57 protein-coding genes (1 of these 57 cut by a window edge) are annotated in these 54,763 nt (G+C 72.6%); 23 read left to right on the forward strand and 34 right to left on the reverse strand.

Annotated elements, in window-relative coordinates; translation table 11 throughout:
• Positions 1-101: 101 nt before the first annotated feature.
• The 3 genes from ACWEN0_RS39760 to ACWEN0_RS39770 are packed head-to-tail and all read right to left on the reverse strand — an operon-like array spanning position 102 to position 2,270.
• Positions 102-731 carry a CBS domain-containing protein gene (locus tag ACWEN0_RS39760; protein WP_451985381.1) on the reverse strand — a complete coding sequence of 210 codons (630 nt, stop codon included), beginning with the start codon at positions 729-731 and terminating at the stop codon, positions 102-104.
• Between the two features lie 19 nt (positions 732-750).
• Positions 751-1,380, reverse strand: a complete 630-nt coding sequence (locus ACWEN0_RS39765) for a universal stress protein (protein WP_451985383.1) — start codon at positions 1,378-1,380, stop codon at positions 751-753.
• The gene (locus ACWEN0_RS39770) at positions 1,377-2,270 is read right to left on the reverse strand and encodes a class I fructose-bisphosphate aldolase (RefSeq protein WP_451985385.1); all 894 of its coding nucleotides are present in this window, start codon (positions 2,268-2,270) and stop codon (positions 1,377-1,379) included. Before ACWEN0_RS39770 ends, ACWEN0_RS39765 begins: the two co-directional genes overlap by 4 nt.
• Before the next feature lie 157 nt (positions 2,271-2,427).
• On the opposite strand from ACWEN0_RS39770, the gene ACWEN0_RS39775 reads away from it, so the two are divergent.
• The 8 genes from ACWEN0_RS39775 (at position 2,428) to ACWEN0_RS39810 (ending at position 8,448) form a co-directional block, all read left to right on the forward strand.
• Positions 2,428-2,925 (forward strand): spore germination protein GerW family protein, encoded by a 498-nt coding sequence (locus ACWEN0_RS39775; protein ID WP_451985387.1) that lies wholly within the window; start codon positions 2,428-2,430, stop codon positions 2,923-2,925.
• Between the two features lie 78 nt (positions 2,926-3,003).
• Entirely contained in the window at positions 3,004-3,438 is a 435-nt protein-coding gene (locus ACWEN0_RS39780; RefSeq protein ID WP_451985389.1) for a pyridoxamine 5'-phosphate oxidase family protein, read from the forward strand.
• A complete protein-coding gene (locus tag ACWEN0_RS39785; RefSeq protein WP_451985391.1) occupies positions 3,435-3,743 on the forward strand; it encodes a hypothetical protein in 309 nt (102 codons plus the stop codon). Before ACWEN0_RS39780 ends, ACWEN0_RS39785 begins: the two co-directional genes overlap by 4 nt.
• An 18-nt stretch (positions 3,744-3,761) precedes the next feature.
• Positions 3,762-4,454, forward strand: coding sequence for a response regulator transcription factor (locus ACWEN0_RS39790; protein ID WP_451985698.1), 693 nt, complete (start codon positions 3,762-3,764; stop codon positions 4,452-4,454).
• On the forward strand, positions 4,451-5,830 hold the full coding sequence (locus ACWEN0_RS39795) for an ATP-binding protein (RefSeq protein ID WP_451985393.1): 1,380 nt from the start codon (positions 4,451-4,453) through the stop codon (positions 5,828-5,830). Before ACWEN0_RS39790 ends, ACWEN0_RS39795 begins: the two co-directional genes overlap by 4 nt.
• Before the next feature lie 49 nt (positions 5,831-5,879).
• Positions 5,880-7,262, forward strand: coding sequence for a ferredoxin reductase family protein (locus ACWEN0_RS39800; protein ID WP_451985395.1), 1,383 nt, complete (start codon positions 5,880-5,882; stop codon positions 7,260-7,262).
• A gap of 14 nt (positions 7,263-7,276) precedes the next feature.
• Positions 7,277-7,732 carry an FMN-binding protein gene (locus ACWEN0_RS39805; RefSeq protein WP_451985397.1) on the forward strand — a complete coding sequence of 152 codons (456 nt, stop codon included), beginning with the start codon at positions 7,277-7,279 and terminating at the stop codon, positions 7,730-7,732.
• 272 nt (positions 7,733-8,004) lie between these two features.
• Positions 8,005-8,448 (forward strand): hypothetical protein, encoded by a 444-nt coding sequence (locus tag ACWEN0_RS39810; RefSeq protein WP_451985399.1) that lies wholly within the window; start codon positions 8,005-8,007, stop codon positions 8,446-8,448.
• Between the two features lie 117 nt (positions 8,449-8,565).
• On the opposite strand, the gene ACWEN0_RS39815 is transcribed toward ACWEN0_RS39810, so the two are convergent.
• The 16 genes from ACWEN0_RS39815 to ACWEN0_RS39890 all read right to left on the reverse strand — a co-directional run bounded on the left by ACWEN0_RS39815 (position 8,566) and on the right by ACWEN0_RS39890 (position 24,732).
• Entirely contained in the window at positions 8,566-9,177 is a 612-nt protein-coding gene (locus ACWEN0_RS39815; RefSeq protein ID WP_451985401.1) for a DUF4232 domain-containing protein, read from the reverse strand.
• A 208-nt stretch (positions 9,178-9,385) separates the two neighbouring features.
• Positions 9,386-10,309, reverse strand: a complete 924-nt coding sequence (locus ACWEN0_RS39820) for a sucrase ferredoxin (protein WP_451985403.1) — start codon at positions 10,307-10,309, stop codon at positions 9,386-9,388.
• Between the two features lie 120 nt (positions 10,310-10,429).
• Complete coding sequence (locus ACWEN0_RS39825) at positions 10,430-11,617, reverse strand: cupin domain-containing protein (RefSeq protein ID WP_451985405.1); 1,188 nt, start codon at positions 11,615-11,617, stop codon at positions 10,430-10,432.
• A gap of 15 nt (positions 11,618-11,632) precedes the next feature.
• Positions 11,633-11,761 carry a hypothetical protein gene (locus ACWEN0_RS39830; protein WP_451985407.1) on the reverse strand — a complete coding sequence of 43 codons (129 nt, stop codon included), beginning with the start codon at positions 11,759-11,761 and terminating at the stop codon, positions 11,633-11,635.
• Positions 11,762-11,823: 62 nt separating this feature from the next.
• Positions 11,824-12,840 (reverse strand): NAD-dependent epimerase/dehydratase family protein, encoded by a 1,017-nt coding sequence (locus ACWEN0_RS39835; RefSeq protein ID WP_451985409.1) that lies wholly within the window; start codon positions 12,838-12,840, stop codon positions 11,824-11,826.
• A gap of 111 nt (positions 12,841-12,951) precedes the next feature.
• Positions 12,952-13,215 (reverse strand): MerR family DNA-binding transcriptional regulator, encoded by a 264-nt coding sequence (locus ACWEN0_RS39840; protein ID WP_451985411.1) that lies wholly within the window; start codon positions 13,213-13,215, stop codon positions 12,952-12,954.
• A 62-nt stretch (positions 13,216-13,277) separates the two neighbouring features.
• On the reverse strand, positions 13,278-13,961 hold the full coding sequence (locus ACWEN0_RS39845; RefSeq protein WP_451985413.1) for a hypothetical protein: 684 nt from the start codon (positions 13,959-13,961) through the stop codon (positions 13,278-13,280).
• A 6-nt stretch (positions 13,962-13,967) separates the two neighbouring features.
• Entirely contained in the window at positions 13,968-14,630 is a 663-nt protein-coding gene (locus ACWEN0_RS39850) for a papain-like cysteine protease family protein (protein ID WP_451985415.1), read from the reverse strand.
• A 103-nt stretch (positions 14,631-14,733) separates the two neighbouring features.
• On the reverse strand, positions 14,734-15,108 hold the full coding sequence (locus ACWEN0_RS39855) for a DUF2255 family protein (RefSeq protein WP_451985417.1): 375 nt from the start codon (positions 15,106-15,108) through the stop codon (positions 14,734-14,736).
• A gap of 35 nt (positions 15,109-15,143) precedes the next feature.
• Entirely contained in the window at positions 15,144-16,922 is a 1,779-nt protein-coding gene (locus tag ACWEN0_RS39860; RefSeq protein ID WP_451985419.1) for an acyclic terpene utilization AtuA family protein, read from the reverse strand.
• Positions 16,919-17,698, reverse strand: a complete 780-nt coding sequence (locus tag ACWEN0_RS39865) for a TIGR03084 family metal-binding protein (protein ID WP_451985421.1) — start codon at positions 17,696-17,698, stop codon at positions 16,919-16,921. The genes ACWEN0_RS39860 and ACWEN0_RS39865 overlap by 4 nt, the downstream gene beginning before the upstream one ends.
• 1 nt (position 17,699) lies before the next feature.
• The gene (locus ACWEN0_RS39870) at positions 17,700-18,449 is read right to left on the reverse strand and encodes an enoyl-CoA hydratase/isomerase family protein (protein ID WP_451985423.1); all 750 of its coding nucleotides are present in this window, start codon (positions 18,447-18,449) and stop codon (positions 17,700-17,702) included.
• Positions 18,446-20,410: an acetyl/propionyl/methylcrotonyl-CoA carboxylase subunit alpha gene (locus ACWEN0_RS39875; RefSeq protein WP_451985425.1), complete on the reverse strand. Its 1,965-nt coding sequence runs from the start codon at positions 20,408-20,410 to the stop codon at positions 18,446-18,448. Before ACWEN0_RS39875 ends, ACWEN0_RS39870 begins: the two co-directional genes overlap by 4 nt.
• 4 nt (positions 20,411-20,414) lie before the next feature.
• Positions 20,415-22,013 (reverse strand): acyl-CoA carboxylase subunit beta, encoded by a 1,599-nt coding sequence (locus ACWEN0_RS39880; protein ID WP_451985427.1) that lies wholly within the window; start codon positions 22,011-22,013, stop codon positions 20,415-20,417.
• Complete coding sequence (locus ACWEN0_RS39885) at positions 22,010-23,572, reverse strand: AMP-binding protein (RefSeq protein ID WP_451985429.1); 1,563 nt, start codon at positions 23,570-23,572, stop codon at positions 22,010-22,012. The genes ACWEN0_RS39880 and ACWEN0_RS39885 overlap by 4 nt, the downstream gene beginning before the upstream one ends.
• An 8-nt stretch (positions 23,573-23,580) precedes the next feature.
• On the reverse strand, positions 23,581-24,732 hold the full coding sequence (locus ACWEN0_RS39890) for an acyl-CoA dehydrogenase family protein (RefSeq protein WP_451985431.1): 1,152 nt from the start codon (positions 24,730-24,732) through the stop codon (positions 23,581-23,583).
• Positions 24,733-24,801: 69 nt separating this feature from the next.
• Here ACWEN0_RS39890 and ACWEN0_RS39895 point away from each other — a divergent pair, with 69 nt between their 5' ends.
• Positions 24,802-25,410, forward strand: coding sequence for a TetR/AcrR family transcriptional regulator (locus ACWEN0_RS39895; RefSeq protein ID WP_451985433.1), 609 nt, complete (start codon positions 24,802-24,804; stop codon positions 25,408-25,410).
• A 70-nt stretch (positions 25,411-25,480) separates the two neighbouring features.
• Positions 25,481-27,142 (forward strand): AMP-binding protein, encoded by a 1,662-nt coding sequence (locus tag ACWEN0_RS39900; protein ID WP_451985435.1) that lies wholly within the window; start codon positions 25,481-25,483, stop codon positions 27,140-27,142.
• Here the strand turns inward: ACWEN0_RS39900 and ACWEN0_RS39905 are convergent, their stop codons facing one another.
• The 7 genes from ACWEN0_RS39905 to ACWEN0_RS39935 are packed head-to-tail and all read right to left on the reverse strand — an operon-like array spanning position 27,143 to position 34,583.
• A complete protein-coding gene (locus tag ACWEN0_RS39905) occupies positions 27,143-28,309 on the reverse strand; it encodes an acyl-CoA dehydrogenase family protein (RefSeq protein ID WP_451985437.1) in 1,167 nt (388 codons plus the stop codon). It lies immediately after the preceding gene.
• Positions 28,310-28,321: 12 nt separating this feature from the next.
• A complete protein-coding gene (locus ACWEN0_RS39910; protein ID WP_451985439.1) occupies positions 28,322-29,473 on the reverse strand; it encodes an acyl-CoA dehydrogenase family protein in 1,152 nt (383 codons plus the stop codon).
• Between the two features lie 13 nt (positions 29,474-29,486).
• Positions 29,487-30,254, reverse strand: coding sequence for an enoyl-CoA hydratase/isomerase family protein (locus ACWEN0_RS39915; protein ID WP_451985441.1), 768 nt, complete (start codon positions 30,252-30,254; stop codon positions 29,487-29,489).
• Positions 30,251-31,846, reverse strand: a complete 1,596-nt coding sequence (locus ACWEN0_RS39920) for an AMP-binding protein (RefSeq protein WP_451985443.1) — start codon at positions 31,844-31,846, stop codon at positions 30,251-30,253. The genes ACWEN0_RS39915 and ACWEN0_RS39920 overlap by 4 nt, the downstream gene beginning before the upstream one ends.
• Before the next feature lie 9 nt (positions 31,847-31,855).
• Complete coding sequence (locus ACWEN0_RS39925; RefSeq protein ID WP_451985445.1) at positions 31,856-32,602, reverse strand: SDR family NAD(P)-dependent oxidoreductase; 747 nt, start codon at positions 32,600-32,602, stop codon at positions 31,856-31,858.
• Positions 32,603-32,613: 11 nt separating this feature from the next.
• Positions 32,614-33,759, reverse strand: a complete 1,146-nt coding sequence (locus tag ACWEN0_RS39930; protein WP_451985447.1) for an acyl-CoA dehydrogenase family protein — start codon at positions 33,757-33,759, stop codon at positions 32,614-32,616.
• A 23-nt stretch (positions 33,760-33,782) separates the two neighbouring features.
• A complete protein-coding gene (locus ACWEN0_RS39935; RefSeq protein WP_451985449.1) occupies positions 33,783-34,583 on the reverse strand; it encodes an enoyl-CoA hydratase-related protein in 801 nt (266 codons plus the stop codon).
• A 93-nt stretch (positions 34,584-34,676) separates the two neighbouring features.
• On the opposite strand from ACWEN0_RS39935, the gene ACWEN0_RS39940 reads away from it, so the two are divergent.
• From ACWEN0_RS39940 to ACWEN0_RS39955, 4 genes are all read left to right on the forward strand, one after another.
• Positions 34,677-35,333, forward strand: coding sequence for a TetR/AcrR family transcriptional regulator (locus ACWEN0_RS39940; RefSeq protein WP_451985451.1), 657 nt, complete (start codon positions 34,677-34,679; stop codon positions 35,331-35,333).
• Positions 35,334-35,386: 53 nt separating this feature from the next.
• Positions 35,387-36,193, forward strand: a complete 807-nt coding sequence (locus ACWEN0_RS39945) for an adenylate/guanylate cyclase domain-containing protein (RefSeq protein WP_451985453.1) — start codon at positions 35,387-35,389, stop codon at positions 36,191-36,193.
• Positions 36,194-36,306: 113 nt separating this feature from the next.
• Positions 36,307-36,663: a peptidase inhibitor family I36 protein gene (locus ACWEN0_RS39950; RefSeq protein ID WP_451985455.1), complete on the forward strand. Its 357-nt coding sequence runs from the start codon at positions 36,307-36,309 to the stop codon at positions 36,661-36,663.
• Positions 36,664-36,685: 22 nt separating this feature from the next.
• Entirely contained in the window at positions 36,686-37,162 is a 477-nt protein-coding gene (locus tag ACWEN0_RS39955) for a hypothetical protein (protein ID WP_451985457.1), read from the forward strand.
• Positions 37,163-37,191: 29 nt separating this feature from the next.
• On the opposite strand, the gene ACWEN0_RS39960 is transcribed toward ACWEN0_RS39955, so the two are convergent.
• A complete protein-coding gene (locus ACWEN0_RS39960) occupies positions 37,192-37,722 on the reverse strand; it encodes a transglycosylase SLT domain-containing protein (protein WP_451985459.1) in 531 nt (176 codons plus the stop codon).
• Between the two features lie 220 nt (positions 37,723-37,942).
• Between ACWEN0_RS39960 and ACWEN0_RS39965 the strand changes: the two genes are divergently transcribed.
• From ACWEN0_RS39965 to ACWEN0_RS39975, 3 genes are read left to right on the forward strand one after another with little or no spacing between them, the layout of a single operon-like run.
• Positions 37,943-38,845 carry an undecaprenyl-diphosphate phosphatase gene (locus tag ACWEN0_RS39965; protein ID WP_451985461.1) on the forward strand — a complete coding sequence of 301 codons (903 nt, stop codon included), beginning with the start codon at positions 37,943-37,945 and terminating at the stop codon, positions 38,843-38,845.
• A gap of 25 nt (positions 38,846-38,870) precedes the next feature.
• Positions 38,871-39,233 (forward strand): BlaI/MecI/CopY family transcriptional regulator, encoded by a 363-nt coding sequence (locus ACWEN0_RS39970; RefSeq protein WP_451985463.1) that lies wholly within the window; start codon positions 38,871-38,873, stop codon positions 39,231-39,233.
• The gene (locus ACWEN0_RS39975; RefSeq protein ID WP_451985465.1) at positions 39,233-40,141 is read left to right on the forward strand and encodes a M56 family metallopeptidase; all 909 of its coding nucleotides are present in this window, start codon (positions 39,233-39,235) and stop codon (positions 40,139-40,141) included. Before ACWEN0_RS39970 ends, ACWEN0_RS39975 begins: the two co-directional genes overlap by 1 nt.
• A gap of 170 nt (positions 40,142-40,311) precedes the next feature.
• Here the strand turns inward: ACWEN0_RS39975 and ACWEN0_RS39980 are convergent, their stop codons facing one another.
• Positions 40,312-41,931: an alkaline phosphatase family protein gene (locus tag ACWEN0_RS39980; RefSeq protein WP_451985467.1), complete on the reverse strand. Its 1,620-nt coding sequence runs from the start codon at positions 41,929-41,931 to the stop codon at positions 40,312-40,314.
• Between the two features lie 270 nt (positions 41,932-42,201).
• Here ACWEN0_RS39980 and ACWEN0_RS39985 point away from each other — a divergent pair, with 270 nt between their 5' ends.
• Together ACWEN0_RS39985 and ACWEN0_RS39990 are read left to right on the forward strand one after the other, a co-directional pair.
• The gene (locus tag ACWEN0_RS39985; RefSeq protein ID WP_451985469.1) at positions 42,202-43,233 is read left to right on the forward strand and encodes a glycosyltransferase; all 1,032 of its coding nucleotides are present in this window, start codon (positions 42,202-42,204) and stop codon (positions 43,231-43,233) included.
• Complete coding sequence (locus ACWEN0_RS39990; RefSeq protein WP_451985471.1) at positions 43,230-43,925, forward strand: polysaccharide deacetylase family protein; 696 nt, start codon at positions 43,230-43,232, stop codon at positions 43,923-43,925. Before ACWEN0_RS39985 ends, ACWEN0_RS39990 begins: the two co-directional genes overlap by 4 nt.
• Here ACWEN0_RS39990 and ACWEN0_RS39995 read toward each other — a convergent pair.
• Complete coding sequence (locus tag ACWEN0_RS39995; protein ID WP_451985473.1) at positions 43,918-45,384, reverse strand: FAD-dependent monooxygenase; 1,467 nt, start codon at positions 45,382-45,384, stop codon at positions 43,918-43,920. The genes ACWEN0_RS39990 and ACWEN0_RS39995 overlap by 8 nt on opposite strands.
• 118 nt (positions 45,385-45,502) lie before the next feature.
• Here ACWEN0_RS39995 and ACWEN0_RS40000 point away from each other — a divergent pair, with 118 nt between their 5' ends.
• On the forward strand, positions 45,503-46,468 hold the full coding sequence (locus ACWEN0_RS40000; RefSeq protein ID WP_451985475.1) for an Lrp/AsnC family transcriptional regulator: 966 nt from the start codon (positions 45,503-45,505) through the stop codon (positions 46,466-46,468).
• A 145-nt stretch (positions 46,469-46,613) separates the two neighbouring features.
• Here ACWEN0_RS40000 and ACWEN0_RS40005 read toward each other — a convergent pair whose 3' ends face one another.
• Entirely contained in the window at positions 46,614-48,758 is a 2,145-nt protein-coding gene (locus tag ACWEN0_RS40005; protein ID WP_451985477.1) for a DUF6351 family protein, read from the reverse strand.
• A gap of 190 nt (positions 48,759-48,948) precedes the next feature.
• Positions 48,949-49,515, reverse strand: coding sequence for a dihydrofolate reductase family protein (locus tag ACWEN0_RS40010; protein WP_451985479.1), 567 nt, complete (start codon positions 49,513-49,515; stop codon positions 48,949-48,951).
• Between the two features lie 232 nt (positions 49,516-49,747).
• On the opposite strand from ACWEN0_RS40010, the gene ACWEN0_RS40015 reads away from it, so the two are divergent.
• Together ACWEN0_RS40015 and ACWEN0_RS40020 are read left to right on the forward strand one after the other, a co-directional pair.
• Positions 49,748-51,748: an APC family permease gene (locus ACWEN0_RS40015; RefSeq protein ID WP_451985481.1), complete on the forward strand. Its 2,001-nt coding sequence runs from the start codon at positions 49,748-49,750 to the stop codon at positions 51,746-51,748.
• A 116-nt stretch (positions 51,749-51,864) separates the two neighbouring features.
• Positions 51,865-52,545, forward strand: coding sequence for an alpha/beta fold hydrolase (locus ACWEN0_RS40020; RefSeq protein WP_451985483.1), 681 nt, complete (start codon positions 51,865-51,867; stop codon positions 52,543-52,545).
• Positions 52,546-52,598: 53 nt separating this feature from the next.
• Here the strand turns inward: ACWEN0_RS40020 and ACWEN0_RS40025 are convergent, their stop codons facing one another.
• Positions 52,599-53,534, reverse strand: coding sequence for an amidohydrolase family protein (locus ACWEN0_RS40025; RefSeq protein WP_451985485.1), 936 nt, complete (start codon positions 53,532-53,534; stop codon positions 52,599-52,601).
• Positions 53,535-53,591: 57 nt separating this feature from the next.
• Between ACWEN0_RS40025 and ACWEN0_RS40030 the strand changes: the two genes are divergently transcribed.
• The gene (locus ACWEN0_RS40030) at positions 53,592-54,050 is read left to right on the forward strand and encodes a MarR family winged helix-turn-helix transcriptional regulator (protein ID WP_451985487.1); all 459 of its coding nucleotides are present in this window, start codon (positions 53,592-53,594) and stop codon (positions 54,048-54,050) included.
• A 2-nt stretch (positions 54,051-54,052) separates the two neighbouring features.
• On the opposite strand, the gene ACWEN0_RS40035 is transcribed toward ACWEN0_RS40030, so the two are convergent.
• Together ACWEN0_RS40035 and ACWEN0_RS40040 are read right to left on the reverse strand one after the other, a co-directional pair.
• Positions 54,053-54,709: a response regulator gene (locus ACWEN0_RS40035; RefSeq protein ID WP_451985489.1), complete on the reverse strand. Its 657-nt coding sequence runs from the start codon at positions 54,707-54,709 to the stop codon at positions 54,053-54,055.
• Positions 54,706-54,763: the 3' end of a sensor histidine kinase gene (locus tag ACWEN0_RS40040; RefSeq protein WP_451985491.1), read on the reverse strand. Its footprint extends 1,052 nt past the window's final position; only the last 58 of its 1,110 coding nucleotides appear in the window; its start codon lies beyond the right edge, outside the window; its stop codon occupies positions 54,706-54,708. The genes ACWEN0_RS40035 and ACWEN0_RS40040 overlap by 4 nt, the downstream gene beginning before the upstream one ends.

The raw sequence follows: 54,763 nt of genomic DNA on the forward strand, positions 1-54,763 counted from the left end.
TTGGGGGGGGTGGGGGGGCGGGGGGGGGGGGGGCCCCCCCCCCCCCCCGGGGGGGGGGGCCCCCCCCCCCCCCCCCCCCGGCCGGTAGAAGTACCGGGCGGTCAGGCCACGTCGTTCCAGACGTAGTCCAGGCGGTTGCGCACCTCGACCACTCCGGACAGTTCGGCGATCAGGCGGGTCACCGGGGCGATGTCGCTGCGGCGCTCCACGCGCCCGACCACCGTCACCACTCCGGCGCGCACCTCCGCGCGGACCCGGTCCGGGCCGAGGTTGAGCTGGTCTCGCAGGACCCGGTCGCGGACTTCGCGCTCGAGGTCGGCGTCGCCGCGGGTGAAGACGCTGATCAGGTCGCGGCGGGACAGCACGCCCACCGGCCTTCCGTTGCGCAGCACGAACAACCGGCGGACGCGGGCGCGCGCGAACCGCGCGGCGGCGGTGGCGAGCGTGTCGTCGGCGTCGATCGTCACAGCGGGGCTCGTCATCAGGTCGCCTGCCGTGCACGCGGTCGCCTTGCGGGCCAGCCGGCGGTCGCGGCGGCGGGGCTTCCGGTCGTCCCACAGGTGGGGCAGCAGGTCGGCCTCCGAGACGACGCCGACGAGCGCGCCGGTCTTGTCGACGACGCCGACCGCGCTGATCCCGTTGCCGGTCAGCAGGGCGGCGATGTCCTTGAACGGCGTCTGCGGGGAGACGGTGATCGGGTCGGCGGTCATCACCGCGGATACCGTGGTCATGGCGGAACTCCCTTGTGGTTCAGGCGTTTTCGGCGCGGACGACCATCACCGGGCAGGCCGCGTGGTGCAGCAGCGCCTGGCTCGTCGAGCCGAGCACGAGGCCGCTGAACCCGCCGCGGCCACGGCTGCCCACGACGAGCAACTGGGCCTCGTGGCTCGCGCCGAGCAGGCGGTCGCGTGGTTTGTCGTGCTCGACCCGGCGCTCGACGACGACGTCCGGGTACTTCTCCTGCCACCCGGCGAGCCGCTGCGCGAGCAGCCGCCTGCCGGAGTCGCGCAGGGATTCGCCCTGGAAAGCGACGTTGCCGTCGCTGAACAGGCCTGCGGTGTCGCCGTCGTGCCACGTGTACACGGCGACGAGCGGGGCGTGGCGGATCGAGGCTTCTTCGAAGGCCCACGCGATCGCGGCCTCGCTGAGCGGGCTGCCGTCGGCGCGCCCGTCCGGCGCGACGATCGGTTCCCGCGTGCGGATCGGGCCGTCGGAGATCCGGCAGAACGCCACCACCGGCGCCCCCGTGCGTTCCGAGCCGAAGCTGGGGAACGCCTGCGCGTGCCGGCCTTCGGTGAAGGCGGCCACCGACAGCAGTTCGGCCGCGGTCACCACGCCCTGACCGCCGCGGCCGTGGATGCGGACCTCGAAGGTGCTCATGCGCTCGCGTACTTCGCGAGGATGTCCTGCAGGGCGGCGACGAACCGCAGGGACTCGTCGTGGTCGCGCTGCCAGACGTTGCGCCCGAAGATCAGCCCGGTCGCCCCGGCCTCCATCGACTCGCGGGCCTTCTCCAGCATCGCGTCGTCACCGGCCCTGCCGCCGCCCGAGACCAGCAGCAGGGTGCGCCCGGCCGACCGCACGACCGCGTCGATCGCGCGCTGGCTGGTCATTTCCTGGGCGTAGACCCCGGGGACGTTGTCGATCTTCGCCGGGTGCGGGAAGTTGACCTTGACCACGTCGGCGCCGAGCTCGGACGCCGTGCGCGCGGCGTAGTCGACGGCGTAGAACGAGTCGCGCCCGCCCTTCGCTTCGATGGCCGAACCGCGGGGGTAGGCCCAGACGATGAGCGGCATGCCGAGGCGGTGCGCGTCGTCCCGGACCCGGCGCAGCTGCGCGAAGTCCTGTTCCTGCGCCGGAGTCCCGACGTAGAGCGTGTAGCCGACGGCGTCCGCGCCCAGGCGCACCGCGTCCTCGACACTGCCGTGCAGCGGCGACAACGCTTCGGCGTCGGAGGGAATCTCCGTCTTGCCGTTGAGTTTCAGCACCAGCGGCACCTCGCCGGCGTAGTCCCAGTAGAACTTCTCGGCCAGCCCGATCTGGAGCACGACCCCGTTGAAGCCGCCCTCCAGCGCGAGCTTGAGGACGTACTTGGGATCGCCTGCGGCCGGGTTGGCGAAGAAGTCGCGGGGCCCGTGCTCCAGGCCCTGGTCGTAGGGCAGGAAGAACGCGGTGCCGTTGCGCAGGCCGTGCTGGTGCAGGATGCGGTGCAGCCGCGCCTTCTTGCCGGTGTTCAGCCCGAGCTCGGCCAGCGGGGGACGGTGCGTCATGACGGCCTCCGAGTCGCTGATGCGTGGTGCGCCCAGCAAATCGCGGCGCCCGGGCCACCACCGCTGGCGAACGCCACCGGCACCGGGGCCCTCGGTCACCGGCGGGTGGGACCATCGGCTCTCCCCCGCGCGCCCGCCGCCGGTGACACTTCGCCGAATGAAGGTCGACGAACTGCTCGCGAAGGCGAAGGACGGGCTGGAGACCAAGCTGGTCTACGGCGAGCCGTACGAGGTCGACGGGGTGACGGTGATCGTCGCGTCGTCCGTCGGCACGGGCGGCGGTGGCGGGGACGGCCGCGACGAAAACGGCCGCTCCGGCGAAGGCGGCGGGTTCGGGCTGTCGGCGAAACCGGTCGGGGCCTACGTCATCAAGGACGGCGAACTCCGCTGGGAACCGGCGATCGACGTCAACCGCCTCCTGGCGACCCTCGGCGCGATCGCCGTCGCGGCGCTCTTCGTGGCGACGCGGCTGGCGAAGTTCAAGTACCACGCGCAGCACGGGCGGAGGATTCCGTGGATCGCACGCGAGGACGGCCCACGCCGCGTCCGGGGTTCGTCGCAGAAACCCGGGACGACTGCGCCGTCGGATCGGCGGCGCGGACCAGGGGCGCGGCCCGCCGGATGGCCCGGTGACTTCCGTCCTGCCGGCCGGTGACGTCCTCCTCTAAGCCTTCGCTTGGCACGAGCCGAGAGTTTCCTCGTCAGCGAGAAGCCCGAGACCGGGGGACGACCAGTGGGCGCAGCGGAACTGCACGCGTTGGGCCCCGGCAGCTGCCGGGCGCTGCTGGCTTCCGTGCCGCTCGGCAGGCTCGGTTTCGTCCGCGAGGGGCGGCCGGCGATCCGGCCGGTCAACTTCACCGTCGCCGGCGACGTGATCTGGCTGCGGGCGGGCCGCGGCTCCTGGGCCGACCGGCTCGACGGGCAGCCGGTCACCTTCGAAGCCGACGCCTACGACGCGGCCGGGCACACCGGCTGGAGCGTGATCGTGACCGGGGTCGCCACCCTGACCACCGACGTCGAAACGGTGGTCGCGCAGCTCGGCGCCGGGCTGCGGTCCTGGGCTCCGCCGCCGCGGGACCGGCTGCTGAGGATCAGCGTCGACCGGATCGAGGGGCGGCGGCTCACCCCCGGCCCGGCACCTGACGCCGCCGGAACGGGATCGCCATGACGAGACAGTCCCTTCGCCACCGCGGCGCCCTCGCAGGTGTCGTGACGGCCTCGGCCCTGCTGCTGACGGCCTGCGTCCCGGGCGGGAACACCTTCGCCGCCACGACCGCCGGGCCGGGCTTCTGGCTCGGGCTGTGGCACGGGTTCATCTGCCCGATCACCTTCCTGGTCTCGTTGTTCAACGAGCACGTCGGCGTCTACGAGGTGCACAACGACGGCCACTGGTACGACTTCGGTTTCGTGCTCGGCATCGTCATCGCCGCGAGCGTCTTCCACAGCCCGACCTACGCCCGGCGCAGGCGGTAGTCCCGCTGCGCGGGCATGATGGCGGCCATGCCGCACCACGTCCTGCTCGCCGACGACGACCGCGCCATCCGCGAATCGCTCGTGCGGGCCCTCGACCTCGAGGGCTACCTCGTCACCGAGGTCACCGACGGGGTCAGCGCACTGGCCACCGCCCGGCGCGAAGACTTCGACGTGCTGATCCTCGACGTCATGATGCCCGGCGTCGACGGCCTCGGCGTGTGCCGCGTGCTGCGCGCCGAGGGCGACCCCACCCCGATCCTGATGCTGACCGCCCGGGTCGAGACGCCCGATCGGGTGGCCGGGCTGGACGCCGGCGCCGACGACTACCTGCCCAAGCCGTTCGAGCTCGACGAGCTCCTCGCGCGGCTGCGGGCCCTGCTGCGCCGCACGTCGGCCGAGCCGGAAGCGCGGCGCCCGCTGCGCCTCGGCGAACTCGCCGTCGACCCGGCGGCACGGCGCGTGTGGTGGCAGGGCACCGAAATCACGTTGTCGAAGACCGAGTTCGACCTGCTGGAGCTGCTCGTCCGCAATGCCGGGATCGTCCTCGACCGCGCCACGATCTACCAGCGCATCTGGGGCTACGAGTTCGGCGCGGACTCGAAGAACCTGGCCGTCTACATCGGCTACCTGCGGCGCAAGCTCGAGCAGGCCGGGGCCACCGAGCTGATCCACACCGTGCGCGGCGTGGGCTATTCTTCGCGGCCGGCATGAACCTGCGCAGCAAGCTCGCGATCGCGTTCGCCGGGGTCGGCGCGGCGGCGGCGATCCTCGTCGGCGTGCTGAGCTACCAGGCCGCGTCGGAGCGGATCAACGCCGAGCTCGACCGGTCGCTGCTCACGACGTCGGCGGAGGTCGCGGCCGGGGCGACGCAGGTGCTCGCCCCGAGCCCGGTGACCCGCGGCCCGGACGACGACGACCACGACGAAGCCCAGCCGATGGTGGCGCAGTCCCTCGCCGCGGACGGGACCGTCCGCCCGATCGGGGGCCGCCCGGTCCGCCTGCCCGTCGACGACGAGGACCGGGCCCTCGCCGCCGGCGGCACCCTCGGCCCCCACCGCTACTGGAACTACACCTCCGGCCGGGACGACTACCGCGCGATCACGGTGGCCCTGGGCCCCGGGCGCGGCGCCGTCCAGCTCGGCATCGACGTCGACGAGTCCCGGAACGTGCTGAGCGGCCTCGCCACCCGCATCACCGGCGTCAGCGCGCTCGTCCTGGTCGTCGCGGCCCTGGCCGGCTGGCTGCTGGCCCGGCAGATCACCCGGCGGCTGGTCCGGCTCACCGACGTCACCGAGCAGGTCAGCGAAGGCCGCCTCGACGACGTCGCCGTGCCCACCGGCGGCCGCGACGAGGTCGGCCGGCTGGCGACGTCGTTCGACCGGATGCTCGGCCGCCTCGCCGACGCCCGCGCCGACCAGGAACGCCTGGTCCAGGACGCCGCCCACGAGCTGCGGACCCCGCTGACGAGCCTGCGCACGAACGCCAGCGTGCTGCGCCGGTTCGCCGAGCTCGGGCCCGAGGCCCGCGGCCGCCTGCTCGACGACGTGGACGGCGAGACCCGCGAGCTGACCCACCTGGTCGACGAGCTCGTCGAACTGGCCACCCGCCGCTACGAGGCCGACGAGCCGACGCCGGTCGGGCTGGGCGAGCTCGTCGAGCGTGCCGCCGACCGCGTCCGGCGCCGGTCCGGGCGCACCATCACGGTCACCTCCGACGCGTCGGTGGTGACCGGCCAGGCGAAAGCGCTGGACCGCGCGGTGGCGAACCTGCTGGAAAACGCCGTGAAGTTCGCCCCGGACGGCCCGATCGAGGTCGACGTCCGCGACGGCCGGGTCCAGGTGCTGGACCGCGGCCCCGGCATCGGCGACGAGGACGCGGTCCGGGTGTTCGACCGCTTCCACCGCGCGGACGGCGCGCGCGGGCTGCCCGGTTCGGGACTGGGGCTGGCCATCGTGCGCGACATCGCCCTGGCGCACGGTGGGGCGGTGTTCGCCGAGCCACGCCCGGGCGGTGGCGCTGTGGTCGGGTTCACCGTCGGCGCCGATCAGCTCTTACCGGTTTCTCACCCTGGTCACGTCGACGGCTAACCGGGCTCCGGGAGGGTGGAGCGAGAAGATCACTCCGAGGAGCCCGCCGATGTCCACCGCCTTCGCCACCCGCCGCGTGGCTCCCCCCGCGGTCCGCGCCTGGTGGCGGGACGCCGCGGGCCTGACGGCCTGGCTGAGCGTGCTGTTCGTGGTCGCCCTCTGGGTGTCCGGGCGCGGCCTGCAGGACCTCGGCACCGACTTCTTCACCTCGACGGGACGACTGACCGGGTTGCTGTCGGCCGACCTGCTGCTGCTGCAGCTGCTGCTCATGGCACGGATCCCCTGGGTGGAGCGCAGCTACGGGCAGGACGACCTGGCCCGCCGGCACCGGCTGGTGGGGTTCACCTCGATCACCCTGCTCGGCGCCCACATCGTGCTCATCACCCTCGGCTACGCGGCGACCGACCGCTCCGGCGTCCTCGGCGAGCTCTGGCTGCTGGTGACGACCTACCCGGGCATGCTCCTGGCGGCCGCCGGGACCGCCGCGCTGGGCCTGGTCGCGGCGACGTCGGTGCGCGCGGCGAGGCGGCGGCTGCGCTACGAGTCGTGGCACCTGCTGCACCTCTACGCCTACCTCGGCGCCGGGCTCGCGTTGCCGCACCAGCTGTGGACCGGTGCGGACTTCACCGCTTCGCCGGTGGCCACGGCCTTCTGGTGGACCGCGTACGCCACGGCGGCGGGTGCGGTGCTCGTGTTCCGCGCCGGGCTGCCGGTGTGGCTCAACCTGCGGCACCGGCTGGTCGTCGAGCAGGTCGTGCGCGAGGGCCGCGGAGTCGTCTCGGTGTACCTGCGGGGCCGGGACCTCGGCCGGCTGCCCGTGACGGCGGGCCAGTTCTTCGTCTGGCGGTTCGTGTCCGGGCCGGGCTGGACGCGCGGCAAGCCGTTCTCCCTCTCGGCCGCCCCGGACGGGCACCGGCTGCGGATCACGGCGAAGGACCTCGGCCCCGGCAGCCGCCGGCTCGCCACGTTGCGGCCGGGCACGCGGGCGCTGTTCGAAGGCCCGTACGGCCGGCTGACCGGAACCGTCCGAAAAGGACGGAAGGTCGCGCTGTTCGCCTCCGGGATCGGGGTCACGCCCCTGCGCGCCCTGCTCGACGAACTCCCGTACCGGCCCGGGGAAGCGGTGCTGTTCCAGCGCGCCGGCCGCCCGGCGGACCTGCTGTTCCGGCGCGAGCTCGAGGACCTGGCCGCCCGGCGCGGGGTGCGGATCCACTACCTGCTCGGCCGGCGCTCGCGCGACCGCGCGTCGTGGCTGCCCGCCGGCTACGCCCCGGTGCCCGACGACGTCGTGCTGCGCCACCTCGTGCCCGACATCGCCGACCACGACGTCTACGTCTGCGGCCCCGACGCCTGGACCGGCGCCGTGCTCGACGCCGCGCGCCGCGCCGGCGTCCCCGCCGACCGCGTCCACGCCGAGCGGTTCGCCTGGTAGGAAAGGACTTCCCGATGCGCAGGATCGCCATCGCCGTCGCCGCGACGGTCTCGGTCGTCGTGCTGCTGTTCAGCTACCGCACCAGCACCGACCAGACCCCGGTCGCCGCCGGCCGCCCGCAGGCGACCCACGCCGCGACTCCCCCGGCCCCGGCTTCGCCCGGTGCCACCACGCCCGGTGCCACCACGAGCGGGGGCGGGACGTTCACCGGCGACGCCGCGGACACCCGCTACGGGCCGGTCCAGGTGCGGATCACCGTCGCCGGCGGCCGGATCACCGACGCGCAGGCCGTCCAGTACCCGCAGGAAAGCGGCCGCGACGTCCGGATCAACTCCGACGCCGTCCCCGAGCTCAACCAGGAGACGCTGCAGGCCCAGAGCGCGCAGATCGACACCGTCAGCGGCGCCACCTACACCTCCGAGGGCTACCAGCAGTCCCTGCAGTCGGCGCTCGACCAGGCCCACCGGTGACCGCGCTCCCCTGACCTGCACTCCGGCCGGAAGACGGAGGATTACGCAACGGCGGAGACGCTCCCCCGCCACCCGGGTCCCGGGCCGGCGCTCCGGATTCGGATTCCGTGCCGGCGGCCGCTCCGCGTTCGACGACGACGTCCGGCGGCAACGGGCCGTGCCCTGGTCACAGGGTCGTCCGGCGCCTACGATCGGGGTTCGGCGACGCACGCCCCCGCAGGCGTCGCCCGGCCGAAAGCCGGTGTCACACACCCCAGAAACGGGAGACAGCGATGCCGCACTCTCCCCAGCTGCGCCTCGCTTGCACGCCGCAGAAGTCCGTGTGCGTCCACTGTGGACAGAAGATCCCCGTCGGCGCGCTGCGCATGGCCGTGGTGCCCGATTCGTCGATGGTCGACTTCGGCGACCCGAGCCGGCACGGGCAGCGGGTGGTCTCGGCGTGCAGCGACGAGCACCTCTCGGCCCTGATCGACCGGGCGCGCGAGGCGTGGGTGGCCGAAGAATGGTGGTTCGGCCTGCTGTGGGCGGCGAGCAGCCGCCCCGACATGCGGGACGCTCCGCTGTCCCGGGTGGGTGAGCGGGCCCGCCTCTCGGCGCGCCAGGTCGACGCCGCGGTCGCCTGGAACGCCCACCGCACCGAGTCGCGCGGCTACCTCCCCGGTGGCCAGTTCCTGGTGCCGCGGCGACGAGGACCCGCGACCGGCAACCGGCGCTGACCGGGAGGGCGGCCGCGCTCACGGCGCCTGCTCGGCTTGCGGGTTCCGGCGCGGTCTTCGGTCGGTGCGTGCTCGCCGTCACCGGCCTCGGGGAACGGCGGGAGACCCGTACCGGACTCAGGGTGCGCCGGTGTCGGACTGCACCGCGCGGACGGCGAGGGTCCGCTGCCCGGGCATCTCCTGGGCACAGGCCCGGGCGCCGGGCTGGGGCAGCAGCACGGCCTGGGTGTCGCCGGGCGGGTACACGCGCAGGCCCGTCACCGGAGTGGGATCGCACTCGGCCGGGTCGTAGTTGTCGGCGTTGACCTCGTCGACCCAGGCCGACGCCGACTGTCCCTGCTGCAGGACCACCCGCGGCACCGGACCGGGATCGCGGATCGCGGCCGCACCGACCTGGTGTTCGTCGCTGCCGGCGAAGTAGGAGACCCCCGGGTAGCCGGTGATGCCGCAGGCGTTTCCCGTGTTGGTGAACAGGACCGGGACGTAGAAGTGACCGGCGGCGCCCTCACCTTGCCCGAGGCTGACGCGCAGCGCGGCCGTCGTGCACCGGGTGAGCGCGGACGCGGCCGGCACCGTGGTGGTCCGTGACATCGATAGCGGCGCCGGGGGCGGCGTCACCTCGCTCGTCGTGCCGGGCGGCGCCGCGGTGCTCGCGGAGTCACCGCAGGCGACGGTGACCAAGACGATGCCGACGGCCGCGACCGCCCGGCTCGTGCCGAATGCAGACATGTCCACCCCTGTTCCGTCCGTCCGGGCCGTACTCCGGTGTCCGACCGTGGCAGCCGGGTGCGGTGGCGGGAAGAGGCGAAGGTGTACGAGGGCCGGGTCCGAAGTCATCACCCTTCGGCGCGGTGGGGGTTCGTCCAGCGGGCTCCTCGTGCCCCGGCCAGGAGATTTCGCCCTGGCTCGCCGTTTCGAGGATCTGCGGCGGTGGTGGTCAGAACTCGCGGACGGACTCCACCACGAAGCCGGAGAGCACGAGACGCGCTGAGCAGCGGCTGTGCCCGGCCGCCGTGGCGGGGGCTCGGCGGACCACCACCTCGAACCGGCGGTGGCCTGCCTTGACCTGCACCGTGCGGACGTCGCCCTGGCTGTCCTCCGAGACCGCCAGCACCGCGTCCAGGCCGCGCAGGCCGGTGCGGGTGCGGACCTCGATCTCGGCGTACTGGGACCACGGGCTCTCCGCCGACGTGCGGCCGCGCAGGTGCTCCAACCGGACGTTGCCGCTGAGGGCTTCCTTCGCGACCAGCTCGGCTTCGGTCACCGCCAGGCTGCCGTGGAGGTAGCCGTCCGGGACGGTCAGCAGGTTGCCCGCCCAGCGGTCGCCGCCGACGTGGCTGACCTCCCACACCTGGCCCGGGTGGTTCTGGGCCAGCGCGGTCACCAGCGGGCGGCCGAAGACCGCGCAGCACATGTCCTTGCTGCCGTGGGTGCAGACGAGGAAGAGCGGGCCGTCGACGGGCTCGCCGTGGCCGCGGCGTCCGGCGGCGACGGCCTCCAGGTCGAGGGCGGCCAGCTCGCCGAGGTCGGCGACGTCGAGGCGTTCGAGCCAGTGGTGCCCCGGCCGTCCGCTGGCGAGGTAGACCGTGCGGGGAGCGCCGGGGACGCGCACGTGCCGCCCGGGCCGGCGGATCAGCAGCGGCCGCAGGCCGGCGTCGCGGACGGCCTCGATGCCCGCGGGGAACGCTTCGGCCAGCACGGTTTCGAGGGCGTCCGGCGCCCAGGACCCGGGCTGCTCGACGAGCAGCCAGGACGTCATGCGGGCGGCGGTCCCGGCGGGCTCGCCACCGAGCTCGCGGGTGAGGGCGGCGCACCCCGGCGCCGCGTTCGGTCCGGGTGCGCAGAGCGCCGCCTCAGCCATGGGGCTCGACTTAGGCATGCCTAAGCGTACCCGAATCCGCGCGCGTTAACCCCGCCGATGTGACCGGCTTACCGCCACCCCTCACCCGAAGGAGCGATGAACCCCCACGGACCGGGCAATTCAGGCCCGCGCCACCAGCCCCTGGGTGACCAGCTCACCCAGCAGCGCCCGCACGGTCGCCCGGTCGACGCCCGCCGCGGCGTCGGCCAGCACCTTGAACGGCTGCGGACCGCCCGTGAGCAGGGCGGCGAGGATCGGCCGCGCGGCCGCCGCGAAGACCAGGCGGTGCCCGGCCGCCACCAGGGCGACCGTGCCTTCGCCGTCGACCAGCGCCGCCCGCGGGGCGAGCAGCCGGACGTCGAAGTCGTCGTCCGGGGGCAGCAGCTCGGCCGTCGCCGCCCAGGGCAGGCCGATCCGGGTCTGGGCCGGGGCCTGGGCGTCGCGGTCGGCCAGGAACCGGTCGACGAGGTCGCCCTCGACCAGCTCGGCGAGCCGGCGACGCAGGGCCTCGGCCCGTTCGGCGCGCGCCTCGGGCGGGCCGAACCGCGGCAGGTCCTCGCGAAACAGCTCGTCGGCGCGCACCTGGTCGGCGAGCCACGCGACGAGGTCGACCCCGGTGGCGGCGTTGAACCCGATGGTCAGGTGCAGGGACTCCTCGCCGACCGCCGACACGTCGTGCCAGTGGCCGCGCGGCAGGTAGAGGACGTCGCCGTCCTCGAGCAGGAAGTCTTCGCGGGGCTCGCCTTCGGGGCGTTCGGGCAGCTCGAGGTCGCGCTGCAGCGGCGCGCGCCGCGTGACGCCGTGCAGGCGCCAGCGCTTGCGCCCGGAGAGCTGGATGATGAACGCGTCGTGGTCGTCCCAGTGCACGTCGAAGCCGTGGGTGGTGCCCCAGCCGGCGTACAGGTTGACCTGGATCCGTTCGCGCAGGTCGTGTTCGAGCCGGGTCGCCAGCTCGCCGACGCCGTCGATCATCTCGTTGACCGAGTCGACCACGAGCGTCGCGCCGGAGCGCAGGTGCTCGGCGAAGGGCGCCGGCAGCACGCGCGGCACCAGGCCGTTGCGGCGCGTCGACACCATCTCGGTGTAGGTGTGCGCGGGGACGACGTCGCCGTCGAGCGCCAGGCGCAGCCTCGGGAACTCCAGCCGGTGCTGCCGGATGACCCGGTCCAGCTCCGGCCACGGGAGCAGGGCCGCGAACCGCCCCGCCTCACCCGGGAAGCGCCGCGGCGACTTCCCCAGAACGTCGGCGAAGAACTGGCCGACCTCGAGGGGTGCCACGAGGTCGGCCAGTCCGGGAATCTCCGTCACGGAGCGGGGCGACGACTAGTCGTTGCCGTCGTTGTCCGCGACCGCGCCGTTCGCCTTGCCCCGGTCGACGGGGGCCGGCAGCGCTTCGACGCTGAGCAGCAGGCCGCTGGCCGTAGTGCCGGCTTCGGTGTGTTCTTGACCCATCCGGACCTCACTTGTGTCGGCTACTGGGCCACCCACGCTACGTGAGACCGCGACGAAGGTCATCAGGCATTGGAGTAGTTCTGGCCGACCAGGTGACCGGCGGCCAGGAGGCTGCGGGCGGTGTCGGCGATGGTGTCTTCGACCGGGCGCGGCCGCCAGCCGAGCACGGTCCGCGCCTTGTCGGTGCGGATCACCGGCACCCGGCCCAGGCGGGCCGCCGCGTCCCGCAGGGCGGGGTCGGTCTCGGCGGCGGCCCGCACCTCCTCCGCGGTCAGCTCCCGGGTGGGCAGCCCGCTCCCGCCGACCCGCTCGGCCAGGATCCGGGCCAGGCCGAGGAAGCTGATCGACTCGCCGGCCGCGGCGAGAAACCGCTCCCCCGCGGCCCGGGGGTGGGTCATCGCCCGGACGTGCAGGTCGGCGACGTCCCGGACGTCGGCCACCCCGAAGTACAGCGGCGGCACCGCGGGCATCGCGCCGTCGAGCATCGCCCGCACCAGCCCGACCGACGAGGACAGCCGCCCGCCCAGGACCGGGCCGAAGATGCCGGCCGGGTTGAGCACCGCCAGCTCCGGCCCGCCCGCCGAGCGCACCTGGTCCCACGCGGCGCGTTCGGCGATGACCTTCGACCGGACGTAGGCGGTGTTGGGGTCGTCGACGTCGGTCCAGTCGGCTTCGGTGTACTCCTCGCGCGGCGTGGCGCTGTAGCCGACCGCGGCGAACGACGACGTCAGCACGACCCGCCGGACCCCGGCTTCGCGTGCCGCGGCCAGCACGCGGACGGCGCCGTCGCGGGCCGGGCGGATCACCTCGTCGTCGGTTCCGGGTGAAGTGGGCGGGAACGGGGAGGCGACGTGGAGTACGTAGTCCACGCCTTCGGTCGCGGCGGCCCAGCCGTCGTCGGCGCCGAGGTCCGCGACCACCACTTCGAGGTCGCCGGGACCGGCGGCGGCCCGGACGTCGGCCGCGCGGGCGGGATCGCGCACGGTGGTGCGGACGCGGTGGCCGTCGGCCAGCAGCCGCGCGACGGTGTGGCCACCCAGGTAGCCGGTGCCCCCGGTGACCAGGACGAGCGAAGTCATTTCAGTCCTTTGTGGATCGTCAGAATCGGTCGACGACGGCCAGGAGCCGCGGGACGAGCCGCTGCGCCGCGTCGGCGTCGCCGCGGTCCCGGGCGGCCCAGAGCCGGGCCTTCAGCCGCAGGTACTCCAGCCGCAGCCGCAGCCGCTCGATTTCGGCCTCGAGCCGGTCGGCGTGCCGGTCGAGCAGCCGAGCGCATCGAGGACGTCCATCGCCGCGGCGTCGTACCGCCGGTGCCCGCTGCTCGGATCACGCGGCACCGGGCCGACGAGCCCGATCTGCTCGTAGTAGCGCAGGGTCGGCTCACTCAGCCCGCTGCGCCGCGACGCCTCGAGGATCGTCAGCCACACCTGCTCGCCCGCAACTCCTGCCGCCATGACGACAGCATGCAGAACTTCAAGCACTTGAAGTCAAGAGGACGCCCCACCCGAAGGGGTGATCACGGACGCCGGCGCCTGACGAAGACCACCACACCCGCGAGCACCGGCACCACACCGAGCAGCCACCACGGCCGAGGTGCCGACGGCGCCGGTGGCGGACCGGCGAGCTGAGGTTGCTTGTCCGCGTACCGGTCGTGGACCTGACGCTGGTACTCGCCGAGCGGCACCAGCGCACCCACCGGGTTCTGCGGCAGGCTCGCCCGCAGCAGCCGGACGCCGTCGGGGCCCAGCTCGTACCAGCCGTTGATCTGGGGCTCGTTCAGCAGGACCGTGCCCGGGTGCAGGCCGGCCGCCAGGCGGGCTTCGTCGTCACCGGAGAGGGCGCTGCCGACGTGCCAGCCCGACTCCGGGTGGCCCGGGACGGCCGGGGTCGCCTGGAGGGTCGTCGTGCGGCCGTCGGCCGTGCGGGTCACCACCGCGACGTACGCCAGGACCGCCGCCGGTGCCGGCGTCTCGCCGCGGACGAATGCCGGGTCGAGGGTGTACGCCGGGATTCCCGTGTCGGCCACGGAAATCCCGGCGGGCTCGGGCTGACCAGGCCGGCGCAGGTTCGTCCGGGCGTAGCCGACCGCCTCGGGCGTGTGGGCGGCCGCGACCGCCGCCGAGAGCTGGCTCGCCGTCGGGGGGACCCACGCCGGGCCGAGCAGCAGCGCGGCCAGGACGGACACCACGAACCTGGTCATCCCACGTCACCGCCCGGCGATGCCGACGACGGTGTCGCCCCACGTGAACTCGCTGTTCCGCAGGTAGTCGTTGTAGGACTGGGTGCGGTAGCGCTGGTACGTCGGCCACGGGTCGCCGACGTTCATCGACTGGTTGGCCGCGTCGTAGCCGTAGATCACCTCGGCGTGCCCGCCGCCGGCGGTCCAGTAGATGCCCGTCAGCGCCGGGTTGCCGGCGTCGATCTGCTGGCGGATCGTCGCGAACGACACCGCGCCGCCGGCGCTCTGGCCGGAGAAACCGGTGCCGTGGAAGCCGTTGACGATTTCGTCGATCTGCGCCGCCTCGTTCGGGCAGTAGCCGGGGCTGGTGCCCTTTCCGGCCGCGCAGAACTCTTCCTGCGACGTCGACGCGCCGTGGAACTGTTCGATGCTCGCGCCGTCGGCGGCCCAGCACCATTCGTCGTTCTGCTGGACCTGCTGGCTGTAGTCGAGGCTGACCGCGGCGGTCGCGGCCTGGGCCGCCGCGCCGAGCTTGAAGTGGCTGTTGTCGGCCAGCGGGTGGGTCAGGACCAGGCCGTTCGGCACCGGCGCCGGGGTGGCCGCGGCCGCCTGCGGGGCGAGGGCGAGCGTGGCCGCGGCGCCGCACGCCAGCAGCAGTCCCAACCGTTTTCTGTCGAGTGCGATCACCATGGATTTCTCCTTCACGACGGGGAATGGGAATCCACACTCTGCGCCGGAAGGGAAATCTCCAACAACCTACGAACGGCGGCGAAGGCCGGTGTTATGGCAGATGCTATGGCCGGATCAGCCGCAGGGTCGACGCGGACGCCGACGCGTTCACCATTTTTTCGACGGTCGCGGCACCGAAGTGCCCGTATTTGCCGCGATAGGCGGCGTCGACGGCCTCCCGCGACGCCACGCCGACGTCCTCGACCGCGACGTCGGCATCAAGCCCTTCGACGCGGACCCGGGCCCGGCGGCTGCGCAGCACCTGGCCGAACCAGCCGCTGTCGCGCCGGAACCAGGTCCGGACGTACACGTGCGGACCGACGCGCACGACCCAGACCGGCACCGCCTGCCGCAGCGAGCCGTCACCTCGCCGGGCGGCGATCTCCAGCTCCAAGGCCGTTTCGAACCGGTCGAGCTCGGTCGGGGACCACGGGGTCACTGCTCCTCCTCGAGTGTCCCGAGGACCGTAAAACCTCAGCCAAGGTCGAGGTCAAGCCGTCGCTGTTGCCCCAGCAAGCGCTCCGGGACGTCGACCACCCGGCTGCGGAGGAATTCGCCGAGTCCCTTGGCCTGCGGGTCGGGCCGGGTCGCCGAAGCCACGCCTTCGCCCAGCAGGCCGACCACCACGAAGTTGAGCGCACGCAGGTTGGGCAGCTCGAACCGGCGGATCTCGAGCGTCGCCGCTTCCGGCAGCAGCTCCCGCAGCCGGGTCTCGTCCAGGTAGCCGCGCAGCCACGCGTATTCCGCGTCCGTGCGGGTCCAGAACCCGATGTTCGCGTTGCCGCCCTTGTCCCCCGAGCGGGCTCCCGCGACGTCACCGAGCGGCGCCCGCCGGGTCGGTCCGGAGCCGGCGTCAGGTGCCCGGGTGGGCGCGGGACAAGCAGGCGGCGGCCCGGCGGGCGGGTGCGGGATCACCCGGCGGGTCCCGTCCGGCAGGGTGACGCGGTGCTCGACCTCGGCCGCCGGGACCAGGGTCGGCCAGTAGACGCCGAACGCGCTCTCCGCCGACGGGGGCGTCGTCGTGTGGAAGCCCGGGTAGCCGCCCAGGGCCAGCTCCATCGTCGTGTTCGAGAAGCGGCGGCCGACCTTGGCCCGGTCCGGGTCCTTCACCGTGATCCGCAGGTGCGCGGTCGCTTCGGCGTTCACCGGCGCGTCGGGGTGGTCGAACCGCAGCAGCTCGACGACGACCTCGGCGTACTCCTCGCCCAGCAGCTCGAACAGCTGCTGCTCGGCCCACGCCGCCTTCTCCTCGATGCGGGTGCCGGTGAGCACCAGCGTCATCGTGTTGCGGTAGCCGCCGTCGTGGTTGAGCGCCACCTTGAGCCGGTCGCCCGGCGCACTCCCCCGGGTGCCGCTGATCCGCACGCGGTCGGGGCCGTCCTGCTCGAGGCGCAGGGTGTCGAAGTGCGCGATCGCGTCCGGGCCCGCGTACGCCGGTTCGGCGATCTCGTACAGCAGCTGCGCGGTGACCGTGCCGGGCGAGACCAGGCCGCCGGTGTCCGCGTGCTTCGTGATGACGCACGCGCCGTCCGCCTCGACCTCGGCGATCGGGAAGCCCGGGTACCGGCGGTCGGTGACCTCTTCGAAGAACGCGTAGTTGCCGCCGGTGGCCTGCGGTCCGCACTCGATCACGTGGCCCGCCGCCATCGCGCCGGCGAGCGCGTCGAAGTCCGTGGGCGTCCAGCCGTGCCACCACGCCGCCGGGCCGACCACCAGCGACGCGTCGGTCACCCGGCCGGTCACGACGACGTCGGCGTCTTCCGCCAGGGCCGCGGCGATGCCCCAGCCGCCGAGATAAGCGTTGGCGGTCAACGGTTTCACCGCGGCGTCGGCGAGCGCGCGGCCGGTGTCGAGGTGGGTCAGGGAATGCCCCGCGGCCTGCAGCTCGGCCAGGCGGTCGACGATGTCGTCGCCGTCGACGCAGGCGATTCGCGGGTGGAGGCCCAGTCGCCGGGCCAGCGCGGTGATCTCGGCCGCCAGACCGGGCGGGTTCAGGCCGCCGGCGTTGGCGACGATCCGGATGCCGCGGTCCAGGCAGGTGCCGAGCACGTGCTCGAGCTGGGTCAGGAACGTCTTCGCGTAACCGAGCGCGGGGTCCTTCCGCCGGGCCTTCCACAGGATCAGCATGGTCAGCTCGGCGAGGTAGTCGCCGGTGAGGACGTCGATCGGGCCGCCCTCGACCATTTCGCGGGCTGCCGCGAGCCGGTCGCCGTAGAAGCCGGAGCAGTTCGCGATCCGGACCGGGCGGCTCATCGGGGTCCCCGCCCCGGCGCCCCGGCGAAGGCCTGCGCGATGCCGAGCCACTCCCGGGCGACGGGCCCCCGCACGACCAGGCCGGTCTCGTCGACGTGACGGCGTTGGGTGACGGTCAGGCAGAAGTCCAGGGCTGGGCCTTCGACGCGGTCTTCGGCGTCTTCGGAACCCCACGTCCACCGCGCGCCCGAGGGCGCGGTCAGCTCGACCCGGATCGGCGTGGCAGGCGCGGGACGGCCGTGCAGCCCGAAGCTGAACGCCGTCGTGGCCACGCCGAGGTGGGCGATGTGCCGCAGCCGGTCGGTCGGCGTCCGCACGACGCCCACGGTGTCGGCGATGTCCTGGCCGTGCGCCCAGGTCTCCATGATCCGCGCGGTCACCGACGACGCCACGCTCATGTCCGGCCCGTACCACGGCAGCCGGGCCCGCGGATCGCGGCCGCGGAACGCCGTCACGAGCCCCGCCCGCGCCCGGGCGAACCACGCCCGGGTTTCCGCGGCGGTCAGGCGCGCGTTCGCCGCCGCGACGCGGTCGGGGAAGTCCATCCCGTCGGACATGAGCGCCGCCGCCTCGCGGCGGAAGGTCCCGGGATCGGTGAGCGCGTGGGTGGCGGCCTCGTCGAAGAACGCCAGGTGGGTGACCTGGTCGCGGATGTCCCAGCCGGCCGCGGGGGTGGGCCGGGCGATCCCGGCGTCGTCGAGCGGCGCGATCATCGCCGCCACGTCGGCGGTCTCCGCGAGCAGGTCGTCGAGCAGGCTGTCGAGCGAGACGGGCATCTCAGCGTCCTTCCCAGACCGGCGGGCGCTTCTCCCGGAACGCCGCCGGGCCCTCCTGGGCGTCGCTGGAGCGGTACACGGGCGCCCAGATCTCTTCGGCGCGGTCGTAGACGCCGGGACAGGACAGGTAGGCCGTGCGCTTCGCCGCCCGGACGGACAGCGGCGCGTTGGCGGCGATCCGCTCGGCGAGCTGCTGTGCCCGTTCCCGCAGCCGCGCGAGCGGGACGACGTCGTTGACCAGTCCCACCTCCCGGGCGCGCCCGGCGTCGAGCGGGTCGCCGGTGAGCAGGATCTCCAGGGCGACGCGTGGCGGGACGAGCCACGACAGCGGGGCCGCCCACGGCGCGCCGCGGCCGACCTTCACCTCGGTCACGGCGAACCGGGCGTGCTCGGCGGCCACCACCAGATCGCACTGCTGGGCCAGCAGGAACCCGCCCGCGTAGGCGACGCCGTTGACGGCGGCGATCGTCGGCTTCGGCACGTCGATGTTCCGGCCGAACTGCGGCAGGAAGTCCGGCGGCGGGATCTCCAGCGCGGTTTCGGCCATCTCCTTGAGGTCGCCGCCCGCGCAGAAGGCCTTGTCGCCGGTGCCGGTCAGCACGAGGACGGCGGCGGAGTCGTCGGCGACGAACCGGCGCGTGCCGTCCCACAGGCCGGCTCTGACCTCTTCGGACAGGGCGTTGCGGGCTTCGGGCCGGTCGATGGTCAGCCAGGCGACGCCATCGCGGACGTCGTAGCGGACGGGGCTCATGCGGGCTCCTCGACGACCGCGAGGACCTGGCCGGTGTCGACCTGGTCGCCCTGCGCCACGCGCAGCTCGGCGAGCACGCCGTCGATCGGGGCGGTGACCGTGTGCTCCATCTTCATCGCCTCCAGCACGACGAGCGGTTGCCCGGCGGTGACCGTGCTCCCGGCTTCGGCCAGCACGCGGACGACGGCGCCGGGCATGGCCGCGAGCAGCGATCCCGCGGCCGTGGCGGCGTCCGGGTCGGCGAACCGCGGGATTTCGGCCAGGGTCACCGAGCCGTCCGGACCATCCACATAGGACACACCGTCGCGCGTGTGGACGGTGTAGCCGCGGGCGATGCCGTCGATCTCCAGCTCGACGACGTCGGGCGACGCGGACACCAGCCGCACGCGTCCGCCGAGCGGCGTGCCGTTGACCGTGAGCCGCAGCCCGGACCGGCGGAGCGTGTACGCGACGTCCAGAGTCTCGCCGCCGCACGTGTACCCGGCTCGCTGCGGCAGCCCGCCGACGTTGCGCCAGCCGGAGGGCATCACGGGCACGACTCGCGCCCGCTGCCGGTTGCCGGCCTGCCGGGCCAGCGCCGCCGCGGCGGCGTGGCGCGCTCCCCCGCCCGCCGGGGCGCCCAGTTCGGCGGGGTCGTGCCGGTCGAGGTAGCCGGTGTCGGTGCGGCCGGCCAGGAACTCGGCCTCGCCGAGGATCCCGGCGAGCAGGTCCCGGTTGGTCGTGACGCCGTGGAGTTCGGCGTGGCGCAACGCGCGGGCGAGCGTCCGCGCGGCTTCGCGGCGGGTGCGCCCGTGCGCGATCACCTTGGCCAGCATCGGGTCGTAGTGCGGGCCGACGACCGAGCCGTCGACGACCCCGGAGTCGACGCGGACGCCCCGCAGGGCCGGGACGCGGAACCGGTGCAGGGTCCCGGTGGCGGGCAGGAACCCGGCCGGGACGTCCTCGGCGTAGAGCCGGACTTCGATGGCGTGGCCGTCGATCCGGGCCCCGGTGACCTCGGGCGGCAGCGGCTCGCCCTCGGCGACGCGCAGCTGCTGCTCGACCAGGTCCAGGCCGGTGACGAGCTCGGTGACCGGGTGCTCGACCTGCAGCCGCGTGTTGACCTCCAGGAAGAAGAACCGGCCGTCGCGGTCGAGCACGAACTCGACGGTGCCGGCGCCGGTGTACCCGATGGCTTTCCCGGCGGCGACCGCGGCGGCGCCGAGTTCGGCCCGCAGCTCGTCGTCCACGGCCGGGGACGGGCACTCCTCGACGATCTTCTGGTACCGCCGCTGGATCGAGCATTCGCGCTCGAAGAGGTGGACCACTTCGCCGTGGGTGTCGCCGAGGATCTGCACCTCGACGTGCCGGGGGTCGACGACGAACCGTTCCAGGAACACCGTCCCGTCGCCGAACGCGGACGCCGCCTCGCGACGGGCGCCTTCGACCGCGTCGCGCAGGCCGGCCGCGTCGTGGACCACGCGCATGCCGCGGCCCCCGCCGCCGAACGCGGCCTTGACCAGGACCGGAAAGCCGATCCCGGCGGCCACCGCGGCCAGGTCGGTGCCGTCGGTGACCGTGGCGCCGGGCAGCACCGGGACGCCCGCCGCCGCCATCAGCGCCTTGGCCTCGATCTTCGAGCCCATCGAGGCGATGGCCTCGGGCGACGGCCCGACGAACGTCAGCCCGGCGTCGGCGCACGCGCGGGCGAACCCGGCGTTCTCCGACAGGAAGCCGTACCCGGGGTGGACGGCGTCCGCGCCGGTCGCCAGCGCCGCCGCGACAACGAGGTCACCACGCAGGTAGGTGTCGGCGGGCGCGGCTCCCGGCAGCCGGACGGCCTCGTCGGCGAGCCGGGTGAACGGCGCTCCGGCGTCGGCGTCCGAATACACCGCGACCGTCGAGACGCCGAGGTCGTGCGCGGTGCGCATGACCCGGGCGGCGATCTCCCCGCGGTTGGCGACGAGCAGTTTCGCGATCATCGGCTCACATCCGGAAGACGCCGAAGCCGCGGCGGCCTTCGACGCGGTTCGAGTGGACGGCGGACAACGACATCCCGAGCACGTCCCGGGTGTCGCGCGGGTCGACGATGCCGTCGTCGTAGAGCCGGGCGGTGACGGCGAAGGCGTGGGACTCCGTGTCGATCTGGGCTTCGATCGCCGCCGTGCGGGCCCGGTCGGCGTCTTCGTCGAACGGCTTCCCCTGCGACGCGGCCGAAGCGCGGCCGACGATCGACAGCACGCCGGCGAGCTGGGTCGCCCCCATCACCGCGAGCTTCGCGCCCGGCCAGGCGAACATCAGCCGCGGGTCGTAGGCGCGCCCGGACATGCCGTAGTTGCCGGCGCCGAACGAGGACGCCAGGTTGACCGTCAGGTGCGGGACCGTGCTGTTGGTGACGGCGTTGATCATCTTGGCGCCGTCCTTGATGATGCCGCCCTGCTCGTACTGCGTGCCGACCATGTAGCCGGTCGTGTTCTGCAGGAAGACCAGCGGGACGTCGGTCTGGTTGGCGAGCAGGATGAACTCGCTGGCCTTCTTGGCTTCTTCGCTGAAGAGCACGCCGCGGTGGTTGGCCAGCACCCCGACGGGATAGCCGTGGATGCTCGCCCAGCCGGTGACGAGCGACGTGCCGTAGAGCGGCTTGTACTCGTCGAAGTCCGAGCCGTCGACGGTCCGGGCGAGGATTTCGCGCGGGTCGAACGGGACCTTCGGGTCGGGCGGCACGATCCCGAGGATCTCCTCGGGGTCGTACTTCGGCGGTTCCGGCGTCCGGCTGGGCGCGGGGCCGAGCTTGCGCCAGTTGATCCGCGCCAGCACGCGGCGGCCGAGCCGGATCGCGTCCCGCTCGTCGACCGCGAAGTAGTCGGAGAGCCCGGACACCCGGGAGTGCATCTCGGCGCCGCCGAGCGACTCGTCGTCGGCCTCCTCGCCGGTGGCCATCTTGACCAGCGGCGGCCCGCCGAGGAACACCTTGGCCTGGCGGTCGACCAGCACCGCGTAGTCGCACATGCCGGGCACGTACGCGCCGCCCGCGGTCGAGTTGCCGAACACGATGGCCAGCGTCGGGATGCCGAGTGACGACAGCTCGGTCAGCTCGTGGAAGATCCGCCCGGCGGGCACGAACAGATCCGCCTGCGTCGGCAGGTCCGCCCCGCCCGACTCGACGAGGTTGACCACCGGCAGCCGGTTGACGCGGGCGATCTCCAGCGCCCGCAACGTCTTCCGCAGCGAGTACGGGTTCATCGCCCCGCCGCGCACCGTCGGGTCGTGGCCGATGACCACGCACTCCACATCGGACACCACGCCGATGCCGGTGACGACCGAGGCGCCGACGGTGAAGTCGGTGCCCCACGCGGCGAGCGCGGACAGCTCCAGGAACGGGCTGTCCGGATCCAGCAGCAGCTCGATCCGTTCCCGCACCGGCAGCTTCCCGCGGTCCCGGTGGCGCCGGACGTACCGTTCCCCGCCGCCCGCGACGGCGAGATCCAGCTGCTCCTCCAGTCTCGCCAGCAGCTCCAGCTGCGTCCTGCGGTTGGCCGCGTACGCCTCGGCGGAGACGTCCAGCTGCGACTTCAGCACCGTCATGCGGTTCCCCCGTAGTGGCCCGCGTGCCGCTCGCGGACGACGTTCTTCCGGATCTTCCCGGTGGACGTGCGCGGCAGCTCGTCGACGACGATGACGGCCTTGGGCACCTTGTAGCCGTCGAGCCGGTCCTTGAGCCGCGTGCGCAGGTCCTCGGCGTCGATGGCGGTGCCGGGCTTGGGCACCACGACCGCCGTGATGGCTTCGCTCCACCGCTCGTGCGGCAGCCCGACGACCACGACCTCGGCGACGTCCGGTTCGGTGTCGTAGACGGCCCGCTCGACCTCGATCGACGCGACGTTCTCGCCACCGGTCTTGATGACGTCCTTGGAGCGGTCGGCGAACCACAGCACGCCGTCCGGGCCGAACCGGCCGACGTCGCCGGAGTGGAACCACCCGTGCCGGAAGGCTTCGGCGGTCGCTTCGGGGTTGTGCAGGTACTCCTGCATGGCCGAGGGCGCCCGGTAGACGATCTCGCCCTGGTCACCGCGCGGCAGCAGCTTCCCGTCGGGGTCCATGATCCCGACCTGGACGCCGGTGAGCGGCGTCCCGACCGCACCGACGTGCGAAAGCTGGTGCTCGGGCCGGAACAACGTCGTGATCGGGCTCATCTCCGTCTGCCCGAACAACAACGCGAAGTCGCAGCCGAAGCCGTCGAGGCACGCCTTGATCTGCGCCTCGGGCATCGGGGCCATCGCGTAGACCGCACGGCGCAGCGACGAGAGGTCGCGCTCGGCGAAGGACGCGTGGTCGAGCGCCGCGCGGTACATCATCGGCAGCCCGAAGACCTGCGTGATGCGCTCGCGTTCGATCGTGTCGAGGAAACGGGCCGGGTCGAAGCCGCGGTGCACGAAGATCGTCGCGCCGACGACGATCGCGGGCGTGCAGAAGGCGTTCAGCTGCGCGGTGTGGAACATCGGCATCATCGCGATGAACCGGTCGCCGGCGTGCCAGCCCGAGTCCAGCGCGGCCGACATCGACTCGAGGTGGATCGCCAGGTGCGTGCCGACGACGCCCTTCGGCGCCGAAGTCGTCCCCGAAGTGTACAGATAGGACAGTGGCGCGCGGTCGGCGACGACGACTTCCGGCGTCGTGCTGTCGGCGCTCAGGACGTCGTCGAGCGAGGTCCGGTCCGGGGGCACGTCACCGGTGCCGGGTGCGACGATCACCTCGACGCCCGCCGGAACGGCCGGGGCGCTCACGTCGACGAGCTGGCTCTCCACCACGATCCCGCGGGCCCGCGAGTGGTCGAGGACGTAGGCGACTTCGTCGGCGCGCCAGCCGAGGTTGACGGGCACGCAGACCACGCCGACCTTCGCGCAGGCGTAGTACACGGCAAGGAATTCCGCGCTGTTGGCCGAGGCGAGGGCGAGGACTTCGCCGGTGGCGTAGCCGCGGTCGAGCAGGCCGTGGGCGAGGCGGTTCACCCAGGCGTCGAACTCGCCGTAGGTCCAGCGGCGCTCGCCGTCGACGATCGCGAGCTGCTCGGGCCGGGCGAACGCGACGCGGGTCAGCGCGTCCCCGACGTTGACCCGGTGGACGAGGTTGTAGGGATCCGTCATCAGTCCTCCTAGTAGGACCGGGGCAGCCCGAGGCTGTGCTGGGCCACGAAGTTGAGGATCATTTCGCGGTTCACCGGGGCGATCCGCAGCAGCCGGGCCAGCCCCCAGTACGGCAGGAGGCCGAACTCGGCGGACACGCCGTTGCCGCCGTGGGTCTGGATCGCCGCGTCGAGCGCGGCCAGCGCCGCCTCCGCGGCGGCGTACTTCGCCATGTTCGACGCCTCGCCCGCCGGGAGCCCCCGGTCGTGCAGCGCGGCCGCGCGGTGGGTCATCAGCGCGGCCAGCTCGGTCTCGATCTTCGCCTTGGCCAGCGCGTGCGCGACACCCTGGTGGGCGCCGATCGGCCGGTCCCACACCCGCCGGTCACGCGCGTAGCGGGCGGCGACGTCCAGGGCGTAGCGGGCGATGCCGACGCACAGCGCCGCGCCGGTGATGCGTTCCGGGTTGAGGCCGTGGAAGACCTGCCGGAAACCGTCGCCTTCGTCGCCCACGAGCGCGGCGGCCGGCAGCCGGACGCCGTCGAAGTGCAGCGTGAACTGCTTTTCCGGCAGCATCACGTCCACCGGCAGCGGGGTCACCGTGAGGCCGGGGGCGCCGGTCGGCACGAGGAACAGCGAGAGCCGCGCCGAGCCGTCGTCGCTGCGGCCGGTGCGGGCCACCAGCAGCAGCGCGTCGGCGGTGTCGACGCCGGAGATGTAGTACTTCTCACCGTCGACGACCCAGTCGTCGCCGTCGCGCCGGGCGGTCGTGGCGAGCTTGTGGGTGTTGGACCCGGCTTCCGGTTCGGTGATCGCGAAGACGACCTTGGCACGGCCGCTCGCCAGGCCGGGCAGCCATTCCTCGCGCTGCTCCGGGCTGCCGAACTCGCTGATCACCTCGGCCGAGATCGCCTCCGTGACGAGCAACAGCAGCAGCGGCGCGCCGTTCGCGGCGATTTCCTCGCAGACGATCGTCAGCTCCGCCAGGCCGGCGCCACCCCCGCCGTACTCCTCGGGGATGTTCACGCCGATGAAGCCGGCGTCGCCGAGGGCGTGCCAGAGCTCGGTGCACTCGCGGCCGTCCCGGGCGTGCTCGACGTAGTACCGGCCGCCGAACGGCGCGGCGACCGCACCCACCGCGGCCCGCAGATCCCGGGCCTCGTCGCTTTCGAGCACGTCCACGCCGACGCTCCTTAGTGATTTTTGATTCACTAATAGCGCACCGTAGCGTCCGGCTGCGATGATGACAAGATGACGACGCCCCCCACGACCGGCCGCCGCCGCCGCGACCCCGGCCGGCGCGAGCGGATCCTGACCGCCGCCGCCGACCTCACCGCGCGGCGCGGGTTCCACTCGATCGGCATGGCCGACATCGGCGCGGAAGCCGGCATCGTGGGCTCGGGCGTCTACCGGCACTTCGAGAACAAGGACGCGATCCTGGTCGCGCTGCTCGACCGCGTGATGACCCGCCTGCAGGAGGGCGCGGCGGGCATCCTCGCCGCCGCCCCGGACGACCACGCCGCGCTGTCCGGCCTGATCGGCGACCACGTCCGCGTCGCGATCGAGGACCGCACGGTGCTGGCGGTCTACCACCGGGAGATCCACAACCTGCCCGAGGACGACCGGCGGCGGCTGCGCCGGCTGCAGCGGCACTACCTCGAGGACTGGGTCCACGTGCTCGCCCCGCTGCGCCCCGACCTGGCCGACGGCGAGCTGCGGCTGGCCGTGCACGCCGCGATCGGCGCGGTGCAGTCCACATTGTTCTTCCGCAGCGGCCTGGCCCCGGAACGGCTCGCCGAACTACTGGAGCAGATGGCGCATGCCTGCCTGGGTGTGACCGCGTCAGTGAATGGCCAATAACTTTCTTCTTGCCTCGGTGACCGCGGTCACGGCATGCTGACGGCGGCAGCGACGGCGAAGGAGCCTCGGCATGACCGCGACCGAACCCGACATCGACGTGGACACCCTGCGCGGCCGGCGGGCCGTGCGGCGCTGGGAGCGGACGTCGGTCGGCGACGTCTTCGAACGCCTCACGTGGAGCCGTCCCCACCAGGTCGCCATCGCCGCGGCCGAGGACGCCCACGGTGAACCGCGGTTCGCCGCCGTCACCTACCGGCAGGCCGACGAAGCCGCGAACCGGCTGGCGCAGGCGTTGCTCGCCGAAGGGCTCGTGCCGGGCGACCGCGTGCTGCTGTTCTGCGAGAACAGCGTCGAAGCGTTCCTGGCGAAGATCGGGATCGCCAAGGCGGGCATGGTGGCCGTGCCGCTGAACCCCGGCCTCGCGCCCGACGTCGTGGCCCACCTCGTCGAGCTGACGGCGCCGCGGCTGGCGATCGTCGACGCCGAGCTGTGGCCGCGGCTCGACGGCGTCGTGGCCGTGCGGGTCGGCGCCACGATCACGATCGGCGGCGGCCCGGTGGCCGGCAGCCCGGCGTTCGGCGCGCTGCTCGACCGGCACCCGGCCACCGAACCCGACGTCGAAATCCACGGCGACGACATCTTCCAGCTGCTGTTCACCTCGGGCACCACCGCGCTGCCGAAGGGCGTGATGCTCTCGCACAGCTACGCGCACCTGGCCGGGCTGAACTTCGCCCTGTCGCTCACCCGCGGCCTGCGCCACGAGGCCGACCTGCGGGTCTGCACGTTCCTGCCGATGATCTACCACGTCGGTGACGCGCTGTTCACGTACTCGACGTTCTTCGCGGGCGGCACGCTCGTCCTCGGCCGCCGCCCGGCGCCGGGCCCGGTCGCCGGGGCACTCGCCCGGTCCGGCGCGACCGCGGTGTGGGCGGGCTCGCCGCAGTTCACGGCCGCGCTGGCCGACGAGGTCGACGCCCACCCCGAGCTGGACCTGACGTCCTTGACCACGCTCGTCTACGGCTGGGGTGCGCTCTCCCCCGAGCTTCTTCGCCGGCTCGAAGCCCGGACGGCGCCCGGGTTCGTCGCCGTCGGGATCTTCGGCCAGACGGAAGCCATCGCGTGCCACCGGTTCTGGCCGAGCGCGTGGCCGGAGGTGCACGCCCGCACGGCCCCGGCGATGAACTACGTCGGCGTGCCGAGCGGCCTGCTCGCCTCCGACGTCGTCGACGAACTCGGCGAGCCGGTCCGCGGCCGCCCCGGCGAGGCGGTCTACCGCTCCCCGGTGATGGCGGCGGGCTACTACCGCGACGAGGCGGCGACGCGCGAAGCGTTCCGAGACGGCTGGTTCCACTCGGGCGACTCGGCGGTCGTCGACGAGGACGGCCTGCGCGTGATGGTCGACCGCTACAAGGACATCGTGAAAACGGGCGGCGAGAACGTGTCGAGCATGCGCGTCGAAGCGGTGCTCCACCAGCACCCGGCGGTCCTGCGAGCGGCGGTGATCGGCCTCGCGCACGAACACTGGGGCGAAGCGGTCACCGCGGTCGTCGTGCCCCGGCCGGACGCCGAGCCGGACCCGGACGACCTGATCGCGTTCTGCCGCGAGCACCTCGCGGGCTACGAGACCCCGAAGGCGATCGTGTTCGCCGACGCGCTCCCGGAGACGGTCGGCGGCAAGATCCTCAAGTACAAGCTGCGCGCCGAACACGCGAAGCTGTACGGCCAAGGGTGATCAGCGGAACGCGGACTCGCCGGTCAGCGCCCGCCCGATGATCAGCTGGTGCACTTCCGACGTCCCTTCGTAGGTCAGCACGGACTCGAGGTTCCCCGCGTGCCGCAGCACCGGGTATTCGAGCGTGATGCCGTTGGCGCCCAGCAGCGTCCGGCATTCACGCGCGATGGCGAGGGCTTCCCGGACGTTGTTGAGCTTGCCCAGGCTGACCTGGTCCGGCGTCAGCGTTCCGGCGTCCTTGAGACGGCCGAGATGCAGGGCGAGCAGCATGCCCTTGCCCAGCTCCAGGGTCATGTCCGCGAGTTTCAGCTGCGTCGCCTGGTAGGCGGCCAGGGGCTTGCCGCCGATCGTGCGGTGGCGGGTGTAGTCGATCGCCGTCTCCAGGCAGTCGCGGGCCGCACCGAGAGCGCCGAACACGATGCCGTAGCGGGCCTCGTTCAGGCACGACAACGGCCCCGAAAGGCCGTGCGCGCCGGGAAGCTCGGCGGACGCGGGCAGCCGGACGCCCTCCAGCACGAGTTCACTGGTCACCGATGCCCGCAGCGACAGCTTGTTCTTGATTTCGGGGGCCGAGAAGCCGGGGGTGTCCGCGGGGACGACGAAGCCGCGGATCCCGTCTTCGGTGCGGGCCCAGACGACGGCGACGTCGGCGACGGAACCGTTGGTGATCCACATCTTGGTGCCGTCGAGGACCCAGTCGCCGCCGTCGCGGCGAGCGCGCGTGCGCATGCCGGCCGGGTCGGAACCGAAGTCCGGTTCGGTGAGGCCGAAGCAGCCGATCGCCTCGCCCGCCGCCATCCGCGGGAGCCATTCCTGCTTCTGGTCTTCGCTGCCGTGCTTCCAGATCGCGAACATGGCCAAGGAGCCCTGGACGGACACCAGGCTGCGCAGGCCCGAGTCAGCGGCTTCGAGTTCGAGGCAGGCAAGGCCGTACGCGGTCGCACTGGTGCCGGCGCAGCCGTAGCCGTCGAGGTGCATGCCCAGGACGCCCAGCTTGCCCAGCTCCCGGGCCAGTTCGCGGGCGGGGATCGCCGCGGATTCGTACCACTCGGCGAGGTGCGGGCGGACGCGGTCGGCGGCGAACCGCGCGACGGTGTCGCGGATCGCGCGGTCGTCCGCGTCGATCAGGGTCTCGGTGCCGAACAGGCCCAACGGGGTGGTGGCCACGGGTTTTCCTCTCTACAGGAAGGCGCTGACGCCGGTTTCGGCGCGGCCGACGAGCAGCTTCTGGATCTGGCTGGTGCCCTCGTACAGGGTCATCACGCGGGCGTCGCGCAGGTACTTCTGGGCCGGGTACTCGTCGATGTAGCCGTAGCCGCCGAACACCTGGACCGCGCGGTTGGCCGCGCGGACCGCCGCCTCGCTCGCGTAGTACTTCGCCTTCGACGCGGCGACGCCGAACGGTTCGCCGCGCTCGATCAGGTCGGCCGCGCGCCAGGCGAGCAGGCGGGCGGCGTCGACCTCCACCGACGTCTCCGCGATCAGGTCCTGCACCAGCTGGAACGACGCGAGCGGGCGGCCGAACTGCCGCCGTTCGCGGGCGTAGTCCACCATGGACTCCAGGCAGCCCTGAGCGATCCCGACGCACCCGGCGGCGACCGACACGCGGCCCTTGTCCAGGGAGTGCATCGCGATGGCGAAGCCGTCCCCCTCGGCGCCAAGCCTGGCTGAGGCCGGGACGACGACGTCGGTCAGGAAGAGTTCCGCCGTGGCCTGGCCGCGCAGGCCGAGCTTGCCCTTGATCTCGCGGGCTTCGAACCCGGGCGTCGACGTCGGCACGAGGAACGCCGACACGCCCTTAGGCCCGTCGTCGCCGGTGCGAGCGAAGACCAGGCAGACGTCGGCCCAGGTGCCGTTGGTGATGAACATCTTCTGTCCGTTGAGGACGTACTCGTCGCCGCGGCGCCCGGCCTTCGTCCGCAGGTTCCCGGCGTCGGATCCGGTGTCCGGCTCGGTCAGCCCGAAGCAGCCCAGGGTGGTCCCGGCCGCGATCCCGGGCAGCCACCGCTGTTTCTGGGCTTCGGTGCCGTGCGAGAGGATCACCTTGCCGACCAGGCCCATCGACACCGACACGATGCCGCGCACCGACGAGTCGGCCCGGCCCAGCTCCTCCATGCCGAGGCAGTAGGTGACGTAGTCGCCGCCGAGGCCGCCGTACTCCTCGGGGATGGTCAGGCCGAAGAAGCCCAGTTCGCCGAGCTTCGGCACGACGCCGAGGTCGACCGACTCGGCCCGGTCCCACTCCGCCCGGTACGGCACGACCTCCTTGTCGAGGAACGCCCGGGCGACCTGCTGGAAGTCGCGTTGCGCTTCGGTGAGGGTCAGGTCCATCGTCCGCCTCCGCTCAGGTCCCGGTGAACCGGGCCGGCCGCTTGGCCAGGAAGGCCGCGGCCCCTTCGTGTTTGTCGTCGGTCGTGTAGAGCACCGCCTGGGCCAGCCGTTCGACGACCAGGCCGGTGCGGCGGTCGGCGTCCATGCCGCTGCGGATGACGAGCTTGGCCAGCCGGACGGCCAGCGGCCCGCGGGCCAAGATGCGCGCCGCCGTCTCGCGAGCGAAAGCCATCAGCTCCTCGGGCAGCACGACGCCGGTCACCAGGCCCATCTCGAACGCTTCGAGCGCGTCGACGCTGCGGCCGGTCAGCACGAGGTCGACGGCGCGCCCGACGCCGGCCAGCCGGGCCAGCCGTTGCGTGCCACCGGCGCCCGGAAGCACGCCGAGCGCGGTCTCCGGGAGGCCGAACTTCGCGGTGCGGGCGGCGATCCGGATGTCACAGGCCATCGCGAGCTCGCAGCCACCGCCGAGCGCGAATCCGTTCACCGCGGCGATCGTCGGCTTCTCGAAGTCCTCGATCCCGTCGTAGAGCCGCTGCATCCGCGACTCCAGCGCGGTGTCCACTGTGTACTTCTCCAGCTGCCCGATGTCGGCGCCCGCGGCGAACGCGCGGTCCCCGGCGCCGGTGAGCACGACCGCCCCCACGCCGGGGTCCGCGCGCAACGCCGAGAGCGCGTCCTCGAGGTCGTCCAGCAGCTCGGCGTTGAGCGCGTTCAGCACCTGCGGCCGGTTCAACGTCACGACGGCGACGCCGTCGTCGAGTTCCACGAGTACGGTCACAGCCGCTCCCGGAGGACGAACTTCTGGATCTTGCCGCTCGCCGTGCGCGGCAGCTCGGTCAGGATCTCCAGGCGTTCCGGCCAGTACTGCTTCGCAACCCCCTTCTCCGCCAGGAACTCCCGCATCTCCTCGAAGGTGATCTCCCGCTTGGCGACGACGCAGGCGCACGCGCGTTCCTGCAGCCGCGGGTCGGGCAGGCCGACGACGGCGACCGCCTCGACGTCCGGGTGCTCGTACAGGACGTTCTCGACGTAGGCGACCGGGATGTTCTCGCCGCCGCGGATGATGACGTCCTTGGTGCGCCCCGAAATGCTGAGGTAGCCCTCGGTGTCGATGTGCGCGAGGTCGCCGGTGTCGAACCAGCCGTCGTGGAACGACTCGCGCGTCAGCTCGGGCCGCTCGGCGTACCCGGCGAACAGGAACGGCCCGCGCACCTGCAGCCGGCCCTCCTCTCCCGGTGGCCGTTCCCGGCCGTCGCCGTCGACGACGCGGATGTGCATCCCCGGCCACGGGTAGCCGTCGGTGTCGATGAGCTTGTCGTCCGGGTCGCCCGGGATGCCGAGGGTGACCAGGCCGTTCTCGGTCTGGCCCCAGCCGCCGAGGACGACCGTGCCCGGCAGTTTCCGGCGGGCTTCGCGCACGATGGCCCGCGGGATCGGCGCGCCCATGCAGCAGAACCGGGCCAGCGACGAGACGTCGTGCTCGGCCAGGTTCGGCGCGTTGAGCGTGTCGTGCAGGAACGGCGTCGCGGCGGAGGTGTAGGTGATGCCGTGCTCGGCGACCAGCTCCACGAACCGCGCCGGGTCCCAGACCTCTTGCAGGATCGCGGTGGCGCCGACCTGGACCGGCAGCCGGGCGCCGTAGAGGAACCCGGTGAGGTGGGCCAGGGTCGAAGCCATGTGGATGACGCTGTCCGCGGTGATCCCGAGCCGCTCCGGCAGCGGCGCGTTGGCCGCGACCGCCGTGTTGTGCGTGTGCATCACGCCCTTCGGCTCGCCGGTCGTGCCGGAGGTGAAGATGAGCAGGGTGACGTCGTTGGCGTCCGGACGCAGCTCGGTCAGCGACGCCGGATCGCGGCGCTCCTCCCAGGGCGTCTCGACGAAGTCCGTCCAGGAGTCCTCGCCGACGACGAGGACGTGCTCGACGAACGGCCATTCCGGTCGCAGCTCCTTGATCAGCCCGGCGTGGTCGAAGCCGCGGAACTCACGCGGCACGACGACCACTTTGGACCGCGCGAGCCCGACCATGAACCGCAGCTCGCGGGCCCGGTAGATCGGGATCAGCGGGTTGGAGACCGCGCCGATCCGCGTCGCGGCGTAGTGCAGGACGATCCATTCGATGCGGTTCGGCAGCTGGAACGACACGACGTCGTCCGGCCCGACGCCGAGCTCCAGCAGGCCCAGCGCGCAGCGGTCGACCTGGCGTTTCAGCTCGGCGTAGGTGATGCTGCGGGTGGCGTCGACGAAGGCGGTCTTGTCCGGCGTCTTCGCCGCGGCGTCGTCGAGGAAGTCGGTGATCAGCCGGTCCGTCCAGTACCCCTGCGCGGTGGAGGAGCCGATCTGCTCGGCGGTGAGGATCGTGCGGAAGGCCATGGCTGCTCCTCAGCTCATCGTGAGGCCGCCGCTGACGCTGACGGTCTGGCCAGTGACGTAGGCTGCCTCGTCCGAGGCGAGGAAGGCGACCACGTTGGCGAGGTCGCGCGGCTGGGCCAGCCGCCGGAACGGGATGGCCTTGGTCAGCGCCTCCCGCAGCTTCGGGTTGTCGCCGCCGAGTGAGGCGAACAGCGCGGTGTCGGCCGGGCCGGGGCACACGGCGTTCGCGTTCACCTGGTGGCGCGCCATCTCCCGGGCGATCGACTTGGTGAACGCGATCACGCCGCCCTTGGCCGCCGAGTACACGGCCTCTCCGGACGATCCGACGCGCCCGGCGTCGGAGGCGACGTTGACGACCGAGCCCGCGCCCTGCTCGGTCATGACCGGCAGCACGGCCTTCGTGGTGTTGAGGACGCCGTAGAGGTTGATCGCGATGACGCGGTCCCAGTCGGCGGGGTCGGAGTCGACGAACGGGCTCGCGACGTCCCAGCCGGCGTTGTTGACGAGCACGTCGATCCGGCCGAAGCGGGTGCGGACCTGCTCGACCATGCCGGTCACCGAATCGCGGTCGGTGACGTCGGCACGCAGGCCGGTCGAGGCCCCGCCGAGCGCGTCGGCCGTCTCCTTGGCGCTCGCCTCGTTGACGTCGGTGACGACGACGGTCGCGCCCTCTTCGGCGAGCTTCTCCGCGATGCCGCGGCCGATGCCCTGCCCCGCGCCGGTGACGATGGCGATCTTGCCGTCCAGCTTTCCCATGGTTTCCCCTTTCACGGCGCGTACGCGCGGCCGAGCAGCGAGCGGGCGATGACGAGCTTCGAGACCTGGGCGGTGCCGTCGCCGATCTCCAGGCCGATGACGTCACGCAGCCGTTGCCCGATCGGGCTTTCGGTGGAGTAGGCGAGGTGCCCGAAGGTCAGCAGGCACTGGTGGATGACCTCGGTGGCGAGTTTCGGTGCCCAGAACTTGGCCATCGCGGCCTCGGCGCCGTGCTCGAGGCCGCGGTCTTTCTTCCACAATGCCTCGTAGCAGACGTGGCGGGCGCCGCGCAGGTACGTCGCGTACTCGGCGAGCGGGAACGAAACCCCTTGGAACGTCCCGATCGGCTTGCCGAACGCCTCACGGTCGCGCGACCACTGCACGGCTTCGTCCAAAGAGGACTGGGCGGCGCCGAGGCAGCAGAGGCCGATGATCGCGCGGGAGTAGTCGAAGCCTTCCATCACCGAGACGAACCCGGCGCCTTCTTCGCCGACCAGGCGGTCCCGGCCGACCGGGAGCCCGTCGAAGTGCAGCGACGCTCGGCCGATCGAGCGGCCGCCGAGGTCGTCGAACACCGTGCGGGTGACGTACCGGTCGTCGAGGTCGACGTAGAACGCGCTCACGCCGCGGGCGCCGTCGCCGCCGGTGCGGGCCAGGACCAGGCCGGTGTGCGCGGCCATCCCGAGGGTGATCGACGTCTTCTCGCCGGTGAGCCGCCAGCCGTCGCCGTCGGGTTCGGCGCGCAGCCGCAGCGACGCGGCGTCCGTGCCGTGCCCGGGCTCGGTGACGCACAGCGCGGGCAGCGCCGCGCCGGACGCGATCGGCGGCAGCCAGGCCCGGCGCTGCTCCTCGGTGGCGTTGCGCACCAGGATGTCGCCGATCAGGGCGGACAGGATGATCAGGTAGGACGCGTTGAAGTCGGCCCGGCCGACTTCCTCGGCGGCCATGCCCGCGACGACGGCGCTGGCGGCCTGGCCGCCGTACTGCTCGGGGATGCGCAGGCCGGTGAGGCCCATTTCGGCCATCTCGCCGGGCAGCTCGGGCCGCAGCCGGGCCGCCTTGTCGTCGGCTTGGTAGTGCGGGGCGAGGATCTTCGTGGCGAACCGCCGCAGTTCCTGGCGGTAGGCCTCTTCGTCCTCGTCGAAGCGGAAGTCCATGTCGGTCCCTCGCTGGTGGAGTCTCAGTGCCAGTTGACGTGCTTGACGAAGTCCGGCTTGCGCTTTTCGGCGAACGCGGCCGCGCCTTCGAGGCCCTCGGGCGAGGCCGTGAACAGGTCCAAAGCGGACATCGCGAGGTTGCTCAGCCCGGCCTGGTGGTCGGTGTCGGCGTTGAAGGACTGCTTGAGGAACCGCAGCGCCGTCGGGCTCTTCTCGGCGACGTCGCGCGCCCACTGCTTCGCTTCGTCGAGGAGCTGCTCCGGCGGGACGACCTTGTTGACCAGGCCCATCCGCTCGGCTTCGGCCGCGCTGTACTGCCGGCACCAGAACCAGATCTCGCGCGCCTTCTTCTCCCCCACCACGCGGGCGAGGTAGGCCGAGCCGAACCCGGCGTCGAACGAGCCGACCTTGGGCCCGGCCTGCCCGAACCGGGCGGTCTCGCTGGCCAGCGAGACGTCGCAGAGCACGTGCAGGACGTGGCCGCCGCCGATCGCGACGCCGTTGACGGCGGCGATCACCGGCTTGGGGATGTCGCGGATGAGCTTGTGCAGGTTGCCGATCTCGAACATGCCGCTCTCGGTCGGCCCGTAGTCGCCGGTCTCGGCGCGCTGCTTGACGTCGCCGCCGGTGCAGAACGCCTTCTGGCCCGCCCCGGTGAGGATCACCGCCTGCACGTTCACGTCGGCCCAGGCCAGCCGGAAGGCCTTGATCAGCTCCTCGACGGTCCGCCCGCGGAAGGCGTTGTAGCGCTCCGGGCGGTCGATCGTGATCACCGCCGCCGGGCCGTCGATCTCGTAGCGGATGTCCTCGTAGGTCTGTCCCACGGTCTGCCTCCTTCGCGGTTCTCGACCACGGTGACAAAATTTGAATCAAAAGTCAAACTTTGACTCTGCGGTAGATTCGCTACTCTGTGTTCGGTGGAGACCACGACGAAGCAGGCGTCCGAGCGCGTCCAGCGCAAACGCGGGCGCCGGATCCAGGAGATCGCGACGGCCGCCGCCGCCCTGTTCGGCGAGCGCGGCTACGACGCCGTCAGCCTGGAGGACGTCGCCGAGCGGCTGGACGTCACCAAGGGCTCGCTCTACCACTACTTCAAGGGCAAGGAAGAGCTCGGCACGGCCGCGATCGAAACCCTCGGCGGCGAGTGGACCGAACGGCTGGAAGCGTTGCTGGCCAAGGAAACCGGGTCACCGGCCCGGCGGCTGCGCGCGCTGATCCACGAGCACGTGACGATCGCGGTCCGCGACTACCCGGCGGCGCTGCGGCTGTTCCTGGTCCCCCGCGAGTGGCCGGACGCGCAGCGGGTGCGGATCAAGGAGCTCCGCCGCCGCCACGACGCCCTGTTCCGGCGGGAGGTCGAGGCCGGGCTGGCCGAGGGCGAGTTCGTCGTGACCGACGTCGACGTCGCCCTGCAGTGCCTGCACGCGTCGATGTCCCAGGCGCCGACGTGGTGCGAGGACCTTGCGCCGGCGGAGCGGGACCGGGCGGTCGACCGGATCGCCGACACCCTCATGATGCTCGTCGGGCACCTCCCGCCCGGTCCCTCCACTGTGGACAGTCCGCCGGGAACGTGACCCGCGTTGCGTTCCGGGGGCAGCTCCCCGGAGCGCCCAGTAGCATGCGGCTGGTGACCGACAGCCACGGCGACCGGCCCGACCACCGACGGAGGGTGTCCCGCTTCGTCGACCTGCTGCGCGCCGCCGACCAGCGTCCCGGCCTGGTCCGGTCCGCCCGCGCCGTCCGGCGCCTGATCCCCGGCGACCACGACCTCGGGGACGCGCTGTCGACGACCGCGGGCCACCCGACGGACCGGGTGGCGCGGCTGCTGGCCGAAGCGAAGGCCGAACAGCCGAGCGCGGTGCGTGAGCTCGGGCTCGCGGCGGTCCAGGTCTGGCAGGCCGTCGCCCAGGGCCGCGACGGCGACACCGGCGAGCTGACGATCGTCTTCACCGATCTGGTCGGCTTCTCGAGCTGGGCCCTCGACGTCGGCGACGCGCGGGCGCTCGAGCTGCTGCGCGCCGTGTCCACCGCGAGCGAAGCGACGATCGCGCGCCACCGCGGCCGGGTGGTCAAAGGCCTGGGCGACGGCTTGATGGCCGTCTTCGGCGACGCGGGAGCCGCGGTCGAGGCCGCGTACGAGACGTGCGGCGCGGTCAGCGCGATCGACCTCGGCGGCTACCGCCCCCAGCTGCGAGCGGGCCTGCACACGGGCAGGCCACGCAAGGTAGGCCGCGACTACTTCGGCGTCGACGTCAACGTCGCGGCCCGGATAGCCGACGCGGCCACGGGCGGCGAAGTTCTCGTCACGGGCGACGTCCTGGCGAACCTCGACACCGAGCGCTTCACCCTCCGCCGCCGGCGCCGCTTCCGCGCGAAGGGCGCACCCAGCGACCTCGAGGTGTTCGCCGTCGTGCCCCGGTACGACGAGTCCTGAGCCCTGGACCGCGGCATCCACAGTAGTTTATGATCGTCCCGCTCAGCGTCAGCTGAGATAAAGACACGGTCGGGGTAGGGGGAACCATGTCTCGCGGAAGAAGACTGTTCGTCGTGGCCGCGTTGGCCATCGTTTCACTGGCGATACCGTCGCCCGCGTACGCCGGCACGGCGGATCTCCACGATTGTCCCGACGACTACTTCTGCGTCTGGGAGGAATCGAACGCGACCGGGCATTTCGCCAAGTTCCAGACCGGCTCGCCCGACCTCGCCAAAGCGATCAACAATCATGTTTTCAACGACCGGATTTCGTACGCGTGGAACCGCACGACACGCTTGTGGTGCCTGTTCAAGGACGCCAAGTACGTCGGCACCCCGTTGCGGATCTCGGTCGAATGGCAGGGCCCGCTCGGCCCGCGCTACAACTTCGACAATGTGGTCAGTTCGCTCCAAGCGTGCGATCTGAGTTAGGGAAAATGGGGGAAGAAGCACCGTGAAAAGCGTCTTCAAGCTGCCGGCCGCACTCGGGCTGATGTGTTCTGCCGTCGTGGTGGCCGCACCTTCGGCGTCGGCCTCCGCGGCCGGTCAGACCTGTCAGTTCGTCAACGAGGTCGGGCACGTCGTCCGCAGCATGGAACTGATGGGCACGGACGGCTCGACCGGCACGATCGCAGTCTGCCGCGACGACTCGTACAACTACTGGGGCTACGTGGGGTTCCGCGAGAAGCTCACGGCCAGCCAATGGGCGCAGGCAACGCTGTACCGGGAGCGCGACTCCGTCCCGGCGGACTCGGTCACCTGCGACAGCAAGAACGGCAACGGCCACGTCGGGCCGTTCCAGCGGGTCTGCTGGACCCCGAAAGTCAGCGGCGTGAGCGGCCATTACACGTTCCTGGCCCTGGGTGAGCTGCACAGCAGCCACACCGGCGCCACGCTCGCCATCGATTCCACGCGCGATTTCGCCCGGTAACGAGGCCTTGCGAAGGGCCGGCGGCAAGCTCAGTTCTTCTTGAGCGCGGCGCCGGCCTTGGCCCAGTTGGCTCGCAGGTTCTCCAGGTAGGCCCGCGCCTGCGTGCCCGGCGCGGTGCCGCGCGCGAACGCCTTCATGTTGCCCGGACCCGCGTTGTAGCCCAGGGCCAGCAGTTCGTCGGTCGTGTACCCGCCGGCGTGCTTCGCGGGCAGCTGGGCGGCCAGGTCGTGCAGGTACCAGGCCTCGGCCTGGATGGCCAGGTCCGGGTCGTCCGGCAGCTCCTGCCAGTCCCGGCCGGCGAAGGGCCGGCCGCGGCGGGTCTGCTCGAACGTGGCGCGGTGCATGTTCGCCACGCCGAACGCGGCGTCCGGCTTGAGCTGCTGCCACGACCGCTCGAGCTGCGGATCGTGCGGCTTGTAGTCCTCGTTGTAGAGGACGGCCAGCACGAGCTGCGCGTCGACGCCCGCCTCCCGCGACCGCGCCTCGACCTGCGGCGCGTACTTGGCCGGATCGGGGTTCACCCCGGTCGACGGGCTGGAAACGGGCGCGGACGAAGACACCGGAGACGAGGGCGCCGTCACACCGGAAGGCGCGGCACACGCGGAAACACTCGCCACAACGGCACAACCCAGCACGAAACCGCGGCCCACCCGCACAGCGCCACCTCCCCGGGACGTCCGCCCCAAGATACCGGCGCGCGCACGCGGCCTGCTGGACCCAGCCAACTTCTACAGTCGGGTAGTATTTCGACGTCACCGCAGAGACCCCCTGGAAGGCGCCGTGCTGGACTACTTCGAAGCCATCGTCGTCGGCGCCTTCCAGGGCGTCACCGAACTGTTCCCGGTGTCCAGCCTCGGGCACTCCGTGCTGATCCCCGCCGTCGTCGGCGGGCAGTGGGCGCGGGACCTGGACGTGTCGGCGCCCGAGTCGCCGTACCTGGCGTTCATCGTGGGCCTGCACGTGGCGACCGCCGCCGCGCTGCTGCTGTTCTTCCGGCGGGACTGGGTCCGGGTCGTCGGCGGTTTCTTCAGCTCGATCCGGCACCGCCGGATCGAGACGTCCGGGGAGCGGCTCGCCTGGCTGATCGTCCTCGCGACCATCCCCGTCGGGGTGAGCGGGCTGCTGCTGGAGCACCTGTTCCGCACCACATTGGGGAAGCCGATCCCCGCGGCCGCGTTCCTCATCGCCAACGGCGTCGTCCTCTACGGCGGCGAACTCCTGCGGCGCCGGGCGAACGCGACGGTTCCGGCCGACGCACCCGGCGCCGCCACCGAGACCGGCACGGCCGCCGACGAACGGCTTTCGCGCATGTCCTTCGGCCGCGGCGTGCTGATCGGCAGCGCGCAGGTGCTCGCCCTGCTGCCCGGCATCAGCCGCTCCGGGGTGACGATGGTCGCGGGGCTGCTGCGGGGGCTCTCGCACGAGGACGCCGCCCGGTTCTCGTTCCTGCTCGCGACGCCGGTGATCCTGGCCGCCGGGGTGCTCAAGATCCCCGACCTGTTCGGGCCGCTCGGCGCCGGCATCCACGGCCAGGTCCTGGCCGGCAGCCTCGCCTCGTTCGTCAGCGCCTACCTCGCCGTGCGCTTCCTCACCCGCTACTTCCACACCCGGACGCTGACCCCGTTCGCGCTCTACTGCGTGCTCGCGGGCGCGGGTGCGCTGGCCGTGCTCACCCTCCGCTGATACGACAGCCGTGTAGATTCGGGACATGCGGAAGGAACCGGCCCGGCGTGCCCCGGGAGCACTCGAAGCCGAGGTCCTCGGCGTGCTGTGGAGCTCCGGCGAGCCCCTTTCCCCCGCCGACGTCCAGGGCCGTCTCGAAGACGAGCTCGCGTACACCACGGTCGTGACGATCCTCACCCGGCTGCACGACAAGGGCATGGCGACCCGGGAGAAGCACGGGCGGTCGTTCCGTTACCACGCCGTCGACGACGAAGCCGGCCTCGCCGCCCGGAAGATGACGAAGGTCCTCGACGGCGAGCCGGACCGAGGCAGCGTGCTGGCGCGCTTCGTGACGCAACTGTCCGAATCGGACGAAGCCGTCCTGCGAGACCTCCTGAGCGGCTCGTAGTGCCCACGGACCCGCTGATCCCGCTCCTGCTGCCGGTCCTGGCGTGGCCCGCGGCCCGGCTGGTCGCGCCACGGCTGCCGCCGCGGGCGGCGAGCTGGCTGCTCACCGGAGCGTGCCTCGTCCTCGCCGCGGGCAGCACCGCGGCCCTGGCCCTGCTGGCGTTTTCCGGGCTGTCGCTGATCCCGGCCGTCGCCGACTTCGGGCACTGGTCCCCGCAGACGTTGCGGTCCGAGAGCGGAATCGACGTCCCGGTGTCGATCGCGGGCGGCGTGGCGCTGGCCGCGCTGACGATCCTGCTGGCTCGCACGGTCGTCCGGTACGTGCGCTGGGCGCGGCGTCTCGCGCGTGAACTGGACGAACACGGCCAGGACGGGATCGTCCTGCTGCCGGGCGAGGAAGCCGTGGCCTTCGCCGTGCCCGGCCGCGGCGGCCGCATCGCGGTCTCGAGCGGCATGCTGGCTGCGCTCGGCCCCCGGGAGCGGGCCGCGTTGCTCGCCCATGAACGCGCGCACCTCGCCGCGCGCCACCACGTGTTCCTCGCGGTGCTGACGGTGTCCTCGACGCTGAACCCGGTGCTGCGCCCGCTGTGCGCGGCCGCGGGGTTCGCACTCGAACGCTGGGCCGACGAAGCCGCCGCCCAGCGGGTCGGCGACCGCACGGTGGTCGCGCACGCGGTGGCGAAGGCGGCACTGGCCGGGCGCCCTCACCACGGCTTCGCACTGGCGGCGACCGGCGGCCCGGTCCCCCGCCGGGTTTCGGCGCTGTTGACACCGCGGGGCCGCGGCCGGGTGCCGGTGGTGCTGCTGAGTGCGCTGCTGATCGGGCTGGCGGGCCTCTCGGCCCAGACCACCCTCGACAGCGCGGCCGACCTGCACGACGGCATCGAGCTCGCACAGGTCGGCCGCTAGCCTCAGCCGAGGCCGGCAGCACCGACCGCCCGCAGCACCCATCGAGCCAGCGCAGGCCGCCGCCAACCCCAGCCCAGCCCGGCAACACCGACCCCGCCCGCAGCGCCCATCGAGCCCGCACAGGCCGACCGCCAGCCTCAGCCCGGACCGGGCAGCACCGACCGCCAGCCTCAGCCGAGGCCGGGCAGCACCCGCGTCCCCTCCTCCTGGACTGCCTGCAGCGCCCTCGGGTCCAGGCCGAGCAGCCGGAGGATCGTCGGCGCGATCTGGGTCGTCGCGACCGGTGCCGCGATGGTCCGGCCTTCGCCGCCGCTCACCACGAGCGGGACCGCACGGTCGTCCCGGGCGGCCCCGCCGTGCTCGGCGATCTTCTTCGTGCCGCCCGTGTAGACCACGCCGTACTGCGCGACGCCGAACAGGTCCGGCACCCGGTCGTCGCCCGGCCGGACGCCGAAGTAGCGGGCCGCGTCGGCACCCGCGTACACCTGCTGCAGGCCGGAATCGGTGAACGGCTTGGCCGCGCCGGCGCGGTCGGTGCCGGTGCCGTTCTGGGCCAGCAGGTACCGCTTCGCGAAGTCCGCGGCGGCCGGTGAGCGGTCGGTGAGCCACAGCAGCATGGCGTCGTCGTCGGCCGACTGGGCGACGAGGTCGGCGGCGCCGGGGTGACGGGCTTTCCAGGCGGCGTTGAGACCGTCGAGCAGCTTGCCGTCGTCGATCCGGGTCAGCGCGCCCGGGTCGGTGGGCGACTGGCCGTGCTTGGCCGACAGGATGACGGTCGTGCTGCGGTCCAGGTGCTGCCGGCGCAGTTCGGCGACGAACGCGCCGATCCGGCCGTCGACGAAGTCCAGCGCCGAGGTCAGGACCGGCCCCGGCGCGACGCCGCCCGGCAGGTACCCGCCGGGCCGGCCGCCGGACGTCGCGAGCTTCTGCGCCGTGGACACCGACTGGAAGTTCAGCCCGAACACCGCCGGGGTGCCGACCCGCCGGGCCCGGCTGTGGTCGTAGCCGTCGATCTCGTTCAGCACGGCCTGCGCCTTGTAGCCGTCGTACTGCTGGGTCGCGGCGTTGTCGCTCGTCCAGTCCCCCGTGCCACCCGGACCGGTGCTGTTGATCTCCGGGGTGAACAGGTCCTGCACACCGGTGCCCGAGGGCCCGTCGAGGATCTCGTAGGCCGGGTGCTTGTCCGACCACGCGGTCCGCAGCCCGGCGCGCCGCGCGACCTCGAAGACGGTGTTGACCTTCAGGTACTCGTGCGGGAGCACCGGACGGCACGTGCGCGGGTCGACCGGCAGCAGCGCCGGGTTCAGCAGCGTCTGCGGGCTGCCGGTCATGCCCAGGATGGAGCCGGGGAGCCCGGTCAGGCCCTGCCCGGCGTCGAGCCGGCTCGGGTCGTGGTCGAGGTCCTCGGTGAGGTCGACCGGCGTGCCGGGCTTCGCCCCGGCGCACGACGTCGTGCCCGCGGGCAGCAGGCCGTGGTTGTAGGTGGCGTCGTAGTAGATGCCGGTGGCGGCCGGGTCACCGCCGGTGAGCTGGCCGATCAGGCCGGGGAACGAGTCGGACGGCACCGGCGTGCGGGCGTCGCCGTAGGCGGTCCCGCGAGCGAGCAGGGCGGCCATGGCGGAGCGCGGGTGCGCGGCCGCGTAGGCGGCGAGGTCGGTCTGGTGCAGGCCGTCCACGGAGATCAGCAGGACGTGGCGGACGCCGTCTTCGGCCGACGCGGTGGGCGCCGCGGCCGGGAGCAGTACCAGCGCTGCGAGCACGGCCGCGGCGCGAATCCGGTTCGGGGACAAGGGCTTCCTCCTCGACAGGCCCCGGGCGGGGCATCCCCGGAATCCCACGCCATCGAGCCGACCGCGAGAAGACCGCGACGCGAACAGTCCGTGAACACGTACTTCCGTGATGTCGAGGACGATTTCTTCGGCGCGCAACGAAAAACCGGACATCTTTTCGTCCTATTCGGACAAAGCGCCGGTCGTGGATCCGCCGTGGCCGCAAACCTCTCACCCCACTCTAATCTACGAACCTGTAGAACTACTACCGACCTGTAGTAGAGGAGGGGCATGAGCCGCATCGTGATCGTCTCGGCGCGGGTGGGGGCCGGGCACGACGGAGCCGCCCACGCGCTGGCCGACCGGCTGACCGGGCACGACGTCGAAGTGCTCGACTTCCTGGACCTGCTCCCCGGCTCCCTGGGCCGGCGCCTGTGCGCCTTCTACCACCGCCAGCTGGAGGTGGTGCCGCGCAGCTGGGACTGGACACTGGCCGCGCTCGGCACGAAATGGGGTGCCGGGCTGTCCCGGCGGGGCGCCACCCTGGCCTGCCCCCGGCTCGGCGCGGCCCTCGCCGGCGCCGACCTCGCGGTCTCGACCTACCCCCTCGCCACCCACGCCCTCGCCGCCCTGCGTGCCGGGGGCCCGCCGCTCGCGGTCTACCTGACCGACCCCGCCGTGCACCGGCTGTGCGTGCACCCGGCCGCCGACCTGCACATCGCGCAGAACCACCAAGCCGCCGACCAGGCCCGCGCCCTGGGCGCGCCGGAGGCCGCCGTGGCGGCGCCGCTCGTCCGGTCGCGGTTCAGGCCGCCGGCCACCGGCGAGGGCCGCTCGGCACGGCACGCCCTGGGCCTGCCCGAGCGGGGCCGGCTGGCGCTGGTCGTCGCGGGCTCCTGGGGCGTCGGCCAGGTCCGCGAGACGACCGCCGACGTCGCGGCGTCCGGTGTCGCGGTGCCGGTCGTCGTCTGCGGCCGCAACACCGCGTTGCGCGACCAGCTCCGCGCCGCCGGGCACCGGCACGTGTTCGGCTGGGTCGAGGACATGCCCCGGCTGCTGCACGCCGTCGACGCGGTCGTCCAGAACGCCGGCGGGCTGACGACGTCCGAAGCGCTGGCCACCGGCCTGCCGGTGGTCACCTACCGCTGCCTGCCCGGCCACGGCCGCGCCAACGCCGCCGTGCTCGACCGCCTGGGCCTCGTCCCCTGGCTCCGCACCCGCGAGGACCTCGCCGCGGCGCTCGTCGCCGCACGTCCCAGCCCTTCGCTCATGCCGACGGCCGACACCGTGCCCCTGCTCGAGAAGCTCTTGGAGACCCGGTGAAGTCCGCACTCGCCCTGGCGGCGCTGGCCGTGCACGCGGCTCCCGCGATCGCGTTCCTCCCCGGGCCGCGCCGCGCCCTGCTGCCCCGGCTGGCCGGCGCGACCACTCCCGGCCGCGTCGCCCTGACCTTCGACGACGGCCCCAGCCCCGAAGCGACCCCTCGGGTCCTGCGGACGCTGGCGGCGCACGACGTCCGGGCGACGTTCTTCCTGCTCGGCGAGGAAGCCCGCCGTGCGCCGCACATCGTCCGGGACATCGCCGCCGCCGGGCACGAGATCGGCGTCCACGGCTGGGACCACCGCTGCCTGCTCCGCCGGCCACCGCGCGCCACGCACCACGACCTGCGGCGCACCCGCGACCTGCTGCACCGCACCACCGGCACGCCGCCACGCTGGTTCCGCCCGCCCTACGGCGTCTTCAGCACCGCCTCCCTGATCTCGGCCCGCCGGCTCGGCCTGACGCCGATCCTCTGGAGCACCTGGGGGTTCGACTGGACGGAGGGCTGCACCCCGGACTCGATCCGGCGGCGGGTCACCGCACGTCTCGGCACCGGCGGCACGATCCTGTTGCACGACAGCGACATCACGACGGGCAACGGTGCCTGGCGCGCCACCCTGGGGGCCCTTCCCGCCCTCATCACCGACTGCCGCCACCGCGGCCTCACCTTCGCGTCCCTTCAGGACGTCACGTGAGCGTGGGTGAACTTCCCGGCGTGACGTCCGGTTCGCCGAACCAGCGGGCCAACGCCGGCCGCAGAGCCTCGGGAGCACCGGCCCAGCACACGTAGCCGTCCGGGCGGACGAGCATCGGCTCGGCCTCCGTTTCCCCGGTCACGCGGTCCACCCGCGACGACCAGGGACCGGCGAGCCCGGCCAGCGCGTCGTCCGGGTCGAGCAGCACGCCGCGGCCGGACCGCAGCAGCTCGTGCAGCCGGGCCGCCCCCACCTTCGGGTCCGGGGCGGGACGGCCGGGCAACGGGTGCGCCGCGGCGCCGGGCATCGGGTAGCGGATCGCCATCCCGGACAGCAGATCACCGAGGTGGCGCTGCACTTGCGGCAGCTCCGCCAGCGCCGCGAACAGCTCCCGGGTGGCGGCGACGTCCGGGTCGCGCGTGCCCGCCCAGTCCATCAGCAGGCTCTGCGCCTGGACGTTGCGCAGCACCGCGGCGCCGACCGGGTGCCGCTCCTCGTGGTAGGTGTCCAGCAGACCCTCCGGCGCCCAGCCGTGGACCGCGGCGCCGAGCTTCCAGCCGAGGTTCAATGCGTCCTGCATGCCGGTGTTCATCCCCTGCGCGCCGAGGGGGAGGTGGACGTGCGCGGCGTCGCCGGCCAGGAAGACCCGGCCGTGCCGGTAGCGCTCGGCCTGGCGCGCCGCGTTCGTGATGCGCCGGGCGTAGCGGAGTTCGAGCAGCGCCACGCCGTCGCCGAAGACGAGCCGCAGGCCCTCGCGGATCTCGTCCTCGGTGACCGGGACGTCCCGTGGCCGCGACCGGCCCGGTCCGCCCAGGACGAGCCGGCGCATCGGCCGGCCTTGCCCGTCCGTGCCCAGCGGGTACAGCGCCGCCCAGTGGCCGTCGCTCCAGGTGTGCGACATCGCCTCGCCCGCACCGCTCAGCCGGACGTCGGAGGCAACGACCGTCGAGGTGCCCGCGCGCCCCGGGAACGCCGCGCCCAGCAGCGCACGCACCGTGCTGTGGGCGCCGTCGGCGGCGACGGCGTAGCGGGCGCGGACCACCACGCCGTGGGCGAAGGTCGCGGTGACCCCGGCGCCGTCCTGGGCCAAGCCGGTCAGCTCGTGGTCGCGCCGGACGTGGACGCCGTGCTCGGCGAGGTGCCGTTCGAAGAACTCTTCGAGCACGACTTGCGGCACGGACCGCCACGGCAGCCGCTGGCCCGTGTTCTCGAGCCCGAACTCGATCCCGGCGAAGTGGCCCGCGCTGATCGGGTGGTTTCCGTTCGCCAGCAACGGTTCCAGCAGCCCGCGCTGGTCCAGTGCCGTCAAGGTGCGCGACTGCACGCCGCCCGCTCGCGAAAGTTCGCTCCGCCGCGGCAGCTTGTCGGCGAGCACGGCCGGCACCCCCGCCAGCCGCAGTTCGTTGGCCAGTGTCAGGCCGGTCGGGCCCGCGCCGACGATGAGCACTCCGGTGTCCATGAGCTCTCCCCTGGGTTTCGTGTCGATCAGGACGAGAGCCACGCTGCGCCGGCCACGACCGCTACGCCAGAAACGGCACCGACAGAGGCCGAATCCGGCACCGAGTAGGGTCGGCGCGGTGGAATCCGACTACGACGAGCTGGACCGCCGGCTCGTGCACGCGCTGCAGGTCGACGGCCGCGCCGCGTTCAGCACCATCGCCGAGGTTCTCGGCGTGTCGGATCGCACCATCGCCCGCCGCTACGCCCGGTTGCGGGCGACGGGCGCCGTGCGGGTGGTCGGCGGCGTCGACCCGACCGCGCTGGGCGCCGTGCTGTGGTTCCTGCGCGTGCGGTGCGCGCCGGCGGCGTCGGTCCCGGTCGCCGAAGCGCTGGCACAGCGGTCCGACACGTCCTGGGTGAGCCTGACCTCCGGCGGCACCGAGATCACCTGCACGGTGCGCACGGAAACCGCGGCCGACAGCGAAGCGCTGCTGCTGGCGAAGCTCCCCCGGACGCCGCGGGTCGAAGGCGTCACCGCGCATTCGGTCCTGCACACCTTCTACGGCGGGCCGGACGGCCTCGTCGCCAAGCTCGGCCGGCTGGACGAAGACGCCGTCGAACGGCTCCGCCCGCCCCCGGCACCCCAGCGGCCGGGCCCGGTGCGTCTGGACGACGGCGACCGGAAGCTGCTCGCCGCGCTCGCCACCGACGGCCGGACCGCGATCGCCCGGCTGGCCACGCTCACCGGCTGGTCGCCGACGACGGTCCGGCGCCGGATGACGGACCTGCGCGACCACGGCGTGCTGTACCTGGACCTCGACGTCGACCGGCGGCTCTTCGGCACCGGACCGCGGACCCTGCTGTGGCTCTCGGTCGCCCCGGCGCAGCTCGAACAGGCGGGGGAGGAATTGGCCGGGCACCCCGAGATCGCCTTCGCCGCGGCCACGACCGGGCCGAGCAACCTGTTCGCCAGCGTCGTGTGCCCGGACCAGCGCGCGCTCTACCGGTACCTGACCACCCGGGTGGCGGCGCTCCCGGCCATCACGCACATCGAAACGGCACCGGTGATCCGGACGGTCAAGCAGGTCGCCAACCAGCGGTAGGGCCTGCGGTTCCGATGCCGCACCGAGGAGTGCGGTGGTTCCGATCGCGCATTCGGTCCAGCGACCACATGGGAATGGCCTCAGTGGACAGTCCTTTCGCGACAGTCCACACCCGAGCCAGCGGTTTCGGTGGCTCCCTGTCGGCTCACCACGGCTTCGTCGGCGGCGTGGTGCCGGTGCGTTCGTCGCCGTAGCTGAGCCAGGTGCCGATCGGCGCGTGCTGCCCGACGCCCGGGCGGCTGTAGTCGCAGACGCCGCCGGGGAACGCCGCCCGCAGGCGGTTCTGGTCCGCCGTGGTGAACGTGACCGGGTAGTCGCGGAAGTTCAGCGGCTTCAGCCGGCACTTCAGCACGTCGAGGGCAAGGCCTTCGCCCGCCACCATCCGGGTGTCGGCCGCCACCGGGTACTGCGCGCCGCACTGGCCGCTCGCCGGGTACGTCAGCTTCTCGGTGATCCGCGACGCGGCGGAGAGGTAGCACCCGTCGCCGAGGTCGGCCGGCCGGTTCGCCAGCACCTTCTGCCGGAGACTCCGGTGCGAACCGTCGGCGTCGATCGCGGTCAGCCAGCGGTCCATCGCGTCGAGCTCGTACACGCTCGCGCTCGCCGCTTCGGCCGCGGTGGCGTGGTTTTCGATGATGACCTGGTTGCCCGCGGTGCCATTGGCCCGCAGAAGCCGTTGCCGCATCACGTAAGACCACTCGGTGGTGTGGATGTCGTTGCCCGGGCCGGCGAAGTCGAGGTCGGTCCGCTGGTCGATGATCGGCGTTTCCCGCAGGCCTTGCGACGCCGAGTTCACGATGTCGTCGGCATACACCGCGTCGAGGGCCTTCGGGTCGGCCGCGATCCGCTGCGCCACGGGCTTTCCGGTGTAGTCGAGGCCGCCGATCGCGGCGTTGAGGTCGGCGAACTGCGCCGCCGTGATCGCGCCGGCCTGCAACGCGGCCAGGCCGTACTGCACCCCGGTCGTGTCCAGCGAACTGCGCACGAACCCGGTCCGCGGGTCCCGGCCGAGCTGGTTGACCAGCTGCTCGTTGGAGTTGCACTTCACCCCGCGCGGGTTGGTCACCGGATCCCACCTCGCCGACACCGGGATCGCCGCGTTGCAGCTGCCGGTCGCGGTGGCGCGGCTGGCGAAGGTCAGGTTCCAGGAAGTGCAGCTGTCATAGCTCGCGAAGCCCGCGACGGCCCGCTTCTGCGCCGCGGTGAACGACGCGCCCGGCCCGGCGAAGTACTGCTCGAGCAGGCGGCAGTCCGACACCGGGCCGCCCACGCTCAGCGGGTCCGGGAACGACACGCCGGGGATGATGCCGTCGACGATGCCGGGGTAGTTCTCGGCGATGTCGTACTGCTGGATCGCCCCGCCCGAGCCGCCCCAGCCGATGGTGTGGGCGACCGGGCCGTAGGTCTCGACGAAGTGCTCCTTGACCATCATCGCCGCTTCGGCGGAGATGATCGGGCTGCAGTTGTTGTCGAGCACGTTCAGGCTCGACGACGCGACCCCGTAGCCCCGGGACAGGAACAGGTCGTTGACGACCCCGCCGGTCGAGGTGCCCTGGTGGTAGCCCGCGTTGCAGCCGCCGCCGAAGGTGTAGACGAGCTTCCCGTTCCAGGCGGCGTCCGGTGCGACGGGCGACGGCGTGCCGTCGTAGAGCGCCGCCATCTCGTAGACGGCGCGGTCGATCGTGCCGCGCTCGACGCGGATCACGTAGGGCACCGAGTGCCCGTTGACCGTGGCCGTCGCGAGGTCCGCGGGCCGGGCCGCCGGGTCCGCCAGCGGCGCGAACGCCCCGGCGGTGGTCCGGTACTGGTAGCTCACCTGGGTCGGGGCACTGCAGAACGGCTGCGACGCCGGGGGCAGGCCGAACGCCTGGGTCTCGCAGTAGAACGGGAGCTGCTGCGCACCGGAGAAGACGGGGCCGGTGAGCGGGTGGTTGGTGACCCGCAGGTCCGCCCGCTGGTCCGGACCGCGTCCGCTCGCCCGGGCGCGCAGGTCGTTGGCACCGTCACGCAACCCGGTCACCAGGCCGAGCAGGCTCCCGTCCGGCTGCGCGCGGAAGGCCTGCGTGACGTCGCGGCCGTTGGCGCTGACGTCGACCCGCCCACCGCGCGTCCGCTCCGGCGGAACGACCCGGACCAGGACCTGTCCCCCGCTGACGAGCGATGGCCGCGGGTTCGACACGGTCTCGATCGTCAGCTGCCGCCCCGGTGGCGGGTCGGCCATCGCGGTCGCGGTCCCCAGCAGCAGGACGGGTGTGGTCAGGGCCGCGACGACGAAAGCACGGTTTGCCACCGGACACTCCGCTCGCTCGTGGCGTCGCGTCGTCGCGACACCGGGCAGCTGCCGGTATAGCACCTGCGGCCGGACCGGAACAAGAACGTCCGGTTCCGGCTGGGGTGAGCTCAGCGGGGCCGGGGCTCGGCCACCACGGGATGCGAATCCCGGCCCGGACAGCGGCGTGTCCGCGAATCCGGCTGAGGTGTCAAGACCCGCGCACGCGGTACCGGGTCAGCACCACCCCGCCGGGGAACGTCCGCGTCTCCACCAGGTCCAGGTTCACCCAGGCGTCGACCGCGGCGAAGAACGGCACGCCGCCACCGAGCAGGACCGGATGCGTCACGATCTCGTACTCGTCGACCAGCCCGGCCCGCATGGCCGCGCCGCCGAGCGCCGGGCCGCCGACCCGCATCGGCCCGCCGGTCCCGGCCTTGAGCCGGGTGATCTCCTCGACCGCGTCGCCGGTGACCACCCGGGTGTTCCAGCCGACCTCGCCGACGGTCGAGGAGAACACGACCTTCGGCGTGTCCCGCCAGTTCCGCGCGAACGCGACCTGCGCCGGCGTGGCACCCGGCTGCCGGTCACCGGTCGGCCAGTAGGAGCTCATCGTCTCCCACAGCTTGCGCCCGTACAGGAACAGGCCGATCGCCTGCTCCTGCTCGAGCCACCACGCGAACAGCTCATCACTCGGCTCGCTCCAGCCGAGATCGTCCCCGGCCGCGGCGACGTAGCCGTCCAGGGACAGGTTCATGCCGTAGACCAGCTTCCGCACAGCACCGCGCCTTTCTGCCGGTCGGTCCGGAGAGCCGGACCGCACCACGCGGACCACCGTACTGGGCGGCCGGCCCGGTGCGGACCTAGCGCACCTCGCCGGCCCGGGACCAGGATCGTTGACGCGACCCTGACGAGCGCCGCGGAGACGTTTACGCGTTCTCTACGCCCCCGTCCGGATCTTGACGTTTTCCCTACGCCGGTCGGCCGCCGTGCGAGGGAGGCTGCCGTACGTGCCGGCAACCACCTCATGGCTGAAGCGGCTGGTCGTCGGCCGGCCGTTCCGCAGCGACACCCTCGGCGAGACCCTGCTGCCCAAGTGGCTCGCCCTGCCCATCTTCGCGAGCGACCCGCTGTCCTCCGTCGCCTACGCGACCCAGGAGATCCTGCTGATCCTCTCGATCGGCGGGCTCGCCTACTTCACCCTCGCGCCCTGGATCGGGCTCGCGGTCGCCGTGCTCCTCGCCGTCGTGGTGATCTCCTACCGCCAGGTCGTGCGCGCCTACCCCAGCGGCGGCGGCTCGTACGAAGTCGCGTCGCGCAACCTCGGCAGCCACGCGGGCCTGGTCGTCGCCGGCGCCCTGATGGTCGACTACATCATGACGGTGGCCGTGTCGGTCGCCTCCGGGGTGGACAACATCATCTCCGCGCTCCCCCAGCTCAACGACGAGCGGATCCTGCTCGACGTCGGGTTCATCGTCGTGCTCATGGCGATGAACCTGCGGGGCATCCGCGAGTCCGGCCGGGCCTTCGCCGCGCCGACCTACCTGTTCATCGCGACCGTCGTGCTGATGATCGTCGTCGGGTTCACCCGTGTCGTGGCCGGGCACCCGCCGCTCTCCGAAAGCGCCGGCTACGACGTCCACCCCGAGCAGACCGGCCTGACCGGCCTCGCCCTGGTGTTCCTGTTGCTGCGCTCGTTCTCCTCCGGCTGCACCGCGCTCACCGGCGTCGAAGCGATCTCCAACGGCGTCCCGGCCTTCCGCAAGCCCAAGGCGCTCAACGCCGCCCGCACCATGACCGCCATGGGCGTCATCGCCGTCGTCATGTTCGGCGGCATCACCGCGCTCGCGCTCATCACCAAGGTGCACATCGCCGAGAACACCTGCGATCTGGGCGGGTTCCGCGGCGACTGCACCACCGATCCGCAGCGCACGGTGATCAGCCAGATCGGCGCGGCGGTGTTCGGCGGCGACCACGCCGTGCTGTTCTTCGTCCTGCAGGCCGCCACCGCGCTGATCCTGATCCTCGCGGCGAACACCGCGTTCAACGGCTTCCCGCTGCTGGCCTCGATCCTGGCCCAGGACCGCTACCTGCCGCGGCAGCTGCACACCCGCGGCGACCGGCTGGCGTTCTCCAACGGCATCATCGCGCTGTCGCTCGTCGCCGCGGTCCTGATCTTCGCCTTCGACGGCTCCACCACACGGCTCATCCAGCTCTACATCCTCGGCGTGTTCACGTCGTTCACGCTGTGCCAGGCCGGCATGGTCCGGCACTGGAACCGCGAACTGGCCGGCGCCACCACCGGCCGCGCGGCCATCAAGCGGTCCCGGCTGATCAACGCCCTCGGCGCGACGCTGACCGCGATCGTGCTGGTCGTCGTGCTGGTCACGAAGTTCACCCACGGCGCCTACCTGGTCGTGATCGCCATCCCGGTGCTGTACGTGGTCATGCGCGCGATCCACCGCCACTACACGCACGTCCGCGAAGAGCTGCTGCCCGACGACGAGAGCGAGCTGCTGCCCAGCCGCGTCCACGCGATCGTGCTCGTTTCCACATTGCACAAGCCGAGCCAGCGCGCGATCGCCTTCGCCCGCGCGACCCGGCCCGACACCCTGACCGCCATCACGGTCAACGTCGACGACGCCGACACCCGCGAACTCCAGCGCCAATGGGAACACCGCGGGATGAAGCTGCCGCTCAAGGTCATCGAGTCCCCGTACCGCGAGATCACCCGGCCGGTCGTGCAGTACGTCAAGAACCTGCGGCGCGCCAGCCCGAGGGACGTCGTCTGCATCTACATCCCGGAGTACGTCGTCGGCCGCTGGTGGGAGAACATCCTCCACAACCAGAGCTCGCTGCGGCTCAAGGGCAGGCTGCTGTTCGAGCCCGGCGTGATGGTGACGAGCGTGCCCTGGCAACTGCACTCCACCACCCGCCGCGACCTGCAGCGCGTCCGCCCGCTGCCCGGCGACCTCCGCCGCGGCGTCACCACCCAGCGGCGGTCCGGCTGAGCGCCCTCGAACCGGCGGAAGCGGAGTCGCCAGGATCGGATGTTCGGCCGCTATCCGGGACCCCCGGGCAGGGCTAACGTCGGTTCGTCGTTCCCCTGCGCACGAAGGAGGAAGCCATGCCGGCCAAACCGGGCATCGTGTTCGCCCACGGCCTCTGGGCCGACGGCTCGTGCTTCAGCAAGCTGATCACCCCGCTGCAGGAAGAAGGGTACGAAGTCGCGTCCTCGCAGCACGGACTCGACAGCCTCCGAGGCGACGTCGACGCGGTGGTCCGGACGCTGGGCCGGGTCGGCTCCCCGGTCCTGCTCGTCGGCCACTCCTACGGCGGCACCCTGATCACCGCCGCCGGCACCGACGACCGCGTCGCCGGGCTGGTCTACATCGCCGCGCTCGCCCCCGACGAGACGGAAACCTCGCAGGACCAGCAGAACAAGTTCGCCCGCACCGACGTCTTCGAGCACATCGAGGTCACCGACGGGCGCATCTGGCTGCGTCACGACGGCATCGGCTGCTTCGCCGGCGACCTGCCGGAGGCCGAGCAGAAGCTGGTCTGGGCGACGCAGATGGTCCCGGTGCCCGACCTGTTCGACCAGAAGGCCGACGGCACCGCCTGGCGGTCGAAGCCCAGCTGGTACATCGTCGCGAACAACGACCGGACGGTGAACCCGGAACTGCAACGCGCGGCCTCGCACCGCATGGGCGCGAAGACGTTCGACATCGACAGCAGCCACGTCCCGATGCTGTCCCACCCCGATTTCGTCCTCGACGTCATCCGCAGCGCCGCCGAATCGCTCTGACGGCCGGGCTCGGCGATCCGGCCCCGGGCGGTCAGGTCGCCGAGCGCTCGGCGTCAGCGGGTGGCGAGCCGGGGGAACAACGCCTCCGCGGCGGCGCGGTCGACGTCGGGGAACCGGTCCGCGCCGGGGCCGTCGTAGGCGGTGAGGTACCGGTCGAACTCCCCTCGCCAGTCCTTGGGCGCGAACGGGAAGTCACTGCCGTAGAGGACGTGCCCGGGCTCGGCGAAGGCGAACAACGACGGCAGGGACGTCGCCGCGGCGGACAACGCCGTGTCGAAGTAGAACTTCCGCAGCCCGGCCAGGATGCCCTCCGGGGTGGTGCCGGGGTTGAACATCGCCGCACCGGCGAAGCGGTGCGCGGCGAACGGCAGGAAACCCCCGGCGTGCGAAAGGATGATCCGCAGCTCCGGGTGCCGGTCGAACACCCCGTGCGCCACCAGGTCGAGCGCGGTGCGCGTGGTGTCGAACGGGAAGTCCAGCAGCGGGCTCGGCAAGCCGGGCAGCCGCTCGATCGGCGGTTCGGCCGGGTGCACGAACACCACGGCGCGGCGCGCGGCCAGCTCCGTCCACAGTGGCTCGTACGCCGGGTCGCCCAGGTACCGGCCGCGGGCGTTGGAGAGCAGGACGACGCCGTCGGCGTGCAGCTCGTCGAGCGCGCGCACCGCCTCGGCGACCGCGCCGTCGAAGTCCGGCAGCGGGAGCACGGCGAAGTGCCCGAACCGGCCGGGGGCGTCCTTGACGAGCTCGGCCTGGAAGTCGTTGACCTCGCGAGCCAGGTCGCGGGCCGCGGCGTCGTCGCCGAAGTGGACGCCCGGCGCGCTGAGGGACAGCACCCCGGTGGCGATGCCCGCATCGTCCATCATCGCGGTCGCGTCGCCGGGGCTCCACGCCGGTGTCGGCCACCCGCCCGCGGTCAGGTCACTGCTTTCCAGCGCTTCCCGGTAGCGGGCGGGCAGGAGGTGCTGGTGGACGTCGATGCGGTCACTCATGATACCTAGCCTCCTAATAACTAGGTTGCTAACTATTACTTTGCTAGACTAACCCGCATGACGACGACCGGCAACCAGCCCCCGACGGCCGCGGAGGTCGACGAACTCGTCCAGGCGGCCGACGCGGTGTTCTTCGCCATGCGCAAGGCCCGCTCGGCGGGCGCGGACCGCGACGGCGGCCTGTCGCTCCCCCAGGTCACGCTCCTCGAGCCCCTCGCGACCGAGCCGGAACTGCCGGTGGGCCGGCTCGCGGCGGCGGCCGACGTGTCCATCCCCACGGCCACCCGGATGCTCCAGCAGCTGGAAGCCGCCGGAGTCGTGGTGCGCCGCCGATCGCCCGAAGACGAGCGCAAGGTCCTGGTGACGTTGACCCCGGAAGGCAGCGAACGCCTGACCCGGCTGACGGCCCGCCGACGGGAACGTCAAGCGGAGGCGTTCGGCGTGTTCTCCCCCGCCGAACGCCGCCAGCTCGTCACCCTGCTGCACAAGCTGGTGCCGGTGATCACCCTCGGCTGAGCTCAGGAGCCGCGGGGCGCGGCCAGCCCGGATTCGTACGCGAACACGACGAGCTGGGCGCGGTCCCGCGCGCGGAGCTTGGCCATCGCCCGGTTGACGTGGGTCTTGGCGGTCAGCGGGCTGATCACCATCCGGGCGGCGACCTGGTCGTTGGACAGGCCCTGCGCGACCAGGGCCACGGCCTCGCGCTCGCGGTTGGTCAGGTCCGCGAGCCCGGCTCCGGGAGCGGGCGGCCGGGTGACGTAGCGGTCGATCAGCTTCCTGGTGATCGACGGCGCCAGCAGGGCGTCACCCCGCGCCGCCACCCGCACGGCGTGCAGGAAGTCCTCCGGCCGGATGTCCTTGACGAGGAACCCGGCGGCACCGGCCCGCAACGCGTCGAAGACGTACTCGTCCAGCCCGTAGTTGGTCAGGATGACGACGTGCACGCCCGCCAGCGCCGGGTCCGCGGCGATGCGCCGGGTCGCCTCGATGCCGTCGACGCCCGGCATGCGGACGTCGAGGATCGCGATGTCGGGCAGGTGCTCCACCGCCAGGGCCACCGCTTCGCGCCCGTCCGCGGCCTCGGCGACCACTTCGATGTCGTCCTCGATGTCCAGGAGCGCGCGGAACCCGCTGCGGACGAGCGGCTGGTCGTCGGCCAGCAGGACCCGGATCACGCCGGGTGCTCCACGGGCAGCTCGGCCTGGACGCTGAACCCGCCTTCGCGGCGC

This window comes from Amycolatopsis sp. NPDC004378 (assembly GCF_053602455.1).

What these genes read in the sequence shown, in the direction of transcription:
- ACWEN0_RS39830 (WP_451985407.1), bottom strand. Translation starts at nt 11,761, where the DNA reads ATGGGTCAAGAACACACCGAAGCCGGCACTACGGCCAGCGGCCTGCTG.
- ACWEN0_RS39835 (WP_451985409.1), bottom strand. Translation starts at nt 12,840, where the DNA reads ATGACTTCGCTCGTCCTGGTCACCGGGGGCACCGGCTACCTGGGTGGC.
- ACWEN0_RS39775 (WP_451985387.1), top strand. Translation starts at nt 2,428, where the DNA reads ATGAAGGTCGACGAACTGCTCGCGAAGGCGAAGGACGGGCTGGAGACC.
- ACWEN0_RS39970 (WP_451985463.1), top strand. Translation starts at nt 38,871, where the DNA reads ATGCGGAAGGAACCGGCCCGGCGTGCCCCGGGAGCACTCGAAGCCGAG.
- ACWEN0_RS39875 (WP_451985425.1), bottom strand. Translation starts at nt 20,410, where the DNA reads ATGATCGCGAAACTGCTCGTCGCCAACCGCGGGGAGATCGCCGCCCGG.
- ACWEN0_RS39815 (WP_451985401.1), bottom strand. Translation starts at nt 9,177, where the DNA reads ATGTCTGCATTCGGCACGAGCCGGGCGGTCGCGGCCGTCGGCATCGTC.
- ACWEN0_RS39920 (WP_451985443.1), bottom strand. Translation starts at nt 31,846, where the DNA reads ATGGCCTTCCGCACGATCCTCACCGCCGAGCAGATCGGCTCCTCCACC.
- ACWEN0_RS39810 (WP_451985399.1), top strand. Translation starts at nt 8,005, where the DNA reads ATGCCGCACTCTCCCCAGCTGCGCCTCGCTTGCACGCCGCAGAAGTCC.
- ACWEN0_RS39785 (WP_451985391.1), top strand. Translation starts at nt 3,435, where the DNA reads ATGACGAGACAGTCCCTTCGCCACCGCGGCGCCCTCGCAGGTGTCGTG.
- ACWEN0_RS40020 (WP_451985483.1), top strand. Translation starts at nt 51,865, where the DNA reads ATGCCGGCCAAACCGGGCATCGTGTTCGCCCACGGCCTCTGGGCCGAC.
- ACWEN0_RS39760 (WP_451985381.1), bottom strand. Translation starts at nt 731, where the DNA reads ATGACCACGGTATCCGCGGTGATGACCGCCGACCCGATCACCGTCTCC.
- ACWEN0_RS39850 (WP_451985415.1), bottom strand. Translation starts at nt 14,630, where the DNA reads ATGGTGATCGCACTCGACAGAAAACGGTTGGGACTGCTGCTGGCGTGC.
- ACWEN0_RS39870 (WP_451985423.1), bottom strand. Translation starts at nt 18,449, where the DNA reads ATGAGCCCCGTCCGCTACGACGTCCGCGATGGCGTCGCCTGGCTGACC.
- ACWEN0_RS39925 (WP_451985445.1), bottom strand. Translation starts at nt 32,602, where the DNA reads ATGGGAAAGCTGGACGGCAAGATCGCCATCGTCACCGGCGCGGGGCAG.
- ACWEN0_RS39800 (WP_451985395.1), top strand. Translation starts at nt 5,880, where the DNA reads ATGTCCACCGCCTTCGCCACCCGCCGCGTGGCTCCCCCCGCGGTCCGC.
- ACWEN0_RS39790 (WP_451985698.1), top strand. Translation starts at nt 3,762, where the DNA reads ATGGCGGCCATGCCGCACCACGTCCTGCTCGCCGACGACGACCGCGCC.
- ACWEN0_RS39845 (WP_451985413.1), bottom strand. Translation starts at nt 13,961, where the DNA reads ATGACCAGGTTCGTGGTGTCCGTCCTGGCCGCGCTGCTGCTCGGCCCG.
- ACWEN0_RS39930 (WP_451985447.1), bottom strand. Translation starts at nt 33,759, where the DNA reads ATGGACTTCCGCTTCGACGAGGACGAAGAGGCCTACCGCCAGGAACTG.
- ACWEN0_RS39995 (WP_451985473.1), bottom strand. Translation starts at nt 45,384, where the DNA reads ATGGACACCGGAGTGCTCATCGTCGGCGCGGGCCCGACCGGCCTGACA.
- ACWEN0_RS39765 (WP_451985383.1), bottom strand. Translation starts at nt 1,380, where the DNA reads ATGAGCACCTTCGAGGTCCGCATCCACGGCCGCGGCGGTCAGGGCGTG.
- ACWEN0_RS39910 (WP_451985439.1), bottom strand. Translation starts at nt 29,473, where the DNA reads ATGGACCTGACCCTCACCGAAGCGCAACGCGACTTCCAGCAGGTCGCC.
- ACWEN0_RS40030 (WP_451985487.1), top strand. Translation starts at nt 53,592, where the DNA reads ATGACGACGACCGGCAACCAGCCCCCGACGGCCGCGGAGGTCGACGAA.
- ACWEN0_RS39795 (WP_451985393.1), top strand. Translation starts at nt 4,451, where the DNA reads ATGAACCTGCGCAGCAAGCTCGCGATCGCGTTCGCCGGGGTCGGCGCG.
- ACWEN0_RS40025 (WP_451985485.1), bottom strand. Translation starts at nt 53,534, where the DNA reads ATGAGTGACCGCATCGACGTCCACCAGCACCTCCTGCCCGCCCGCTAC.
- ACWEN0_RS39805 (WP_451985397.1), top strand. Translation starts at nt 7,277, where the DNA reads ATGCGCAGGATCGCCATCGCCGTCGCCGCGACGGTCTCGGTCGTCGTG.
- ACWEN0_RS39770 (WP_451985385.1), bottom strand. Translation starts at nt 2,270, where the DNA reads ATGACGCACCGTCCCCCGCTGGCCGAGCTCGGGCTGAACACCGGCAAG.
- ACWEN0_RS39895 (WP_451985433.1), top strand. Translation starts at nt 24,802, where the DNA reads ATGACGACGCCCCCCACGACCGGCCGCCGCCGCCGCGACCCCGGCCGG.
- ACWEN0_RS39880 (WP_451985427.1), bottom strand. Translation starts at nt 22,013, where the DNA reads ATGACGGTGCTGAAGTCGCAGCTGGACGTCTCCGCCGAGGCGTACGCG.
- ACWEN0_RS39865 (WP_451985421.1), bottom strand. Translation starts at nt 17,698, where the DNA reads ATGCCCGTCTCGCTCGACAGCCTGCTCGACGACCTGCTCGCGGAGACC.
- ACWEN0_RS39885 (WP_451985429.1), bottom strand. Translation starts at nt 23,572, where the DNA reads ATGACGGATCCCTACAACCTCGTCCACCGGGTCAACGTCGGGGACGCG.
- ACWEN0_RS39840 (WP_451985411.1), bottom strand. Translation starts at nt 13,215, where the DNA reads ATGGCGGCAGGAGTTGCGGGCGAGCAGGTGTGGCTGACGATCCTCGAG.
- ACWEN0_RS39860 (WP_451985419.1), bottom strand. Translation starts at nt 16,922, where the DNA reads ATGAGCCGCCCGGTCCGGATCGCGAACTGCTCCGGCTTCTACGGCGAC.
- ACWEN0_RS39985 (WP_451985469.1), top strand. Translation starts at nt 42,202, where the DNA reads ATGAGCCGCATCGTGATCGTCTCGGCGCGGGTGGGGGCCGGGCACGAC.
- ACWEN0_RS39820 (WP_451985403.1), bottom strand. Translation starts at nt 10,309, where the DNA reads ATGGCTGAGGCGGCGCTCTGCGCACCCGGACCGAACGCGGCGCCGGGG.
- ACWEN0_RS39900 (WP_451985435.1), top strand. Translation starts at nt 25,481, where the DNA reads ATGACCGCGACCGAACCCGACATCGACGTGGACACCCTGCGCGGCCGG.